The sequence below is a fragment of the Methylobrevis pamukkalensis genome (genome assembly GCF_001720135.1).
Taxonomy (GTDB): domain Bacteria; phylum Pseudomonadota; class Alphaproteobacteria; order Rhizobiales; family Pleomorphomonadaceae; genus Methylobrevis; species Methylobrevis pamukkalensis.
Window position 1 is genome coordinate 1 of sequence record NZ_MCRJ01000010.1, and the last position, 52,238, is coordinate 52,238.

A 52,238-nucleotide genomic window follows, 5' to 3' on the forward strand; every position below is an offset into this window, starting at 1 on the left:
TTCTCCCCACCGGGGAGAAGGTGGCCCGAAGGGCCGGATGAGGGGGCTTGCGCAAACGCCCGCCCCCTCCACCCAGTCGCTTACCCCCGCAGGCGTTTCGCCGCGTTCATCACGTCGAGCGCCTTGTCGTAGTCGGGAACGATGTCGTATTCGACGCAGCGGGCCATTTCCTCGGTGAGGCTGTCCCACTGGATCGCGTCAGTTCCTCGGGCGTGAACAGGTCGAAGCACTCCTTCGTGCCCATCTGCGACACCGGGTTGAAGGTGCCCTCGGCGAAGGCGACCGCATGGGCGACGTCCGGCGCCTGCACGTATTTCAGGAACTCGAGGGCGAGCGGCGAGACATTGGGATTGTTGCGACCGAGGTGATCTCGATCCAGGCAATGCCGCCCTTGCCGCCTTCCATCGGGCCCTTCAGCGGGGTGACACCGCGCAGGTTCGGATAGCCGTCGGCGCGCGCGGCGAGACCGAGTAGGTGCCGCCGGTCATGTGCAGGTCGATCTCGCCGGAGATCAGCGCCTGGTTCATGGTGGCGATGTCGCCGATCAGTTTGGCGCCCTTGAAGACCTTCTTCGCGGTCTCGTCGAACTTCGCCATCTCGTCGTCGCTGTGCACCTTGAACGGATCGATGCCCGCGATGAGGAAGATGTTGAACACGTTCCAGTCGTCGGACTCGAGAATCCCGTATCGGCCGGCCAGCGCCGGATCATTGAACAGATCCCAGCCGGTGCTCTCGGCCGTCTCGCGGCTGACCTTCTCGGTGTTGACCACGAAGCTGTAGGGCCCGAAGCGCTGGGCCATGCCGAGCAGCTCGCTGCCGTCGTCGCTCATCGCCCACTTGTAGGGCGCCTTGAAGTCCGGAAGCATCGTGTCGAAGAAGGGCTCGAACTCGTCCTTCGGCAGCGGCATGATCAGCTTCTCGGGCGCCATCACCTTGCGCGCCCAGGGATTGTTGACGTTGATCAGGTCCCAGGTGTTGATCTCGCCGGCCCGCAGGCGGTTGATCATGGTCGGGTCGTTGGTCAGGCTCTCGGCCTTGACGGTGGCCCCCTGCGCCGAGCGGAAGGGATCGAGCACGTCGGCCGAGTTGTAGCCCTCCCAGCACAGGATGTTGAGCTCCTTCTCCCGGGCGGCAAACGCGCGGTTGACGTTGGCAAACGGGCCGGCGGCGAGTGCGGCGGCGCCCATTCCCTTCAGGACGGAACGTCTGGACAGTCCGGTCATGGCAGATCCCCTCATGCGATCGTGATGGCTTCCAGCGTGCCGGCCCGATTTCCCACAACACCGCCACATCGGCGCATGCCCTTGAAAACCGGCTTCTCTTGGAGCCGCCTGCCGTTTCGGCAGCCGGATCATGTGGCACTTATGTTGGACTTTGCAGCATCCTAAACACCGACATTTGGGCTTTACAACATTATTTTAGCATCGCACATTGCCGAAAAGTGAGGAGCCCATCTCATGGGCATGAAAACTCGGCGCTTTCCGGTCCGCCGGTCGCGCCACATCGAGGGGAAAACTCATGTTCACATCGCTGGAAGGCCGCACCGTCATCGTCACCGGGGCCAGCAAGGGGATCGGCCGCGGCATCGCGCTCCGCTTCGGCGAGGCGGGTCTCAACGTGCTGGTTGTCAGCCGCACGCTGGCCGAGGCCGAGACAGTCGCCGCCGAGATCGGGCCGAGGGCCTCGGGCTTTGCGGCGGACGTGACGCAGGAGGAGGATTGTGCGGCCATGGCGGCGGCGGCGGTGGAGCGCTACGGCGCGATCGACGTGCTCTGCGCCAACGCCGGCATCTTTCCGGCGGCCAAGCTCGGCCAGATGACGGCGGCCGACTTCGACCACGTGATCGGCACCAATCTCAAGGGCACCTTCCTCAGCGTCTCGGCCGTGCTGCCGGAGATGAAGGCGCGCAAGAAGGGGCGGATCGTGCTGACGTCGTCGATCACAGGGCCGATCACCGGCTATCCGGGCTGGTCGCACTATGGCGCCTCGAAGGCCGGCCAGCTCGGCTTCATGCGCACGGCCTCGATCGAGCTTGCCCCCTGGAACATCACGGTCAACGCGGTGATGCCCGGCAACATCCGCACCGAAGGCCTCGACGGTCTCGGTGCGGACTACATCGCCGCCATGGAAGCGTCGGTGCCGATGAAGCGGCTCGGCACGGTGTTCGACATCGCCAACGCCGCGCTGTTCTTCGCCACCGACGAGGCCGGCTACATCACCGGCCAGGGCATGGTGATCGACGGCGGCCAGGTGCTGCCGGAATCGCTGGCGGCCCTGCAGGAAATGGGCACCGCCTGAACGGCGGACGGACGGAAAAGCGGGCCGCGACATGCATCGCGGCCCGCCTCGGGAACCGATGATCTGGACGCCTCAGACGAAGGCGTCCTCGTAGGCGACGACCACCTGCCGCTGGCTGCCGAGCCGGTCGATGCCGAGCGTCACGACGTCGCCGGCCTTGAGATAGGTCGGCGGCTTCATGCCGAGGCCGACGCCCGGCGGGGTGCCCGTGGTGATGATGTCGCCCGGCACCAGCGTCATGAATCGGCTGAGATAGGACACCATCATCTTCACGTCGAAGATCATGGTGCGGGTGTTGCCGGTCTGCATCCGCTGGCCGTTGACGTCGAGCCACAGGCCCAGAGCCTGCGGATCGCCCACCTCGTCGGCGGTCACCAGCCAGGGGCCGATCGGGCCGAAGCTGTCGCAGCCCTTGCCCTTGTCCCAGGTGCCGCCGCGCTCGAGCTGATATTCCCGCTCCGACACGTCGTTGATGCAGACGTAGCCGGCGACATGGTCGAGCGCCTCGTCTTCGGAGACGTAGCTGCAGGTCGAGCCGATGACGATGCCGAGTTCCACCTCCCAGTCGGTCTTGACCGAGCCCGGCGGCAGGATGATGCGGTCGTTCGGGCCGCCGATGCAGGAGGTGGCCTTCATGAACACCACCGGCTCCGCCGGGATCGGCATGCCGGCCTCGGCGGCGTGGTCGGAGTAGTTGAGGCCGATGGCGATGAACTTCGGCACCTCGGCCACCGGGCAGCCGAGACGAGGCTCGCCCTCCACGAGCGGCAGCGCGGAAGGATCGAGCCCGGCCAGCGCCTTCAGGGTCTCGGGCCCGAGCAGGTCGGCGGTCAGGTCGCCGATGAGGCTGGTGAGGTCGCGGATGCGGCCGTCCGCGTCCAGAAGGCCGGGGCGTCATCGCCCGGCGGGCCATAGCGCAGAAGTTTCATGTCGGACGTCTCCTGTCATGAACGCGTTCAGCCGCCGTGGCAGCCTGCTGCGGTCGGTCTCGTCACTTGCTGCGGCGGTAGAGCGTGGCCAGCGTGGCCGCGACCAGCGCGAGCGCCGGGGTCTCGGCAGCCTCCGGCTTCGGCTCGTTGTCCGCATCGGAGGCGACCAGCGCCGCCGGCTTGTGGCCCTCGAGCCCGGCCGAGCCGCTGAGCGCCCACCAGCCTTCGGGAAAGATGCGCTCGGCCATCAGGATGGCCTCGTCGACCGACCGGCTCGGCATGCCGCGCGGCAGGACGTTGTCGGAAGACGGCGACGAGCCATCGTTGAGCACGCCGTAGTAGGCACGCAGCAGGTCACGGTCGAGCCCGGGCGTGCCTTCGGGGTCCGGCGAACACGGCGCAGCAACTTCTGCAGCTCTTCGAAGGACACCGGCGTCGTCTCGGCCACCGCGCGGATCTGCTCGGCGGTGTCGTCGCCTTCCATGGGCTCGCCGACTTCGCTCCGTTGCTGCTCCTTGCGCTCCTGGACGATCTTCGCGGCACTGCGGACGCCGTCGAGATAGGCCTCGCGCCGGATGGCCTCCTCCCGGTCGCGGATCGACTGGACCAGTTCGGCAAGCTCGCCGACAAGCCGCCGCTGACCGTTGGGAGGCCCAGAGGTCACGAACTTGCTTGCCCGGTGCAGGATATCCTCGACCGATATTGCGAGATTATGCTCGTCCATCGTCACGACCCGATCGCATTCAGTCTGCCCTTCGCTTTCCCCATAGAGACCTTGACGCAGGATGGGAAGTCTCCGGCGGTCTTCATCGCGGATTTTGCGCCGGTAGCCCTGCATGTCCCGCGCCGCACAATGCCTTGGCGCGCGGCGCATGGCGGTGTATGAATCCACCAGGCCCCGCAGGAAAAGCCCTGTGGCGGCAGATTGCCGATTGCAGCTCGACATTCGGGCGCTTGGAAAGGTCTGAAATTTCCTTAATTCTGGAGCGAAGTCTGCAGCGCGCGCCGCGTGCACAGATCCCGCATCGCGACGGTCGCCCTCACGGGGCGCGGATCGGGTCCCGCCCGAGGGTCTTGCTGGCGACGCCGATCGCTCCTTTGTCCGACAATCTGCATTCCGGCCGATGCGTCGGTCTCCACCGGGACTTTGCCCGGCCTGTGGCTTCGGCAGGCAGCCTGCCATCGCATGTTGAGAGGGAATTCGGTGGCTGAACCGAACACGACAAGTCAGAAATCGCCGGCACCCGTCAGTGCCGAGGTCCTGATGCGGCTGGACCGTGTGCGCCCGAACCGGTCCGCCAGGGAGGCCGCCGCACCGGTCGCCGAGGTCGACATTTCGCCCTCCGAGCCGATGCCGTCGGCGGCGCCCGCGCCCGCCCGATCGTCTCCGCCCGCGCAGGAGGCCGCCCCCGCACCCCAGGCCAAGCGCCGCCCGCGGCAAAGGACCCTGCCCCCCGCCGGCGGACAAGGGCCAGCCGTCCGCAAGGGAAGCCGCGCCGCCACCCGCACCCAAACCGCCTGGCAAGACCGCCGCGGCTGCGGACGGCGGTTCGGCAAAGGAGGCTGCCCCGGCGCCGGTTCCCGCGCCCGGTCCCGCGAAGGAGAAGAAGAACGCCGGCCCCGCGAAGGAGGTCGTGTCTGCAAAGGCGGTCGTGCCGGCAACCGAGCCCGGCCCCTCGAAGGAACTGTCCACGGTCGTGGCGAAGGTGCCTGCCGCCGAACTTCCGGTGGACGCGCCGGCTCAGGTTCCGGCCAAGCGCGCAAAATCCTCGCCTCCCGCCGAAGTCGTCCCGGGAGGTCCGCCCGGCCCGGCGATGCCTCTGCCCCCGCCGCGCGCCAACCGGCGCGGCAAGAAGCGCCGCGGGTTCTCCGGCGCGATGCTGTCCTTCCTGATCGTGGTCGTCCTGCCGACCCTCATCATGGGCAGCTACTACGCCTTCTTCGCGTCGCCGCAGTACATGTCGGAGTTCCGCTATTCGGTGCGCCCGGCCGACCTTGCCTCGGCCTCGGCCGCCGGCAACTCCGTCGAGACGGCGATCATGTCGGACAGCTACATCGTGGCCGACTACGTGCTGAGCCGCGACCTTCTCGACGAACTCGAGCGCCGCCTCGGGCTGCGCGAGATCTATTCGCGGCCGGAGATCGACATGTTCTCCCGCTTCGACGCATCCGGCTCGACCGAAGACTTCGTCCGTTACTGGAACGGACGCATCTCCGCGAACTACGACCTGATGACCGGCATCACGACGGTCGAGGTCACGGCCTTCACGCCGCAGGATGCGCATCGCATCGCCCAGGAGGTTAAGCTTCTCTGCGAGAACATCGTCAACGCCATTTCCGATCAGGCGCGGAAGGGCCAGCTGGAGTTCGCCCAGAACGAGCTCGACCGGGCCGAACAGCGGCTCAAGGACGTGCAGAACAAGGAGCAGACCTTTCGCGTCGAAACCCGCAGCACGGACGCAAGCGCGACCGCCGCCTCGCAGCTCGCCCTGATCGCCTCCCTGCGCACCCAGCTGACGCAGATGCGGGCGGAATACGAATCGTCCAAGACGACACTCGACGAGAGCTCTCCGACGATGCGGGTGCGCCGCAACAGCATCGCCGCCCTCCAGAACGAGATCGACAGCCTGGAAGGCCAGATCGACGTCTCGCAGAGTCGGGAGGGCGCCCCGCGGGCAGCCGGCGCCGCGACGCTGAATGTCTACGAGACCATTCAGCTCGAGCGGGAGATTGCCGAGAAGCTCTATGCCTCCGCGCTGCAGGCCTTCGAGCAGTCGCGCATGCTCGCCGCCGCGAATCTCATCTACCTTGCGACCTACGTGCACCCGAGCCTGTCGCAGACGCCGACCTACCCGCGGCTGTTCATCGACACCTTCATCGTGCTGCTCTGCTGCATCGGCATCTGGGTGATCCTGAGCCTGATCTTCCACAGCATCCGGGATCACGCCTGAGCAGGACACCGCCCCGCGCCGCCCGGGCGCACGCGGGCAGCAGCTGAGAAGTCGACGGAAGGGCCATCGTGGGCATCGAGTTCGAGGACGTTCACAAGACGCTGACGCGCAAGGGCGACCAGACGCACCTGTTTTCGCGGGTGAATTTCAGCATTCCCGATGACCGCGCCGGCATCATCTTCGCGCCGCCGGGCGCCGGCAAGACGTCGCTGGCGCGACTTGCCAGCGGCAACATCCCGCCGGACCGCGGGCGGATCCGGCGGGACGGCAAGGTGTCCTTTCCCGTCGGCAGCCAGAACGTCTTCAACAACATCCTGACCCCGCGCGAGAACATCGCCTTCCTGTGCCGCGTCTACGGTTTCAGCGCCCGCGAGGTCGTCGATTTCGTCTGCGACTTCGCCGACCTCGGCGACGTCATCGACCGGAGGACGAGCAGCCTCGACAAGGACAGCCGCTCGCGGCTCCAGTTCACGCTGCCCTATGCAATGCCCTTCGATCATTATGTCGTCGACGAGACCCTGACCGGGGGGCGCGAGCCCTTCCGCGCCAAATGCGAGGCCCTCGTGGCCTATCGCATGCAATCGGCCGGATTCCTCGTCGTCGCCTCCACGCCGAAGACGATCAGCAAGTCCTGGGACCACGTGTTCGTGCTCGCCAACATGCGGGTGACGGAGGTGGCCAGCGTCGAGGCCGCGATGGCACTCGTCAAGGACATGCCGGCAATCCCGCACAAGAAGGTCCGCGTCCGCGACCAGCGCCCCGATGAGAACGAGGACGACGGCTTCGACATCTGACGGCGTGTGCGGCCGCAGCGTTTCGTGACGGGCTCCCCGTCGCCCTCAGCGCAGGCCTCGCGTCTCGCCATTCCCCCGGCCCCGCGCCGGAATCGCGAACGGCGGAACTCCTGCGCCGCCCGCTCCGTCCGGAGGACATGTGACCCGCAGATCCGTCATTCTCGACCTCACCCGCGTCATCAAGCGCCCGCGCCTTGCGGCGCCGACCGGCATCGACCGGGTGGAGATCGCCTATGCCATGGGGCTGCCGGCGCGGCTCGGCGACCGGCTGCGGTTCGGCCTGCGCCTCGGCGGCGACTTCGTGCTGCTGCCGAAGGACGAGGTGGACGCCTTCTTCGCCAGGGTCCTGCCCGGATGGGAGGAGGCGGGACGCCTTGCCGACGATCGCAGCGCCCGGGCCCGGCTCGATCCGGTGCTGGGTCCGGCGGCGACGGCGCCGCTTCACGCCGCAGCCGCCAAGGCGCCGCGCAAGCCGCTGATCGAGCCCTGGGCCGAGCGGATGCTGTGGTTTGCCCGCCGCCGCGCAGTCGACGTGGTGACGCGCGCGAGGAATCCGGAGCCGGGGTCGATCTACCTCAACCTGTCGCACAACGGCCTGACTGAAGGCGGCCGGATGCTGGCCTTTGCCGAGCGCATGAAACTGCTGCCGGCCTTCTTCCTGCACGACCTGATCCCGATCACCTTTCCCGAATACGCCCGCGCCGGCGATGACGCGATGCACCGCGAGCGCCTCGACACCATGCTGCGGCGGGGCCGGCTGATCATCGTCAACTCCGACGACACCCGCGACGCCCTCCTCCACCATGCCCGGGCGCAGGGCCTTGCGGCGCCCGAGTGCCTCGTCGCCCATCTCGGCATCAGCGACATGTGGTATGCGCCGCCGGCCGCCGGAACGGCGGCGGAGCGGCCACCCTATTTCGTGACGGTCGGCACCATCGAGGCGCGCAAGAACCACCTGATGCTGCTCAATGTCTGGCGCCGGCTGGTCGAGATCGACGGTGCACATGCGCCCCGGCTCGTGATCGTCGGCAAGCGGGGCTGGGAAATCGAGAGCGCGGTCGACATGCTGGAGCGGTGTGCCACGATCCGCGACCACGTGATCGAGGCGGGCTCGCTGTCCGATGCCCTGACGATCGATCTGGTGCGCGGCGCCCGGGCCATGCTGTTTCCCTCCTTCGTCGAGGGCTACGGCATGCCGCTTGTGGAAGGCATGGCCTGCGGCACGCCGGTGATCGCCGCCGACATTCCGACCTTCCGCGAGGTCGGCGGCGACATTCCGCTGTTCGTCGATCCGCTCGACGGACCTGGCTGGGTCTCGGCGGTCCGCAGCTTCAGGGATGCCGATGCGCCGGCACGGGTCGCGCAACTGGCCAGGCTTGCGGGCTACGCACCGCCAACCTGGGACGGGCATCTCGACACGGTCTGCGATGCGCTCGACCGGATGTGAGCGGCACAGGGAGACGCGGCGAGCTCAGTCGAGCCGCGTCCACTCGATGCTCTTGCACAGCAGGCCGCCGAGCACGCAGCCCTCGGTCGACATCGTCCTTTCCGCCACCGTGATGATGATCCGGTAACTGCGGTCGCGCTGCGGGTCGAAGGCCCGGCCGTCGAGACGGTTGTCGGCGGTCGGCTTGACGTCCATCACCAGCCGGTCACCGACCTTTTCCTCGCCGCTCGGGTCATTCACCCAGGTGTTGACGGCGCAGAGCTTCTCGCCGCAGGGGGCGATCTTCACCTTGGCGCGCCCGTCACCCCGGGCCCAGAGGCCATCGGGCGAGGCGGCAAGGGCAGGGGTTGCCGCCAGCATGGCGGCAAGGAGGAGGACGGTGCGGACAGGTCCGGTCATCGGTTGTCTCCATGTTCGATGCGGTAGAGGCCGACATCGATGGTTCCTTCCAGGAACCCGGCCTCGCAGTAGCAGAGGTAGTAGTCCCACAGCCGGCGGAAGCGGTCGTCGAAGCCGCGCCGGCGCCGGTGCGGCGGCTCGTCGTCGGCCGCCGGCAAGGCCTCGATCCGCTCCCACGCCGCGTGAAAGCGGGTGCGCCAGGCCGCCAGCGTCGACGCATAGGAGCGGCCGAAACATTCCTCGTGGACGAGCGTCAGCCCGGCCGCGGCGATCTGCTGGCGCAGCACCGTCTTCGACGGCAGGAAACCGCCAGGGAAGATGTGGCGCTGGATGAAGTCGGTGTCGCGGCGATAGTCGTCGAAGCGGTCCTCGGCGATGGTGATCACCTGCAGCAGCGCCGCGCCGCCGGGCGCGAGCCGGTCGCGGATGGTGCGGAAATAGACCGGCCAGTAAGCCTCGCCGACGGCCTCGATCATCTCGATCGAGACGATCCGGTCATAGGTGCCGGTGACGTCGCGATAGTCCTCGAGCCGGATCTCGACCTGCTCGGCACCGCCGCGTTCGGCGACGTTGGCGCGCGCGTGAACCGCCTGCGACGGCGAGATGGTGAGGCCGGTGACATGGGCGCCGCGCGCGGCAATCTCCGCCGCCAGCGTGCCCCAGCCGCAGCCGATCTCCAGCACCCGCTCGCCGGGACCGGCGCCGAGCAGATCGAGGATCCGGTCGACCTTGCGCTGCTGGGCGCGCTCCAGCGGCTCGTCCGGCGCGGCATAGATGCCGGAGGAGTAGAGCATCGAGCCGTCGAGCCACAGCCGGTAGAAGTCGTTGCCGAGATCGTAGTGGAAGGTGATGTTGCGCCGGCTGCCGCGCCGGGAATTGGCGTTGAGCGCATGGCGCAGCCGGAACAGCAGGCGCGCCGCGAGGCCGCCGCGGATGGCGCCGCGCAGGGCGTCGGTGTTGCTGGCCAGCAGCCGGATCAGCGCGGTCAGGTCCGGGGTCGACCAGTCGCCGTCGATGTGGGCATCGGCAAAGCCGATGTCGCCGCCGGTGGCGATCCGCAGCAGCGCGCGCCAGCGATGGATGACCATCACCCCGGTCTCGCCCGGCTCGCGGCCTGTCGCCTCCAGCGTCCCTCCGTCCGGCAGCACCACGGTCAGGTGGCCGAACTGCAGCCGGGCCAGAAGGCGACGCAGGATCCGCACCGGGATGCCGCCGCCAAGGGCAGGCCTCGCCCGGGATGACGCGTCGGGCGTGAAGGTCGGCAGCAGCGGAGCCTCGCCGGATCGCGTCAGGCGCGTCGTGTCTGCCATGAGCGGTGTCCTTTCGATACTTTGGTCGAAATCGGGGTCGGGACATAGGTGACAAGGTCGGCCGGCGGGGCCGGCCGCACGCGCAGGCGGATGCCCTTCATCCAGATGCGCAGGGCCTCGACGTGGATGCCCCCGATCACCTTCAGGGTGAGCAGCGGATGGGTGAGGAAGGCGCCGATCAGCGCCCGGTCGGACAGGTCCCTGCGCCGCGCGGTGTGCACGGCGGCAAGCAGCGGACCTTCGTCGTCGCCGACGTTGATCGACACGGTGAGCCGCTCGTCCGGCAGGCGCAGCCGGAAATCATAGGCAAGATCCATGTCGATGAAGGGCGAGACGTAGAAGCCCTTGCCGCACTGCTGCCGGACCAGACCGCCGGCCGCGCTGTCGATCGGGATCAGATAGCCGTGCCGCTCGCCGAAGGTGTTGTGGACCTCGTAGAGCAGGGCCAGTGGCGTGCCGTCGGCCCGTTCGCAGTAGAAGATGCTGAGCGGATTGAAGCCGTAGCCGAGGATGCGCGGCATGGTGAGCAGCCGGATGCGGCCGCCGTCGGGGGTCAGTCCCGCCGCGGTGAGGTGCGCCTCGACCTGCCCCTTGAGATCGCGGCCCGTCCGGTCGCCGTAGTCGGCGGCACGGAAGGAGAAGAGATTGAAACGCTCGGCCGAGAACAGCCGCAGCCGGCGGTCGAGCTCGGGCAGTTCGTCGAGGTCGAGCAGCAGCGAGAAGATGCGGTAGCTGAGGTGGTGGACCCGCGGGCGGTGCCGGTGATGCATCACCGTGCCCGTGTAGAGGCCAGAGGAAAGCCCGGTCATGTCGCGGCAGCCTCCGCGACCACGTCGCCTCCGGCGCCGGGCACCGGGCCACGGAAGATCCGTGCCGAATCGTCCGCGACGGTCCACGGACGCCGGACGCCGCCGAGATCCTCGGCGACCGCCAGCCCCGCCTGCAGGCCGTCCTCATGGAAGCCGGCCCCGAAATGCGCCCCGCAGAACCAGGTTCCGCGCCGCCCCTGCAACGACCAGAGCGCCTTCTGGGCCGCAAGCGCGTCGAGGTCGAACATCGGGTGACGGTAGTTTTCCCGGCGCAGGACGAGATCGGCGCGCGGGGTGCGGTGCGGATTGAGGGTCACGAACACGTCCTCCCGGACATCCGGATGCTGCAGCTTGTTCATCCAGTACGTCACGGAAAGGCCGTCGGTTTCAGACCGGCGGTCGGCAAGATAGTTCCAGGCCGACCAGGCGGTGCGCCGCTGCGGCATCAGCGCCGGGTCGCGGTGCAGCACCGCCTCGTTGACCGAGTAGCGGAAGGCGCCGAGCACCCGGCGCTCGTCGGCGGTGGGCTCGGCGAGCATGGCCAGCGCGTCGTCGGCATGGGCGGCGATCACCACCTGGTCGTGGCGGTGGGCGGCGCCGTGGGCATCGTGCAGGGTTACCCCGTCCGGCGCGCGCACGATCCGCCGGATCGGCGTCGACAGCCGCACCCGGTCGGTAAACGGGGCGACCAGCCGCTCCACATAGCGGCGGCTGCCGCCCTTGACCGTGCGCCAGATCGGCCGGCCGGTGACCTGCATCAGCCCGTGATTGCAGCAGAAGCGCACGAAGCTGCCGCCGGATAGGCGCCGACTTCGGCGGCGGGGGTCGACCAGATCGCGGCCGCCATCGGATAGAGGTGATCCTCGCGGAAGGCCTCGCCGTATCCCCGTCGGTCGAGCCAGCTGTCGAGCGAGATCCCGTCCATCTCGGAGAGGGCGCGCGGCGCCTCGCGGTAGAAGCGCAACGTGTCGCGCAGCATCGACCAGAAGCGGGGGCTGACGAGATTGCGCTTCTGGGCGAACAGGCCGATCAGGTTGGTTCCGGCATATTCCAGCGCGCCGTCGTCGAGCGAGACCGCAAAGGACATGTCGGTCGGCACGGTCTCCACGCCGAGATGATCGAACAACCGGGTGAGGTTCGGATAGGCCGGCGCGTTGAAGACGATGAAACCGGTGTCGACCGGCACGCTCCGGCCGCCAAGCTCCACATCCACCGTGTTGCTGTGGCCGCCGAGGCGCCCGGCGGCCTCGTAGACCGTGACCTTGTGCCGACCGGACAGCAGCCAGGCCGCCGAGAGCCCGGCAATGCCGCTGCCGACGACGGCAATATCCAGGGGTCTTTGCGTCATGCCGGTGTCCATGGGTGTCTCCTGCCGATGCCCCGGCATCGCTGCCGCGACCGCTCTCTTGTTCTTCGGTCGTCGCGCGGAGGCATTCCCCCAAACCGATCGCCGTAATGACACGTAATACGGCCGTGACGCCAATTCGGTTTTGGCACGTCGTGCTGCCGGTGCACCGCCGGCGTCGGGAGGAAATTGCCGTGACAGCCCTGCTTCTTGCCGCCGCCGTCGTGCTCAGCCTTGCGATGGCCCTTGCCTTCGTGATCCAGCGCCGCACCGGCAATTCCGGCTGGATCGACACGATCTGGTCCTTTGCCGTCGGCCTTGCCGGCATCGGCGTGGCGCTCGCCGTTGCCGCCGACGCCAACCATCCGGGCCGGGCGCTTCTGGTCGCCGCCGTCGTCGGCCTCTGGTCGCTGCGGCTCGGCAGCCATATCGCGTCGCGCTCGCACGGGGCGGCGGAAGATCCGCGCTACGCCGACCTGAAAGAGGAATGGGGCGCCGATTTTCCGCGCCGGCTGTTCCTGTTCCTGCAGATCCAGGCCGCCGCCGGCCTGCTGCTGGTCGCCGCCGTGCTGCTGGCCGCCGCCAATCCCGCACCGTTTCCGACCCTTCTCGACGGCCTCGGCCTTGTCATTGCGGTGATCGCGATCGGCGGGGAGACCCTCGCCGACCGGCAGATGGAAGCCTTCCGCCGCCGCATGCGCGCGGAGGGCCGCAAGGGTGCCGTCTGCGATGCCGGCCTCTGGGGCTGGTCGCGGCATCCGAACTACTTCTTCGAGTGGCTGTTCTGGTTCGCCTTCCCGCTGATCGCGCTGGCGCCGGGTGGCGATCATGCGATCGGCTGGCTCGCCTTCGCCGCGCCGGCCTTCATGTATGTCCTGCTCGTTCACATTTCCGGCATCCCGCCGCTGGAGGCGCATATGGCGCGCTCGCGCGGGGCCGCCTTCGACGCCTACCGGGCGCGGGTCAGTGCCTTCTTCCCCTGGCCGCCGCGCACCGCCCCCGTGACCCATCCCCTCAAGGAGACCAACCGATGAGCCTGATCGCCACCGTGATCGACGCTGCCGAGCGTGCGCCCGTCCCCGACGTCCTGACCCGCGCCGGCATCGACTTCCTCGTCGGCCGCACCCGCCGCCGCCTGGACCAGACGTCCGTGGAGCTGGAAGAGGCCTTCCTGCGCGGCATGACCGACTTTCCGGTCGCCGCCCACACCGACGCGGCCAATGCCCAGCATTACGAGGTGCCCTCCGACTTCTTCGGGCTGACGCTCGGCCCGCGGCGGAAATATTCCTGCTGCCTCTACCCCGCCGGCACCGAGACGCTGGCGGCGGCCGAAGAGGCGGCGCTGGCCGAGACCGTCGCCCACGCCGGCCTTGCCGACGGCCAGACCATCCTCGAACTCGGCTGCGGCTGGGGCTCGCTGACACTCTACATGGCCCAGAAATATCCGCGCGCGACCATCCTCGCCGTCTCGAACTCCACCTCGCAGCGCCGCCATATCGAGGGCGAAGCCGCCCAGCGCGGCCTCGGCAACGTGCGGATCGTCACCGCCGACATGAACGACTTCCAGCCCGATGGCCACTTCGACCGGATCGTGTCGGTGGAGATGTTCGAGCACATGTCGAACTGGCGCGAGCTGCTCGGCCGGGTGCGTGGCTGGCTGGCGCCGGAGGGCCGCCTGTTCCTGCACGTGTTCACCCACAAGAGCCGGTCCTACCGCTTCGACCACCGCGACGAGGCGGACTGGATCGCCCGCCATTTCTTCACCGGCGGCATCATGCCGAGCCACGACCTGCCGCACCGCTTCCCCGATCTCTTCACCGTCGAGGACGAATGGCGCTGGAGCGGCACGCACTACGCCCGCACCGCCCGTGACTGGCTGGCGAACATGGACGCCCGCGCCGCGGAAGTGGACCCGGTGCTGGCCTCGGTCTACGGCACCGATGCGAATCTCTGGAAGCGGCGCTGGCGGCTGTTCTTCCTCGCCACCGAGGGCCTGTTCGGTCATGCGGGCGGCGATGTCTGGGGCGTCGGCCACTATCTCTTGCGGCCCGCGGCGCGCTGATCCGCTCTCTCCGCAATCGTCCCGATGGACAGGGCGCGGCGCCTGCGCCATGTCCTGTCGAGGACAATGGCGGACGGGACGGATTGATGGCAGCGGAAACAGCGGCGACGGGCAGGGCGGCGAGCGGGCCTTTCGCGGTGCATCCGGCGATCACGGCAGAGGGCATCGACCGGCTGGTCGCGGCCTTCTACGCGAAGGCCCGCGCCGACGACCTGCTCGGCCCGGTGTTCGCCTCGAAGGTCGAGGACTGGCCCGCCCACGAGGCGAAGATCCGCGCCTTCTGGTCGGCGGTGATGCTGCGCAGTGGCGGCTACGACGGCCGGCCGCTGCCGGCCCATCTGCCGCTGCCGATCGACGAGCGGCATTTTGCCCGCTGGCTGGCGCTGTTCGGCGAGACCGCACGCGAGGTGCTGGCGCCCGAGGCCGCGGCAATCTTCGAGGCGCGCGCCCGGCTGATCGGCGCAAGCTTTCTCGCCGCGATCATCCCCGTCGTGCCGCGGTGACCTCGACCTCGACCTTGAACTCCGGCCGGGTGAAGCCGGAGACGATCAGCAGCGTCGAGGCCGGGCGGGGCAGGCGGGTGTAGCGGTCGCGCACCGCCATATAGACCGGGAAATGCGCGCGGTCGGTGACGAAGCCGGCAACCCGGATCACGTCGGAAAAGTCCATCCCGCCCCCGCGCAGGATCGCGGCCACCGCCTCGAAACACAGCACCGCCTGCGCCTCCACGTCGTCCGGCACCGTGTCGTCCGGCGCGATCCCGAGCTGGCCGGAGGTGACGAGCAGATCCGTGACGCCGGTCACCAGCAGCCCGTGGCTGTAGTGGCCGAAGGGGGCACGGACGGACGGGGGATTGAGCGGGCGTTTCATCGGCAGGATCCGTCGAAGAGAGGCGGGCGCAGGGTGCCGGTCAGAATTTCTCCATCTCGGCGCGCACCCTTGCAAGGAAGTTGCCGCGCGTGACGTCGGTGGAGCGGTTCATGTCGTAGTGGACGAGATGCACCAGCGGGGCAAGCGGGGCGATCTGGGCCCGCAGCACGCGGCGCACGATCCGGCGCGGCGGATCGCCGGCGAGAAACGCGCGGGTGCGGTGGGCGCCATAGGTCATCACCGCGCCGAGCTTCCTGATATGCCTGAGGCGCGGCTTGACCCGGCCGTCGACCATCTCGAACGACACGCCGGGCAGGAACACGCGGTCGAAGAAGCCCTTGAGCATCGCCGGCCAGCCGAAATTCCACACCGGCGAGACGATCACCAGCGCCTCGGCCGCCTCCAGCCGCCGGCACCAGCTTTCCACCCCGGCGCGGTTCGACGGGATGTCGTGATAGCCGAGCCGCTCCTCGCGGGTCAGCACCGGCGAAAAGCCTTCCGCATAGAGGTCGCAGTCGTCGACCTCGTGGCCGGCGGCCGTCAGGCCCGCCACCACCTCGGCGTGGATCGCCGCGTTGAAGCTCGTTTCCACCGGATGGCAATAGACGACCAGGACGCGCATCAGCCGTTCACCGCGTCGCAAGGCCGGGGAAGAGGAAGGTCTTGCCGGAGGAAAAATCGAAGTCGGGGTTTTCCCAGGCGATCATCTTGCCGGGGTTGAGCAGGCCCTTCGGATCGGTCTCGTGCTTGAAGGCGAGTTGCACCGCATCGGTGCGTTTCATGCCGCCCTCTTCCAGCGTGTAGCGGTGCGGGTTGAACACCGGGCAGCCATGGTCCTCGTGGATGCGGATGATCTCCTCCAGCCGCTCCTTGGTGGTGAAGCGCACCAGCGGCAGGCCGGAACACTGGATCTGGCCGGAAAAGCGGATGAACTCCAGATGGCCCGGCACCTCGTCGCCGAAGAGCTTGGTCATCTGCTCGACCTTCCGCACATGGTCGGGACCGGGATAGGCCACCTGCAGGTAGGTGATGGACGGATCGACCTTCAGCGCCCGCAACGTCGTGTGGTTCCAGGTCAGCTCGAAGGCCTGCGGCAGGCCCTTGAGGCTTTCGGCCGTGTCGGCCCGGAACAGGATCTCGCCCTTCGCCTTGGCCGCGAAGGCGAGGAAGGCGCCGATCGCCTGCGGCGCGACCATGGTGACCACCACCGACTGGTCGGGCCGCACATACTGCTTGTGACGCGAGAAGAACTGGTAGGGCACCGGCGCGGCGATCGGCGCGATCTCCTTGACCAGCAGGCCGTTCTCGTGGGCGAGCGCGTCGGAAAAGCGCACCGCGTCCATGAAGTCGTCGAAGCCGACCAGCACGTCGACCCAGTCGTAGGCCGCCGTCAGCGGCATCTCCACCTCGGTGATGATGCCGTTGGTGCCATAGGCGTGGGTCACCTTCTGGAGATCCCAAGCCGAGAGGTCGAGCACCCGCGGCTCGGCCTCCATGGTGACGACGCGCAGGCGCAACACGTTGCCAAGGTCGCGCAGGCCGCCCCAGTTGATCGAGCCGACGCCGCCCGAACCGCCGGCAACGAAGCCGGCAATCGTCGCGGTGTTGGCGGTGGAGGGGTGGAAGCGCAGTTCCTGCCCCGAATGCGCCCGGGCCTGCCGGTCGATCTCGGCGATGATCGCGCCCGGGCCGGCCACGACGCGGCCGGGATGGATTTCGCGCACCTCGTTCATCTTCGCCAGGCTGAGCACGATGCCGCCCGACAATGGCATCGCCTGGCCGTAGTTTCCGGTGCCCGACCCGCGCGGCGTCACCGGGACGCCGTGGGCAAAGGCCACCTTCAGCGTGCGGATCACCTCCTCTTCGCTGGCCGGCGAGACCACCAGATCGGCGGTGACGTTGTCGAGCTGGTCCTTCAGGATCGGCGAATACCAGAAGAAGTCGCGGCTCTTCTGCCGCACCAGCTTCGGATTGTCCTCGATGGCAATGCCGTCGAGCTCGGCCTTGATCGCGTCATAGTCGGGCATGGGATCCTCTTTGGGACGTGAGCGGGCACGGCGAAGGCGGCGATGCCCTGTCCGTCCGGAACGGAAAGGGGAGGTCGCGGGGCGCGGCGTCAGCCATCCCTTGCCCCCAGCAGCGCGTCGAGCTCGCGGTAGTCCGGCAGCGTGCGGTCGATCGCCCGGCCATCGCGCAGGACGATGCGGTCGGCCTGCGGCCGCGACAGGAGCTCGCTCCAGTGGCGCGCGGAAAACAGAATGAGATCGGCCGGATCGCCGACCTTGAGGCGGCCGATGTCCGGGCGACCGAGCATGGCGGCGGGCGCCGTCGTCACCACCCGTGCAGCGGTGTCCAGCGGATGATCGAGATGCAGGATGCGCACCGCCTCGCGGAACACCTCCACCGCGTCGAGATCGCCATAGGCATAGAAGGGGTCGCGGGTGTTGTCGGACGCGACCGCGACGTCGGCGCCGCCGGCGGCCAGTTCGTGGAACAGCGTGACGCCGCGCCAGCGCGGGGTGAGGCCGGCGAAACGATCCTGCAGATACATGTTGCACATCGGCAGCGAGACGATCCCGACCCCGGCCCGTGCGACCTTGTCGATGGTCCGCGCCGCTTCGTCGCCATCCTGCCGGGCAAGCGAGCAGCAGTGACCCGCGACGACCTTGCCCTCGAAGCCGTGTCGCAGCACCGCGTCGGCCACCGCCGCCAGCGTCTTCGCCCCCGGATCGCGGGTCTCGTCGATGTGGAAATCGATGTCGAGGCCGTGCTCCATCGCCGCCCCGAACAGGCGGTCGAGATCGGAGTCCAGTTCCGGCCCCATTTCCGGATGGCCGCCGATCAGGCCGCCGCTGCGCACGACCTGCGCCAGCAGTGCCTCGAAATAGGCCGGATCGCGCGTTGCCTCCACCGGCATCAGCGCGACCGCCTGCAACTCGATGCGGCCGGCCCAACGAGCACGCATCTCGCGAAAGAGATCCCAGGACAGGTCATGATGCGGCGGCAGGGAATCGAGGTGGGTGCGGACGAGCCTGGTGCCGTGGGCATAGGCGCAGCGCAGGCCGAACTCCATGCGCGCCTCGATGTCCGCCGCGCTCCAGTGCGCCATACGGTCGAGCCGCACCACCGACAGCGCACCGGCGAAATCCCCGGTCGGGTTCGGCTGGCGCGGCCAGATGTGGCCCTTGTCGAGGTGGGTGTGCATGTCGACGAGGCAGGGCCAGACCTGGCCGCCGCGCATGTCGTGGACCGGCAGCGCCGGATCGGGCGCGGTGCCGTAGGGCAGGATCGCCGCGATCCGCCCGCCTGCAACCACGATCGACGCCCGCACCAGCCCTTCCGTCGCCGGGGCATCCAGCGGCTCGGCCAGCGTGACGGCGGGCAGGCGGGCATCGTCCAGCACATAGGCCGGCGCGGTGGACAGGGGACCGGGGGCGTGAGGGGTCATGACGGTCATTTTTCCCGGCGGATGGCGCTTTCGTGCCATTTGTGGAGGAGGAGATGGGCGAGAAGGCTGGTCGCCGCATAGATCGCGACCCCGGCCGCCGACAGCAGCAGCAGGGCCGCGAACAGCCGCGGGATGTTGAGCCGGAACTGCGATTCGAGGATGCGGAAGGCAAGGCCCGAGCCGGCCCCGGCCGAGCCCGCCGCAAATTCCGCGACGACGGCGGCGATCAGCGACAGGCCGCCGGCGATCTTCAGCCCGGCGAGAAAATAGGGCAGGGCGGCCGGCAGCCGCAACAGCCACAGCGTCTGCATCCGGCTGGCGCCATAGAGCCGATAGAGGTCGATCAGGTTGTGGTCGGTCGACTTCAGCCCCTGCACCGTGTTGGAGAGCACGGGGAAGAAGGCAACGATGAAGGCGCAGATCAGCAGCGCCGTCTGGGTGGTCGGGGCATAGATCAGGATCAGCGGCGCGATCGCGACGATCGGCGTCACCTGCAGGATCACCAGATAGGGACCGAGCGCGATCTCGATCCAGCGCGACTGGACGAGCAGGATCGCCAGCGCCAGCCCGCCGACCAGCGCCAGAAACAGCGCGGAAAAGGTGATCTTCAGGGTCACGAGCAGCGCCGGACCCAGCACCTGCCAGTCGGTGACGAGCGCCCCGGCGACCCGCACCGGGCTCGGCAGGATGTAGTGCGGCACGGCGAAGGCCGTCACATACCACTGCCAGAGGCCGACGAGCCCGGCGAGCATCAGCACCGGCACCACGACCCGCAGCAGGCGCTCCATGCCGCGGGCCTCGGCCGGGGACGCCTTGCCGTCGGCAGAGGGCGAGCGGACGCCGCTCACAGATGGTCGGTCCCGGCGATGGCGGACACCAGCGAGGCGGAGGCGCGCTGGCAGAGGCGCACGTAGGTCTCACTGGTGCGCCAGCTTTCCGGCGTCTCTTCGGCGCGATCGACATCGATCCCGTCGATGATCCGGCCCGGCCGCGCCGCCATCACCATCACCCGCTGCGAGAGATAGACCGCCTCGAACACCGAATGGGTGACGAACACCACCGTCCAGCCGAAAGTCTCCCACAGCCGCAGCAGGTCGTCGTTGAGCTTCTGCCGGGTGATCTCGTCGAGGGCGGCGAAGGGCTCGTCCATCAGCATCACCACCGGCCGGGTCACCAGCGCGCGGGCGATCGAGACCCGCATCTTCATGCCGCCGGACAACTCGCGCGGATAGGCGTCGGCAAAGCCGCCGAGGCCGACCATCTCCAGCGCCTCGTCGATCCGCGGCCGCGCCGCCTTCATCGACAGGCCCTTCAGCCGCAGCGGCAGCCAGACGTTGCGGGCGACGGTCCCCCAGGGCATCAGCGTCGCCTCCTGGAAGACGAAGCTCATGTCGAGGTCCGGCCGCCCCGCGCCGTCGACCCTTGCCTGCGGCCAGTCGATCGTGCCGGTGGAGGGATCGGCGAGCCCGGCGAGCATGCGCAGGACGGTGGACTTGCCGCAGCCCGACGGGCCGAGCAGGCTGATGAATTCGCCCGGCGCGATGTCGAGATCGACGCCGGCCAGCGCCGTCGTCCCGGTCGAGAAGGTCTTGGTGACGCCGCGCAGCGAGACGAGCGGCCGGCCTGGTGCCTCGTGCGCAGCGGAGATCGCCGTGGCGTTCATGAGGTGCCTTTCGCGACAGCGACTTCTACCATGACAACAAGGGACATTCGCCGCAAAAGGCGGCTGCCGCAACCGCCTCAGCCTGCGCAGATGTTACTTCTTCAGCTCCATGCCGACGCCCTTGCAGACGAAGGAGGTGTCGTAGACCTTGGAGAGATCGAGGTCGGCCTTGACCACAGCGGCGGCGGTCATCTTGTCGTAGAAGGCCTTGACCGTCTCGGCGGTGAAGCAGCCGATGCCGCCCTTTTCCGTCGATCCGGATTCGACGATGCCCCATTCCTTCATGGTGTTGATCGAGAACGCGATCTGCCCGTCGGTCATCTCCGGGTTGTCGGTCTTGATCAGGGCGTTGGCAGCGGCGTTGTCGCCGTAGAGGTAATTGTACCAGCCGATGATCGAGGCATCCACGAAGCGCTGCACCACGTCCTTGTTGGCCTCGGCGAAGTCCTGGCGGGTCTCGATCAGGGTCGAGGGCGTGTCGAAGCCGGCGTCGGCCAGCAGGAACAGCTTCGGCTTGATCTTGCCCTCGGTCTCGATCGCATAGGGCTCGGAGGTGATGTAGCCCTGCTGCGCCGACTGCTTGTCGGCAAGGAACGGGCCCGGATTGAAGGTGTAGGGCTTGTACTGCTCGTCCCTGAAGCCGGTGAAGGCCGACTTCATCCACTGGAAATAGGTGATGTAGCCGTCCTTGCCCATGAACAGGGTCGCAGTTTGGCGAGATCCTCGAATTTTTCCATCCCGGCGTCCGGATGGGCGATCAGAACCTGCGGGTCCTTCTGGAAGATCGCCGCGACCTCGACCACCGGCACGCCCTGTTCGGCGGCCGAGAAGGTGCCGAGCAGGTTGCCCTGCATGTAGAAATCGATCTTGCCGCCGAGCAGCAGCGCCTGGTTGGCCGCCTGCGGGCCGCCCTGCACGATCGTGACCTTGAGGCCGTATTTCTCGTAGGTGCCGTCGGCAACCGCCTGGTAGAAGCCGCCGTGCTCGGCCTGGGCCAGCCAGTTGGTGCCGAAGCTCACCTCGTCGAGGGCCAGGGCGGAGGTTGCCGGAAACATCCCCGCTGCGGCGGCGAGGGCGGGAAGCAGCACTGCGATTGTCGAGACCTTGGCCATGTGAACCTCGTTCCTTCGCCGGTCGCCGCCGGTCCGGCCGCGCCCGGACGCATATTGATCCGGCGCATTGCGCGTCGAAAAGCATCAAATTTCGCACGTGTTGATGCCTTTCAGGCAGCACGCTATAGGTTTGCGCTGAAATCCGCGCCCTGCCTGCGGTGAAGGCACGAGGCACAGGCGTTGTCATTCGCGATTGAGAGGCAGGAGACGGGCTGGCGATGCTGCACTCGCGCAAGCTCCAGTATATCGACGAGATCGCCCGCTGCGGCTCGATCCGCAAGGCGGCAAGCCGCCTCAACGTCGCCTCGTCGGCGGTCAACCGACAGATCATTGCGCTGGAAGAGGAGATCGGCGCGCCGCTGTTCGAGCGCCTGCCGCGCGGCCTGCGGCTCACCGCCGCCGGCGAGCTCTACATCGAGCATATCCGCGAGGTGCTGAAGGACTACCAGCGGCTCGAAAGCCGGATCCGCGGACTGCGCATGCCCCAGGCCGGGCGGGTGTCGATGGTGACCACCGTGGGCCTTGCCGCCGGGCCGCTGTCGGACATCGTCGCCCGCTTCGTGATGGGCAACCCGCGCATCCGCGTGCAGCTCCGCTCCGACGGGCCGGCGACCACGCTGCATCCGGTGCTGACCGGCGAGGTCGACCTCGGCCTCGGCTTCAACCTGCCGGCCACGCCGGGCATCCGCACCCTCGGCAGCTTCTCGATCCCGCTCGGCCTCGTCGCCGCCGCCAACCATCCGCTGGCGCGGCGGGGCGTGGTGAACCTTGCGGATGCGGCCGGCGAGCCGCTGGTGCTCGCCCAGCCCGGCACCAGCCTGCGCAACGCCATCAACCTTGCGCTCAGCCCGCTGGCGATGGCGGTGGAGCCGCTGGTGGAGACCAACTCGATGGAGATGATGAAGAAGCTGGTGCGGGCCGGCGTGGGCCTGACCTTCATGAACCCGCTCGACGTGCTGGAGGACTGCCGGCGCGGCGACCTCGTCTTCCTGCCGATCGCCGACGACCACGTGCGCGACCAGCCGCTGAAGCTGTTCGCCCGCAGCCGCGCCCCGCTCGACGCCGCGACCAGCCTGTTCGTCGAATACCTGCTCACGGAGTTCGCCGCCCTTGTCGGCGAACTCCGTGCCCTCGGCTGGATGCGCGAGGAGCCGCCGGCGCCGGCGCTCGCTTGACTTCCCTGCCGGCGCGCGATTTTCATGGCGCCGATCCGCTGCCGTTCCGGCCGCCGCCCCATTCGAGGACATCATGAGCATCACCCGCATCGAACCCGGCGCCCGCATGAGCCAGGCCGTCGCCTACGGCAACCTGGTCTGGCTCGCCGGCCAGGTCGGCAACCCGGGGGACGACGTCGCCGCCCAGACCGCGACGGTGCTTGCCAACATCGACCGCCTGCTCGCCGCCGCCGGCACCGACAAGTCGAAGATCCTGTCGGCGACCGTCTGGCTTGCCGACATGGCCGACTTTGCCGCGATGAACCGGGTGTGGGACGGCTGGGTCGATCTCGCCAATCCGCCGGCCCGTGCCACGGGCGAATCGAAGCTCGCCACGCCGGACTACCTGGTCGAGATCATCGTGGTCGCCGCGCGGGACTGATCGCGGCACCCGCAACGGAGAGCCGCAGACGATGAGCCGCCCCGAAGGCAGGACCCGCCTCGACGATGCCGCCCGCGCCGGCTGGCTCTACTACATCTGCGGCAACACCCAGGACGAGATCGCCGCGAAGATGGGGATCTCGCGCCAGTCGGCGCAGCGCCTCGTCTCGCTCGCCATGACCGAGCGGCTGATCAAGTTCCGGCTCGATCACCCGATCGCCGCCTGCCTCGAACTGTCCCGCCGCCTTGCGGAACGCTTCGGCCTCGGCGTCTGCGAGGTCGTGCCATCGGACCCGGCGGCGACCTCGACCACCCTCGGGCTCGCCGAGGCCGGCGGGGCCGAGATCGAGCGGCGTCTGCGGGCCAGCGAGCCGGTGGTGATGGCGCTCGGCACAGGGCGGACCCTCAAGGCCGCCATCGACCAGCTGCCGCCGATGGAATGCCCGCAGCACCGGATCGTGTCGCTGACCGGCAACATCGCGCCGGACGGCTCGGCCGCCTTCTACAACGTCATCTTCTCGATGGCCGACGCGGTGCGCGCCCATCACTTCCCGATGCTGCTGCCGGTGTTCGCCGCCAGCCCCGCCGAGCGGGAGATGCTCCACGGCCAGCCCACCATCCGCAACACGCTGGCGATGGCGCGCAACGCGCGGGTGACCTTCGTCGGCATCGGCGAGCTCGGCCCGCGCGCGCCGCTGTTCCTCGACGGCTTCATCAGCGCCGGGGAACTCGATGAGCTCACCCGTGCGGGCGCTGCCGGCGAGATCTGCGGCTGGGTGTTCGACGCCGACGGCCGGCTGATCGAGGGCGACATCCTCGACCGCAACGCCGGCGCGCCGATCCCGCCGCGCACGACGTCCGACGTGATCGCGCTGGCCATGGGCGAGCGCAAGCGGCCGGCGATCGCCGCCGCCCTCAAGGGCCGCCTGATCAACGGCCTGATCACCGACGAGACCACGGCCGCCGCCCTTCTCGCGGAGTGACCCGGGTCCGGCAGGGTGAGTCCGCAGGCCCGGCCCCGGCAGCGACGGCACCTCTCATCCGAAGCGGGACAGGGGCAGGGGCTTTCCCCGTGACTCGACCGCAATCCGGCCGCATCTTTTCCGCCGAAGATAAACTTCTGATTTCTCACGGAGAAGAGCCCGGTGCTCGGCATCGTTGTGCACCGCCGCGACGAATCCGTCTTGACTTGTCCACCCATCGAATGAGTATTTGCCCGCAACAAAGACATTTGCTCATTCTTTGTCAGAGGACAAGATGACCATCAGGACCCTGTTTCTCGGGGCGTGCTCGCTCGTGGCCCTCACATCGCTCGCCGGCGCCGAAACGCTGACGATCGCGACCGTGAACAACGGCGACATGATCCGCATGCAGAAACTGACCGGCGACTTCACCAAGGCCAATCCGGACATCCAGCTCGAATGGGTGACGATGGAGGAGAACGTCCTCCGCCAGAAGGTGACGACCGACATCGCCACCAAGGGCGGCCAGTATGACGTCATGACGATCGGCACCTACGAGGTTCCGATCTGGGCCAAGCAGGGCTGGCTGATGCCGCTCGAGTTCGGCGCCGACTATGACGTCGACGATCTGCTGCCGGCGATCCGCGACGGCCTGTCGGCCGACGGCAAGCTGTTCGCCGCGCCCTTCTACGGCGAAAGCTCCATGGTCATGTACCGCAAGGACCTGATGGAGAAGGCCGGGCTGACCATGCCCGACGCCCCGACCTGGGACTTCATCGCCGACGCGGCGAAGAAGATGACCGACAAGGACGCCGAGGTCTACGGCATCTGCCTGCGCGGCAAGGCCGGCTGGGGCGAGAACATGGCCTTCCTCACGGCCATGGCCAACTCCTTCGGCGCCCGCTGGTTCGACGAGCAGTGGCAGCCGCAGTTCGACGGCGAGGCCTGGAAGAAGACCCTCACCTTCTACACCGACCTGATGACGGAAGCCGGCCCTCCCGGCGCCTCGTCCAACGGCTTCAACGAGAACCTGGCCCTGTTCCAGACCGGCAAGTGCGGCATGTGGATCGACGCCACGGTCGCCGCCTCCTTCGTGACCAACCCGAAGGAATCACAGGTCGCCGACAAGGTCGGCTTCGCGCTCGCCCCCGACGCGGGTCTAGGCAAGCGCGGCAACTGGCTCTGGGCCTGGTCGCTCGGCATCCCTGCCGGCTCGCAGAAGGTCGAGGCGGCCGAGAAGTTCATCGCCTGGGCGACGTCCAAGGACTATCTGGAACTCGTCGCGGCCGAGGAAGGCTGGGCCAACGTGCCTCCGGGCACCCGCGCCTCGCTCTACGACAACCCGAAGTACCAGGAAGCGGCGCCCTTCGCGAAGATGACGCTGGAATCGATCAAGGCGGCCGACCCGACCAAGCCGACCGTCGATCCGGTGCCCTACACCGGCGTGCAGTTCGTGGCGATCCCCGAGTTCCAGGGCATCGGCACCGCCGTCGGCCAGCAGTTCTCGGCGGCGCTCGCCGGGACCATGTCGGTCGACCAGGCGCTCCAGAGCGCGCAGGCCCTGACGCTGCGTGAAATGACCAAGGCCGGCTACGTCAAGTAAGTCGGCCGCCCGAAAGACACGTCGGTCCGACACCGGATCCCGCGGGGAGAGCATCCGCCGCGGGATCTGCGCCAGACGAGCCCTTGCGCCATCTCGGCCCGGCTCTCCGTCACCCCCGCCTCCCGCGCCCTTGGCTTTTCGCCGGGACCCGCGCCGGACGCGAGGTTGCCCTTCAAGAAACGCAACGACGCAACCGGCAGGGCGCCGGCCGGATCCAGGCCGGCGAAGAACCGAACCCCCGAGGGAGGGGCCGATGGCAACGCTACACACGCGCGCGGCGGCGCGGCTCATGTCCGCCCCTGCGATCATCCTCCTGCTCTGCTGGATGATCGTTCCGCTCTCGATGACGCTCTACTTCTCCGTCCTGCGCTACAATCTGCTGATGCCGGGAATGGAAGAGTATATCGGCTTCCAGAACTACAGCTATTTCCTGACCGACCCGGCCTTCTTGAGCGCGCTCACCAACACGCTGCTTCTGGTCGGCGGGGTGATCGTCATCACCATCGTCGGCGGTGTCGCGCTCGCCCTGCTGCTCGACCAGCCCTTCTTCGGGCAGGGCATCGTCCGGCTGCTGGTGATTGCGCCCTTCTTCGTCATGCCGACCGTCTCGGCGCTGGTGTGGAAGAACATGCTGATGCACCCGGTGAACGGCCTGTTCGCCTGGATCGCCAAGAGCCTCGGGCTCCAGCCCTACGACTTTCTCGCCCAGGCCCCGCTCGCTTCGATCATCGCCATCGTCGCCTGGCAGTGGCTGCCCTTCGCGACCCTGATCCTGCTGACCGCGCTCCAGTCCCTCGACGAGGAGCAGAAGGAAGCCGCCGAGATGGACGGCGCGGGTTTCGTGTCGAAGTTCATCTGGATCGTCCTGCCGCATCTGGCCCGGGCGATCACCGTGGTGATCCTGATCGAGACGATCTTCCTGCTGTCGGTGTTCGCCGAGATCCTCGTCACCACCAACGGCGGCCCCGGCTACGCCAGCACCAACATCACCTATCTGGTCTACGCCCAGGCGCTGCTGCAGTTCGACGTCGGCGGGGCCTCGGCGGGCGGCATCGTCGCCGTGGTGCTGGCCAACATCGTCGCCTTCTTCCTCATCCGCCTCATCGGCAAGAACCTGGAGGCTGAGCCATGGCACGCGCCATTTCCACCCGCCGGAAGACCGTCTTCACCCTCGTCGGCTGGACGATCGGCTTCCTGATCTTCTTCCCGATCCTGTGGACCTTCATCACCAGCTTCAAGTCCGAGGGCGAGGCGATCGCCTCCCCGCCGTCCTTCCTGTTCTTCGACTGGACGACGGAGAACTACACCGAGGTGCAGACCCGGTCCGACTACGGTCGCCACGTGATGAATTCGGTGGTGATCGCCTTCGGCTCGACCTTCCTCGGCCTGCTGATCGCGATCCCCGCCGCCTGGTCGATGGCCTTTGCGCCGACCAAGCGGACCAAGGACGTGCTGATGTGGATGCTCTCCACCAAGATGCTGCCGCCGGTGGGCGTGCTGCTGCCGATCTACCTGATGTTCCGGGACTTCGGCCTGCTCGACACCCGCACCGGCCTCGTCGTCGTGATGACGCTGATCAACCTGCCGATCATCGTGTGGATGCTCTACACCTACTTCAAGGAGATTCCCGGAGACATCCTGGAAGCCGCGCGCATGGACGGCGCGTCGCTCGCCAAGGAGATCGTCTACGTGCTGACGCCGATGGCGATCCCCGGCATCGCCTCGACCCTGCTCCTCAACATCATCATGGCGTGGAACGAGGCCTTCTGGACCCTCAACCTCACGGCCGCCAAGGCCGCGCCGCTGACGGCCTTCATCGCCTCCTACTCCAGTCCGGAGGGGCTGTTCTGGGCGAAGCTCTCGGCGGCCTCGACGCTCGCCATCGCCCCGATCCTGATCATCGGCTGGTTCAGCCAGAAGCAACTCGTGCGCGGCCTCACCTTCGGCGCCGTCAAGTAAGTCAAGAACACGCCATCCGGCAGGAGGAAGTCATGGGCTCGATCACGCTCAGGGACGTCAACAAGAGTTTCGGTGAGGTCACGATCATCCCGAAGCTGAGCCTTCAGATCGACGAGGGCGAGTTCGTCGTCTTCGTCGGCCCCTCGGGCTGCGGCAAGTCCACGCTGCTGCGGCTCATCGCCGGCCTCGAGGATGTCACCTCCGGCGAGATCCAGATCGACGGGCGCAACGCCACCGAGCTGCCGCCGGCCAAGCGCCGGCTGTCGATGGTGTTCCAGTCCTACGCGCTCTATCCGCACATGAGCGTGCGCGGCAACATCGCCTTCCCGCTCAAGATGGCGGGCGAGGACAAGGCGGTGATCGAGAAGAAGGTGGCCGACGCCGCCCGCATCCTCAACCTCACCTCCTATCTCGACCGCAAGCCGCGCCAGCTGTCCGGCGGCCAGCGCCAGCGCGTCGCCATCGGCCGGGCGATCGTGCGCCAGCCGACCGCCTTCCTGTTCGACGAGCCGCTGTCGAACCTCGACGCGGCGCTGCGCGTCAACATGCGCCTCGAGATTTCCGAGCTGCACCACCAGCTCAAGACCACGATGATCTACGTGACCCACGATCAGGTCGAGGCCATGACCATGGCCGACAAGATCGTGGTGCTCAATGCCGGCAACATCGAGCAGGTGGGCTCGCCGCTGGAGCTCTACCACAAGCCCCGCAACCGCTTCGTCGCCGGCTTCATCGGCTCGCCGAAGATGAATTTCGCCGAGGGCGCCGAGGCGAAGAAATACGGCGCCGCGGCGATCGGCGTGCGGCCCGAGCACATGAACCTCTCGACCACGGGCGGCGACTGGTCCGGCACGGTCACCGTCGCCGAGCATCTCGGCTCCGACACCTTCCTCCACGTCCAGGCCGACGGCATCGGCCTCGTCACCGCCCGGGCCAGCGGCGAGTTCGCCGTCCGCCACGGCGACCGGGTCTACATGACGCCCGAACCCGGCAGGATCCACCGCTTCGATGCCGCCGGCCTCGCGATCTGAGCGCGGGGCGACCAGCAACAGGACGACCGACATGGCACTGAGACTTTCCCTCGCGAGCCTCGGAGAGGTTCCGGCCGGCGTGGACACTCCGTTCTACAGCCGCGACGACCTGTCGGCGGGCATCGTCCACTTCGGCATCGGCAACTTCCACCGCGCCCACCAGGCGATCTACCTCGACGACCTGTTCAACCTCGGCCTCGACCGCGACTTCGCGATCGTCGGCGCCGGCGTGCTGCCGTCCGACGCGCTCATGCGCGAGCGGCTCGCCGGGCAGGACTATCTGACCACCGTCGTGGAGCAGGAGGCTGGCCGGTCGTCGGCGCGCATCACCGGGCCGATGATCGACTTCCTGCCGCCGGGCAATGCCGCGGCGACGATCGAACGCCTCGCCGATCCGGCGATCCGGATCGTGTCGCTGACGATCACCGAGGGCGGCTATTTCATCGACCCGGCCACCGGCGTGTTCAACCCGGCCCATCCGGCGATCGCCGCCGATGCGGCCGCGCCAGAGGCGCCGGCGACCGTGTTCGGCCTGATCCTCGCCGGGCTGAAGGCGCGCCGTGACCGGGGCATCCCGCCCTTCACCGTCATGTCCTGCGACAACATCCCCGGCAACGGCGAGGTGACCTGCAACGCGGTCGCCGGTCTTGCCGACCTCATCGACCCGGCGCTGGCCGCTCATGTCCGCGCGAACGTCGCCTTCCCGAACGGCATGGTCGACCGCATCACGCCGGCCACCACCGACCGCGAGCGCGAGATCCTGCTCCGCGACTTCGGCATCGAGGACACCTGGCCGGTGTTCTGCGAGGACTTCAAGCAGTGGGTGCTCGAGGATCACTTCCCGCTCGGCCGGCCCGCGTTCGAAAAGGTCGGCGTCACCTTCGTGGAGGATGTCGCGCCCTTCGAGCACATGAAGATCCGCATCCTCAACGGCGGCCACGCCACCATCGCCTATCCGGCGGCCCTGATGGACATCCACTTCGTCCACGAGGCGATGGAGGATCCGCTGATCCGGGCCTTCCTGCGCAAGCTCGAGACCGAGGAGATCATTCCGGTGATCCCGCCCGTGCCGGGTGTGGTGCTTGCCGACTATTTCGAGCTGATCGAGCGCCGATTCTCCAACCCGAAGATCGGCGACACCATCGCCCGCCTCTGCCTCGACGGCTCCAACCGCCAGCCGAAATTCATTCTCCCGTCCACGCGCGACCGGCTGAAGGCGGGCGCCCCGGTCACCGGCCTGACGCTGGTGTCGGCGCTCTGGTGCCGCTACTGCGAGGGCACCTCCGACAGCGGCCGGATCATCGCGCCGAACGACGAGAGCGCCGCCCGCCTGAAGCAGGCTGCCCTCGCCGCCCGCAGCGATTTCCGGGCCTTCCTCGCGCTCACCGACATCTTCGGCACGCTCGGCGACGATCCGGTGTTCGCCCGCAGCTTTGCGACGGCGCTGGAAAGTCTCCATTCCCGTGGTACCAAGGCAACGCTGGAGGCCTATATCGGAGGCCGTCTCTGACGGCTTCGGTGCGGGCGCCGGCGATCCGGAGGACTTGCCGCATGCGACCCGATCTCGTGATCTTCGACTGCGACGGCGTGCTCGTCGACAGCGAGCCGATCTCGATCGCGGTGCTGCTCGACCTGATCGCCCGCAGGGGCCACCAGGTCGGCGCCGCCGAAGCCTACGAGCGCTTCCTCGGCCGGAGCATGGCGAGCGTCTGCGCGCTGCTGCGCGAGGATCCCGGCATCGAGGTGCGCGACGCCGACCTCGATCATCTGCGTCACGATCTCTACGCGCGCTTTCGCGCCGAACTCCGGCCGATCGCCGGCATCGCCGAGGCCGTTGCCGCACTGCCCGGCCCGGTCTGCGTCGCCTCGTCCAGCCAGCCGGAGCGGATCCGGCTGTCGCTCGAGGTGACCGGCCTCATTTCCCTGTTCGAGCCGCATATCTTCAGCGCCTCGATGGTGGCGAACGGCAAGCCGGCGCCCGACCTGTTCCTGCATGCCGCACGGGCCATGGGCGCCGATCCCGCCCGCTGCGTCGTCATCGAGGACAGCCTTGCCGGCATTCTCGCCGCCCGCAGCGCCGGCATGCAGGTCTTCGCCTTCACCGGCGGCGCCCACGCCGAGGCGGCAGGCCTGGCGCAGGCCGCGGCGCGGCTGGAGCCCGATGCGGTCTTCGACCGGATGGCGGAGCTGCCGGACCTGCTTGAGACACCGCGCGGAGCAACCGCTCCATGAAGCCCGGCCTCGTCTGCGCGGTCGACGTCGGAACCCGCAGCGCCCGCGCCGGCATCTTCACGGCCGCGGGCGACCTTCTTGGCCGCGCCGAGCATCCGATCTCGGTGTTCCTCGGCCCGGCAGGGGAGGGCGAACACGATTCGGAGGAAATCTGGGCGGCGGTCTCGGCCGCCGTGCGCGCCGCCCTGCGATTGGCGGGGGCATCGCCCGGGGATGTTGCCGGCATCAGCTTCGACGCGACCTGTTCGCTGGTCGCCCTCGACCGGACCGGCGCGCCACTCAGCGTGTCGGCCTCGGGTCTGGCCAACCGCGACACCATCGCCTGGTTCGACCACCGCGCCGGCGCCGAGGCCGCGCAGTGCACCGCCACCGGCCACCGCGTGCTCGATCATGTCGGCGGCGTGATGTCACCGGAAATGGCGACGCCGAAACTCGCCTGGCTGAAGCGGCACATGCCCCGGACCTGGGAACGGCTCGGCTACGTCTTCGACCTCACCGACTACCTGACCTTCCGCGCCAGCGCCTCGCCGGCCCGCAGCCAGGGCACGCTCGCCGCAAAATGGACCTATCTTGCCCATGAACCCGCCGGCTGGTGCCACGACTATCTCGCCGCCGTCGGCCTTGCCGACCTGATCGAGAAGGCCGGCCTGCCGGCGCGGGCGACCGTCGTCGGCAACGATCTCGGCCCGCTGACGCCGCGTGCGGCGCGCGATCTCGGCCTGACCCGCGCCTGCCGGGTCGGCACCGGGATGATCGATGCCCACGCCGGCACGCTCGGCCTGCTCGGCGGCCATGTGGACGATCCCGGGATCGCGCACCAGTTCGCCCTCGTCGCCGGCACGTCGAGCTGCATCGCCTTCCTGTCTCCCGTCCCGCGCGGCGGACCCGGCGTCTGGGGCCCCTATCTCGGCGCGGCCCTGCCGGGACACTGGCTCGGCGAAGCCGGACAATCGGCCACCGGCGCCCTGCTCGACCACGTCATCCGGCTGCACAGTGCAGGCGGCGAGCCGGACCGGATGATGCACCGCCGGATCGGCACCCGCATCGACGAGTTGCGCGCGCGCGAAGGTGCGGCCTTCGCCCGCCGCCTGCATGTGCTGCCCGATTTCCACGGCAACCGCTTCCCCCATGCCGATCCGGACGCGCTCGGCGTTGTCAGCGGGCTGACGATGGATGCCTCCTTCGACGATCTCTGCCGGCTCTACTATCGCACCGCCGTCGCCATCGCCCTCGGCGTCCGGCAGATCCTCGACGTGCTGGAGGCCAGAGGTGTTCGCGCCGACCGGCTGCATCTGGCCGGCGGCCATGCCCGAAGCCCGCTGCTGCGCGAGCTCTACGCCGACGCGACCGGGCGCCCGCTGGTCATTGCCGAGGGCGACGGGGTGCTTGCCGGCACGGCGATGGCCGCCGCGACTGCCGCCGGCCTCCATCCGGATCTTGCCCGCGCCGCGACCGCCATGGCCCGTCCGGGTCGCGAGCGCCGCCCGGACCCGGTCGCCGCACGGCAGCTCGACCGCGACTACGCCGTGTTCCTCAGGATGCAGGACCATCGCCGCGAGATCGACGCGCGGCTGCGCGCCGCCGAGGCGGAGGACGACAGCGAGGCCGCGTCCGCAAAGGCAGCGTCGCGCGCGTAAATTGATGCTTTTCCGCGCCTGCCCGATCGTTTCCTCTGGTCCGGCCCGCCGACCGAGGAACAGCCGCCATGTCCCGTCCCTTCCACTGGAACGAACTCGTCACCACGGATTTCGCGACGCTCGATCCGGCGACGACCATCGCGGTGCTGCCGATCGCCTCCACCGAGCAGCACGGACCGCACCTGCCGGTCGCCACCGACGTCGCCATCGCCCGTGGCATGCTGGACGAACTGCAGCGCCGGCGCCCGGACGACCTCGACCTTCTGGTCCTGCCGCTGCAGGAGATCGGCAAGGCCAACGAGCATGTGTTCGGCCCGGGCACCCTGTCGTTCGACGCCGACCTGCTGATCCGCGCCTGGACGGCGATCGGCGAGAAGGTCCACGCAACAGGCCTGCGCAAGATGATCATCGTCAATTCCCACGGCGGCAATGTTGACGTGATGGGAATCGTCGCCCGCGAGATCCGCGTCCGCTTCGGCATGGCCGTGGTGGCCACCCAGTGGACCCGCTTCGGCGCCCCGGACGGCCTCTACGGGCCGCGCGAACTGCGCTACGGCATCCACGGCGGCGACATGGAGACCTCGCTGATGCTGCATTTCCGGCCGGATCTGGTGCGGATGGAGCAGGCGCGCGACTTCGTCTCCGCGGCGGAGGCCATGGCCGACGACTATGCCTTCCTCCAGCCGACGCCGCCCCATGCGCTCGCATGGATCGCCCATGACCTCAACCCGGCGGGCGCGGTTGGCGACGCGAGCCGGGCGAGCACCGAAAAGGGCGCCGCCACCTGCCGCCACCAGGTCGACGGCTTCATCACGCTGGCCCGGGATCTCGCGCGCTTTCCGCTGGACCGGCTTCATCGCGCGTCCGACGCCCGCGGCTGGTGACCGGCGCGCGGCGCGGCCGCGGCCGGCCCGAGGCCTCGTGCGCGATCGGGTAAGGGCCTAGGAAGAGATCGCCGAGAGCCTTCCGGCGGCGCAGCGTCTCCTGCCGCCGCCGGCGATGCTCGTCGCGGTCGTGCAGCATGTGGCAGCGCTGGCAGAAGGCGCGAAGGTTGGCCGCCCGGTTGTTGGTCGGATCGTGATCGAGATGGGCGGTGGCGAGCGCCACCCGCGTCTCTCGCACGGCTGGTGCGGACGCCCGTCCGACGGCCTGTCCGGCAAGCCCGGTTTCGGGGCTGGCCCCCGGCGGGCAAAGGCTGCGCAGCGCCCGGCCACGCCCGTTGCGCCAGGTGCCGTTGTCCTCGTCCCACCAGCGGCCGTCGCCGAGATGACGCACCGTGCGTCCATGGGGCCGCCGGCAGCATTCGCAGCGCCCGCCCGCGCGCCCGAACCGCACCGTGGCCGACAGCTGTTTCCAGTCGAAAGGGTAGAGCCGGCGATGTTCGCGGCGGATCGGCATCCGTATCGTTCCTGACATCGCCCGCCCGGCGCACCGGCAAACCTTGCCTGGCACCAGCCGACGCTACGGTCCAAGTGCCGGAATCATGCCATGCAGCCCGACTCTGCACAAGAACTGAACAGGAACGTCGCGAGGCGCGGCACGGTTGCACGATGGCCGGCCACTCGCGCCCGCTTAACCATGCATTCATCTGCCGCGGGCTTACTGGACGCCAACCAGAACAGAACCGGTGCGATGCATCCAGTCCCCGAAAAAGAAACCGAACGACTTGAAGCGCTCGATCTGCTCGGTCTCTCCAGGATCGGCAGCGCAGAGTTCGACGCCATCGTCGAACTCGCCAGGTCCCTGACAGGCGCCACGGCCGCCGCGATCTCGATCGTCGACCGCGATCGCCAGTGGTTCAAGGCGCGCTGCGGCCTCGACCTCGACAGCACGCCGCGTGACAGCGCGCTCTGCGCCCACACCATCATGCGCGACGAGCCACTCGTGATCGCGGACACGATGGCGCATCCGGAATTCGGCGGCCCGGCCATTGCGAAGTTTACCGGCATGCGGACCTATGTCGGTGTGCCGCTGCTGGAGAGCCCGGGCGTTGCCTACGGCGCGCTGTGCATCCTCGACCGGGAAGTGCGCGAGGTCACCGAGGCGCAGATCGCCGCCCTGCAGCAGCTTGCCCTCGTCACCGTCAATCTGCTGCGGCGCTCACGCGAGAGCTACCGGCTGACGGCGACGCTGGAGCTCGTCGAGGAGCAGCGCCGCGACCTCAAGCTGAAGCAGCGCCGTTTCGAGCAGACCGAGCGACAGGCCAAGGTCGGCGGCTTCGAGATGGATCTCACGACCGGCAGGATCCTCTGGTCGGACGAGGTCTACCGCATCGTCGGGCTGCCTGTCGGCACGGCGATGGACCGGCACAACATCCTCGCCTGCTACGCGCCCGAAGAGCGCGCCCGCGTCGAGAAGCGGCTCGGCGGCGCGCTCGAGGCCTGCACCGGCATCGATGACATCTTCCGGGTCATCACGCCGGACGGCCAGGAAAAATGGGTGCACATCATCAGCGAGATCGAGGTGGTCGACGGCCAGCCGCGACGGCTGTTCGGCATCATCCAGGACATCTCGACCCGCCACAGCGTCGAGGAACAGCTGCGCCACGCGGCGGACACCGACCTTCTGACCGGTCTGCCGAACCGCTCCTGCTTCTCGCGCGAGATCGCCGCCCGGCTCGCCGAGCCCGAGCGGCGCACCGGCTTGCTGCTGCTCGACCTCGACCACTTCAAGCAGATCAACGACACGCTTGGCCACGGCACGGGCGACATCCTGCTCACCGTCGTGTCGGCGCGCCTCGCCGCCGCGGCCGCCGCGGTCGGCGTCGCCTGCCGGATCGGCGGCGATGAATTCGCGGTGATTCTCGACGATGTCGCCTCGGCGGAGGAGATGCAGCGCATCGCCGTCCGGCTCGTCGCCGCGGCCGGCCGTCAGGTGGATGCGGACGGCCACAGCCTCGTGCCCCGGCTCACCGTCGGCGGCGCGCTGGCCGGCCCGGACGGACGGGACAGCGAAACGCTCTGCCAGAACGCCGATTTCGCGCTCTATCACGCCAAGGAGACCCTGCGCGGCGGCTACGTCCATTTCCGCGAGAACCTCCGCAGCACGATGACCCGGCGGATCAACACGATCCGCGAAGTCGGCAATGCCCTGAGCGAAGGGCGCGTCCTTGCCTGGTACCAGCCGCTCGTGCGTCTGGACACCGCCGAGATCGTCGGACTCGAAGCGCTTGCCCGCATGCGCCGCCCCGACGGCTGGATCGTCGCGGCCGGCGAGTTCCAGGCCGCGATGGGCGATCCGCAGGTCGCCTGCCGGCTGACCGGCCAGATCCTCTCCTCGGTGGCCCGCGACGTGCGCGGCTGGCTCGACGCCGGCATTCCGTTCCAGCACGTGGGGCTCAATGTCGGCGCCCCCGACTTCCTGCGCGGCGATCTGGAGAACCGGATCGTCGACGCCTTCGGCGAGGCCGGCACGCCGCTCGACCACATCATCCTCGAGGTGACCGAGAACGTCCTGATGGACGAGGGCGAGCACAAGGTGGTGGCGACCATCGAGGCCCTGCGCCGCCGGGGCGTGCGCATCGCCCTCGACGATTTCGGCACCGGATTTGCCTCGCTGACCCACCTGCGCAGCTTTCCGGTCGACATCATCAAGCTCGACAAGTCGTTCGTGACCGACATGCTGACCGATCCCTCGAGCCTTGCCATCGTCGAACTCGTCATCGATCTCGCCACGAAGCTGCACATGCGCGTTGTCGCCGAGGGCGTGGAAACCGACGAACAGAGCGCGCGTCTCCTCGATCTCGGCTGCCGCCTCGGCCAGGGCTACCGCTACGCCCGCCCCGCCTCGGCCGAGGCGACGGGGCATCTGCTCGAATTCTTCGCCCAGCGTACCGGTCGGCGGGCGCGCGACATCCGGCTTCCCCTGGACGACATGGCCGGCACGCGGGGCTTCGGCCGTCGCACGTGACGCGTCGCCGGTGACAGGGCGCGCCGGATCGGCCGGGCCCCGGCCCGTCCGCGGCGATGCGCGAACCACGGCGCGGGTTGATCCCGGGCACCCGGATGGGGAATATGGCGCCTTCCTGTCGGTTCCCCCCGACGGCCCCTGTCCCGGAGCGCCCATGTTCGATCTCGTCGTCCGCCACGCCAACCTGTCCGACGGCCGGACCGACGTCGACATCGCGGTCGCCGGCGGCCGCATCGTGGAGGTCGCCCCCGCCATCGCCGCCGAGGGGGCGCTCGAGATCGACGCCACCGGCGAACTGGTCACGCCGCCCTTCGTCGATCCGCATTTCCACATGGACGCGACCCTGTCGCTCGGCCTGCCGCGGCTCAACCGGTCCGGCACGCTGCTCGAAGGCATCGCCCTCTGGGGCGAACTGAAGCCGCTGCTCACCCAGGACGCCGTGGTCGAACGCGCCCTGCGCTACTGCGACCTCGCCGTCTCCAAGGGCCTGCTCGCGATCCGCACCCATGTCGACGTCTGCGACGATCGCCTGCTCGCCGTCGAGGCCCTGCTGCATGTGCGCGAGCAGGTAAAGGACTATATCGACCTCCAGCTCGTCGCCTTCCCGCAGGACGGCTATTTCCGCGCGAAGACGGCTGCCGCCAATCTCGAACGGGCGCTGTTCATGGGCGTCGACGTGGTCGGCGGCATCCCGCATTTCGAGCGGACCATGGAGGACGGCGCCGCCTCGGTGAAGGCGCTCTGCCGCCTCGCCGCCGACCGTGGCCTGCCGGTCGACATGCATTGCGACGAGACCGACGATCCGATGTCGCGCCATGTGGAGACGCTGGCGGCCGAGACCGTCCGCCACGGGCTGCAGGGCCGCGTCTCCGGCTCGCATCTCACCTCGATGCATTCGATGGACAACTACTATGTCTCCAAGCTCATCCCGCTGATCGCGGAGGCGGAGCTGCACGCCATCCCGAACCCGCTGATCAACATCACCCTGCAGGGCCGTCACGACAGCTATCCCAAGCGCCGCGGCATGACCCGCGTGCCCGAACTGATGGCGGCCGGGGTCAATGTCGCGCTCGGGCAGGACTGCTGCATGGACCCGTGGTATCCGCTCGGCGGCGCCGACATGCTCGATGTCGCGCACATGGCGATCCACGTCGGCCAGATGACGTCGCTGGCCGGCATGCGCGCCGCGTTCGACGCCGTCACGGTCAACTCGGCCAGGGCGATGGGTCTGACCGGCTATGGCCTCGAGGCCGGCTGCAACGCCGACTTCGTCATCCTCCAGGCCCGTGACCCGATCGAGGCGATCCGCCTTCGGGCGACCCGGGTCGTCGTCGTGCGCCGCGGCAAGGTCATCTCGCGCACCGCGCCGATCACCAGCGAGCTGTCGCTGGCCGGCCGGCCCTCCTTCGTGGATGGCGCCGCCTATGCGCCGCCGGCCGGTGGAGAGGCATGACCGGGTATCGGCGCCTCCAGGATGGACATCGGAGCGTATTCGGATGCGATTGACGCGTTTTTGTGAACGATGCGTTCGCCGGCCGTGATCTCGTCGCCGGCATCCGAGACGCGTATCTTCCGCATGGAACGCCGGACCAGATGCCGGCCTGCGGGTCGCAACGGGCGCCCCGCCGTCCTTGCCGAGGTTCTGCGATGTCCGCCGCTTCCGACCATGCTGCCGCCTTGAACCGAGCCTCCCTGTCGCCGCAGGCGACAACCGGGGCGGTGACGCTCACGTCCGCGACCTCGACGCCGTCACCCGTTTCTACGAAACCGTGCTCGGTCTCGCGGTCCAGGCCCGATCGGACACGGCCGCCGTGCTCGGCGCCGACGGCGGCGTGCCGCTGGTGACCCTGGTGGCGACGCCGGATGCCGCAGCGCCAGCGCCACGCGCCGCCGGCCTGTTCCACCTCGCGATCCTGCTGCCGTCCCGCCTCGACCTCGGACGCTGGACCCAGTCCATGGCGGCAAGCCGCCGGACGGTGCAGGGCGCCGCCGACCATCTCGTCAGCGAGGCGATCTATCTCGCCGATCCGGAAGGCAACGGCATCGAGATCTACCGCGACCGTCCGCGGAACGAATGGCCAAGGCGCGACGGCCGGATCGAGATGGACAACGCCCCGCTCGACTTCGACGGGCTGCTGGCGCTTGCCCGCGCCGACGGCACGCCGTGGACCGGCGCGCCGTCCCGGACGCGGATGGGCCACATCCACCTCAACGTCAACGATCTCGGCCCCACCGAAGGCTTCTATGTCGGCCGTCTCGGCTTCGACGCGATGGCGACGATGCGCGGCGCGCTGTTCGTCTCGGCCGGCGGCTATCACCACCATCTCGGCCTCAACACCTGGGCCGCCCGCAACGGCGCCCCGCGTGATCCGGCCGCGCTCGGCCTGCGCCATGCGGTGATCGAGCTGCCGGACGCGGCGAGCCTTGCGGCCTATGTCGGAGAGCTTGAGAGCGCCGGCCTCGCCGTGGAGCGGCCGACGAGTGACATCGCGCTCCTGCGTGATCCATCCGGCAACCGGCTGCTGCTGGCGGCCGGTGCGCGCAGCGCCGCCGACCATCTCGGCCTCGCCGATCTCTGATCGCTGGCCGGCGGTCAGGTCTGCGGCACGTCCGGCGGTGCGTAGACCGTGATCGCCTTCGGCAGCACCCGGAAGGTCGCCGGCGTGCGGGTCACGATCTCGCCGTCGGCGTTGACGTGGTGCGGGCGGCGGGTGCGGATCGTCACTTCCTTGGCCGAGAAGCTGCGCACCTGGGGATGCTTGCCCTGGACGCCGCGGCGCATGGCCGGCACGATGCCGGCCAGCTGCCACCACTGCTCGAACTCGAGGCTGTAGACGTCGAGCTTCTCGTCCTCGAGGGTGGCGTTCTCCTCGACGATCATGCCGCCGCCGTAGAACTTGCCGTTGCCGACGCCGACCTGCAGGGTGCGCGCCTTGCGGGTGACGCCGTCCACCTCGAAGTAGACAGTGAACGGCCGGGCCTGCGACAGGATCTTCAGCGCCGCGATCGCATAGCCAAGGGTGCCCCAGCGGCGCTTCGATTCCTTGGTCAGCGTCCTGGTCAGCGTGACGCTGTAGCCGAGACTGGCGAGGTTGAGAAAGACGTGGCCGTTGACCTCCCCGAGGTCGATCCGCCGGGCCTCTCCGGCGAGGATCACGTCGGCGGCCTGTTCCAGCGTCGGTCCGATGCCGAGGGTGCGGGCCAGATCGTTGGCGGTGCCCATCGGCAGGATGCCGAGCGGCAGTTCGGTCTTCACCAGTTCCTGCGTGACCGCATTCATCGTGCCGTCGCCGCCGCCGACGATCACGCAGTCGACGTCATCCGCGTGGCTGTGGAACAGCTCGGCGAGACGGTCCGGCTCGGGCATGTCCTCGACCGTCAGCCGGAGACCACCCCGCGTCAGCCGCCCGAGAATGGGATCGATCGCATCGCCGCCGCGCCGGGCGTTGCGGTTCACCATCAGCAGCGCGCGGCGCCGGGATGCGGGAGTCGTCATCTGGCCTCGTCAAAAAGGGGAACGATGGAACGTCTGGCAATCGCCCCTAGAAACGCGGCTGAACTGTGACCGGTTCCGGTCTCTCGCGCCAGCCCGAACGGTCAGAATTCGATTCCGGCCTGCGCCCGCACGCCGGCGGCAAAATGATGCTTCACCAGCGTCATTTCCGTGACGAGATCGGCCGCGGCCACCAGCTCCGGCCTGGCGTTGCGGCCGGTGACGACGACATGGAGATCGGGCCGCCGGGCGGCGAGCACGGCAACCACCTCGTCCAGCGGCAGATAGTCGTAGCGCAGCGCGATGTTGAGTTCGTCGAGCAGCACCATGCGGATCGTCGGATCGGCCATGAGCTCCTCGGCCTTGTCGAAGGCGCGCCGGGCGGCGGCGACATCGCGGGCGCGGTCCTGCGTCTCCCAGGTGAAACCCTCGCCCATGGAGTGCCATTCGATCCGGTCGGCGCCGAGCGCCTCCAGCATGCGGCGTTCGCCGGTGTCCCAGGCGCCCTTCACGAATTGCACGACGCCGACCCGGTATCCCTGGCCGAGCGCGCGCAGGACGAGACCGAGCGCGGCCGTCGACTTGCCCTTGCCCGGACCGGTGTGGACGATCAGCAGGCCCTTCTCGAGGATGGTCTTCGACGCGACCTCGGCATCCTGCACCGACTTGCGCTTCTCCATCTTCGCCCTGTGGCGCTCCGCCTCGTCCATCGCCTTGCTCCTGTCCCGCCGGCACCGCGCGGGCGCCGGACGGTCGTAGCATGAACGAAGACCGAGTTCATCCGGCAGGGCCGCGACCGTCAGCCGCCGGCCGCCTTCTCGCGGCGGGCCCTTGCATCGGCGATCGCCGTGGCGCAGCCGGCCGACAGATCGGCCTCCTGCGCTGACATGCAGGCCATCATCCGGCCCTCGCCGGGCTCCACCCCGGAACAGAAGCGGCGAATGTCGGTCCGGCAGGCGCGTACCAGCGTCCTGAGTTCGGCCTTCGCTTCGGGAGAGAGTTTCGAGGCGGCCGCCTGCGCCTGCGCCGGGCCGGCAGCCAGCGGCATCGACAGGCCGGTGACGAGGGTTGCGGCGAGGGCGAACGGATATATCGGGCGACGGATCATCGCGATGTCCTTCCTGCGAGATCGGGAGGAGAGGGGAGGGCGGACCTGCCGCCCATGGGCCGGGCAGGGGAGGGGGCCGGCAGGGGCTCAGTAACGGGTGACGGTGCCGTAGCGGACGACACCGTGGCCGTAGGGACCGGTGCGCGTGACGCTGCGGCTGCAGACGCCGCCGGCACAGGCCACCGAGCCCGAGCGGGACGCGCTGTAACCGTAGGGCCCGGTCCGCGTGACGCTGCGGCTGCAGACGCCGCCGGCGCATTGGGCCGAGCCCTGAACGGAATAGCCGCGGCCATGGGTGCCGGTCACGGTGGTCTCGCGCGTCCAGGCGGCGGCATCGCCGACGACGGCAAGGACGAACATCGCCGTGCAGGCGGACAGCGCGGCGGCGCTGCGGGTGAAGGCTGTGGTCATGTCGATCTCTCCGGGTTCGTTGCGTCGGTCCGGCACATCGAATGGCCACGGACCGACGGGAGAGACGATGCCCGCGGGCTGTCAGCCCGGTTTGAACGGCGGGCATCCGATTGTAACGCGTCGTCACGCCCCGTCACCGGAGGTAAAAGTTGCGATCTCATCTTGCGGGGACAAGATCATGGCGAGATAAACGGCCCATGACCACGGCTTCCCCCACCATTCTCCTCGTCGAGGACGATCCGGACATCCGCCGGCTGGTCGGCGACCTTCTGGCCCGCGAGGGCTATGGCTTTGCGAGCGCGGGCGACGCCGGGGCGATGGACGAGATCCTCGCGCGGCAACGTCCGGATCTGGTGATTCTCGACCTGATGCTGCCCGGCGAGGACGGGCTCTCGATCTGCCGCCGCCTGCGGGCCCGCGACATGCTGCCGATCCTGATGCTGTCAGCCAAGGCGGAGGAGGTGGACCGGGTGATCGGGCTCGAACTCGGCGCCGACGACTATCTGGTCAAGCCGTTCGGGCCGCGCGAACTGCTCGCCCGGGTCCGGGCGCTGCTGCGCCGGGGCGCCGCGGCCCGCCCGCCCGAGACCGCCAACCGCTGCCTGGCCTTCGAGGCCTTCGTCGTCGATCTCGACGCCCGGCAGGTCACCGCGGATGGCGCGCCCCTGACGCTGACGACGGCCGAATTCGACCTTCTCGCCTGCTTCGTCCAGCATCCGCGCCGGGTGCTGTCGCGCGACCGGATCCTCGACTGGACGGCTGGGCGATCTGCCGATCCCTTCGACCGCACGGTCGACATGCTGGTCTCGCGGCTGCGGCGCAAGCTGGCCGACGCCGGGGCCTCCGCCGGCCTCATCAGCACGGTGCGCAACGGCGGCTACCTGTTCACCGTGCCCGTGTTCAACGCCTCCGTGCGACAGGTGCCGTGATGGCGCGGCTGACGCTGGTCCGGCGGCTGATCCTGCTGGCGGTCGTCACGCTCATCGCCGCCTGGACGGTCACCGCCGCGCTGTTCTACATGCGCGCCGACCCCGCCGGCGCCAGCCTGCGCCCCGCACCGGAGCGGATCGCCGCGATCGCCCGGCTGGTGGACGGACTAGCGCCCTCCGACCGGGCGCTTGCGCTTGACGCGATCGCGACACCCGCGCTCCGTCCCCGGATTCTCGGCGCTCTCGACGCAGACATGCCGGCGGACGCACGGGAGCCCGAGACGGACCTTTCGGACAGCTATGCCCGGACGCTCGCCGGCCGGCCGTTCCGTCTCGTGGCGACGACCCGAGGCCTGATCCGGCGATATCCCGCGCTCACCTATCCGCGCCGCGAGGCGCTCCAGTTCCGGATCGGCCTCGCCGACGGCTCGGCGCTGCTGATCGAAACCACGGGTGCCGCCGCCTTTTCGCCGCTCGGCCTGCCACTCGGCGTCACCACCGGCCTCATCGGGTCGCTGATCGCGGTCGGGGCCGTGCTGGTGATGCTGAAGGAGATCCGCCCGCTCCTGCGCCTTGCCGAGGCCGTGGACCGGATCGACCTCAGCGATGCCGATGCGGTGCTGCCCGACGTGCGCCGCAGCGCGCCGGAGATCCGCTCGCTGGTGGCGGCCTTCGAACGGCTGCAACGGCGGCTGTCCGGGCTGCTGGCCGCGCGGATGGCGATGCTGGCCGGCATCTCCCACGACGTGCGCACCTTTGCCACCCGGCTGCGGCTGAAGGTGGAGGCAATCCCCGATCCCGCCGAGCGCGAGCGCGCCGTCGCCGACATCGCGACATGATCCGCCTGCTCGACGACGCGCTGCTGGCCGGGCGGGCCGGAACCGGCGGAGAGGCGCTCGAACTGTTCGAGCTTGCCGAGGTGGTCACCGCCGAGGTGGACGACCGCCGCGCCCTCGGCGGCGCGGTGACCGTGGACATTGCGCCTGGCGCGGCAACGGCGCAGCTTCTCGGCGACCGGCTGGCGCTGCGCCGCATCCTTGCCAATCTCGTCGACAACGCCCTGGCCTACGGCCGGCGCGCCGACATCGCCCTCTCGGCCAGCGCCTCGCGCCTGCGGCTCGTGGTCGAGGACGACGGCCCGGGGATTCTGGCCGACCGGCGCGAGGCGATCCTCGAGCCTTCGTGCGGCTGGAGGCCTCCCGCAGCCGGAGGACAGGCGGCGCGGGACTCGGGCTGGCGGTGGTGCGGACGCTGGTGGAGGCGCATGGCGGCGCAATCCGCATCGGGAATGCCGCGCAGGGCGGCGCACGGATCGAGATCGACCTGCCGCGCTTCTCCGGCGAGGACGAAGACGCCGCGTGAGATGGCGGCGGCGACCCGAGATCAGCGCCGCATCAACGACCGGACTGGGGCGGCTTGCCGAACAGCGCCTGCCGCAACGAGACGTCACGCTCGGATTTCCGCTCGGGAGCCGGATCCACCGGCCTCGAGTCGAGCGGCCGGGGATCGAGCGGTCTGAGGTCCGCGGCACGTGGTTCCGAAGCCGGTGGTGACCAGCGCGGGGCGGTCTGCGGCGCCCGGAAGTTCGGATCACCGCGCGAACCGTAGAGCAGGGGCGCAGGCTCGGCCGGCAGGTCGTCGTCGAAGCCGGGAAGTCCGCCCGGACGGCCGAGCGCGAAGTCGTCGACCGGCGTGATGTGGCGCATCTTCTGGATGATGCCCGAGAGGTCGCCGGCCCGCATCGGTCCGCCGCCCGTCCGCACCTCGTGGCTGCTGGAGCGCGGCAGCCGGTCGCTGGCCAGACGCTCGAAGCGCATGCGCATCGGCACCGCGATCGCCTCGCCGAAGGCGATCGCCTCGCCGTTGTCGAGCGAGGACAGGAAGCCGATCGTCGAGGACGACGAAGAGGAGATCGCCGAGCGGATGATTTCCTGGTCCTTGTCGTTGGTGAGGCGCATGGCGAACACCGACGAGCACTGCGACAGGATCGTCGCGTCGAGTTCGCCGGGACGCTGGGTGATCACGCCGAGACCGACGCCGTATTTCCGCCCTTCCTTCGCAATGCGCGCGATCGCCTGCCGGGTCGGAACGAAGCCGAGCGACTGGTCGGCCGGCACGTAGCGGTGGGCCTCCTCGCACAGGACGAGGATGCGCAGCGCCCCGCCGGCGGCCACCCCGATCTCGAAGGCGAGCCGGCACAGCACCGACGCGACGGCATTGACCACGTCGGACGGGATGCCGGAGAGCTGGAAGGCGGTGATCGGCCGGCCGTTGGACGGGATGCGGAAGATGCTGCCGATCACGTCGGACATGGTGTCGCCGACGGCGTTGTTGGCGAACATGAAGCGGAAGCGCGGATTGGCGGCCGCCGACATGATCCGGAGCTTGAGGTTGCGCAGGTGCGGCCGGTCGTCCTTGCCCTCCAGCTTGCCGAGCCGGGTCTCGATCAGCGCCATCAGGTCGGCCATGCGATAGGGCACCGGCGTGTCGACCGAGATCGCCGAGCGCTCGCCGCCGCGCCGGGCGAGCCCGTTGTCCGGGCCGCTGCGGAACATGCGTTTGGCCTCGGCGACGAGGTCGTGCAGGAAGTCGACTTCTTCGGGAACGCCCGGACGGCCGCGATAGAGCACCTCCTGCAACTCGTCCAGCTTGAACAGCCAGAAGGGCAGGGACATGGTGTCGGTGTCGATCACCACCGACGTGTCGGGGAAGGCCGCGGCGAACTCGTTGTGCGGATCGAGGATCAGCACGCGCAGCGACGGCTCGGCGGCAATCGCCTTGTTGATCAGCAGCGACACGGACGTCGACTTGCCGACGCCGGTGGTGCCGAGCACGGCGAAATGCCGATCGAGCAGCATCGGCACCGAGATCGCCGCGTCCATGGTCTCGTCCTGGGACAGGCGGCCGATGACCACCGCATTGTCGCCATGGCTGGCGTAGATCAGCGCCAGATCGCTCGCGCGCATCCGGTGGGCAACGGCGCCGAGATGGGGATAGTTTCGGATGCCGGTGTGGAAGGTGGCCTTCCCGTCGGGCGTCGTGGCGACCTCGCCGACGAGCTCCACATCCACCAGCATCACGTTGTCGGTTTCTTCGGCCCAGGCCTTGGCCTGGGTGTTCATCGCGTTGACGAGGGCGGCGATGCGGCTTTGTCCGGTGGAAATCGAGATCAGGCGGCCGACCGACCACAGTTCCGACAGCGTCGTTTCGCCGGCCGTGATCACCGCCGAGATCGTCGCGTGCGAGCCGTTGCAGGCGACGACGCGTCCGAGAAACCTGTTTCCCGGATGCATGGCGCCGCGGCGGTCGCCCTCCTTCGTCGGATTGTCTTTCTGGTTCGCTGTGTCCACGTCGCCGATTCCGCCCGTGCCGGACACCGTTCCACCGACCGGCGCCGAAGGCACCTGACAGGGGCGGCTCCACGTCGCGACCCGGGCGCGCTCACCGCGCCCAGGACATCGTCAAGCCTCGATAGATAGCGGAAAGTGATTAAGACAATTTACCCCGCACGGCGCCGCAGCATGGCGGACGCCCTTCGGGTGGCCGAGGGCACCGTCTACGGCGTTTCGCCCGCCAGCAGCCGGCGACGGCCGTCCAGCAGCGCGCCGACCGCGGCCTCCGGCGTCAGCCGCCGTCCGGTCGCCGGATCGGCATAGATCGGATAGACGATCAGGGCGGCGGCGGTCAGTTCGTCGATCGTCAGCCGGCGCACGGCCCGGCGCTTCAGCGCCCGTCTCGCAGCCTTCGTCTGCGGCATGTCGCGGGTCAGGCCCCAGCCGGCATAGAAGGGCACGCCGAAGCAGCGCACCGGAATGCCGCGCAGGATCGCGTCGAAGCCCATCTGGCTGGACACCGTCCACACCTCGTCGACCGTGTCGAGGATCGCATGCGGCGACACCTCGTCGGCGACGATCGTCACCCCGGGCTTGCCGGCGGCGAGTGCGTCGAGATAGCCGTCGACATAGCCGGCCACCACGTCCGGATGCACCCGGACGAGCACGTCGGCGCGCGCCGGATCTTGAGGGCGGTGTCGAGCATCGCCGCGAAGCTCGCCCGGTTGGCACAGCCGCCGATCACCGAAAAGTCGCCGTCCACCTGGTCGATCAGCAGCACACGCGGCCGCTTCTTCGGCGGCAGGCGCGGGGGAATGTCCGGCAGGTGATTGTATTTGGTCAGCCGAAACCGCACCACGGCGCTGCGCAGGTCGCGGGCCCGCTCCAGCATGGGCTGGAAGTCGTGGTCCGCGCAGATCCGCTCGAAGCGCGACGGCGTCCGGGCGTCGAAATGGATGCCGAGATCGTCCACGACGATCGAGATCGGCGGCACGCCGCTCTTTCCGAGGCCGACCGAGCGCAGGAACCCGTCCTCGACGATCCAGTAGGGAAAGCGCCGGGCGAGCGCCCAGTAGCGCGCGATGCGTGCCGGCGGCTTCAGCCCCCAGCCGACATAGCCGTCGAGCCGGTCCCCCCGTTCCCAGAAGGGTGCGAGCCGGCCGGCATCGAGCGCCGCGGCGAGCCACGGCATCTTGATCCGCGTGCCCTTCCAGGCGGCAAGCGTCGCCCCGCTCGGCGGCATCCACTCGGCGTTCCGGTTGACGAGGCCGAGGGGCGGATCGTCCTGCATCTCGGTCATCTGCTGTCGGGCCTCCGGCGGCGCCGCCGTGGGCACGGGGCGTGCCAGGACGGAAAAAGCCGGCCGCGATGCGGCCGGCTTTGTTTTTACTGCAAACGGCGGCGATGAAAAGGCCGCCGCCGGATCGCCGTGGCCGATCAGGCCGCCCGATCAGGCCGCGTCGTCGTCCTGGCGGGCGCGCAGCGCCGCACCGAGGATGTCGCCGAGCGAGGCGCCGCTGTCGGACGAACCGAACTGCGCGACGGCTTCCTTCTCTTCGGCGATCTCGAGCGCCTTGATCGACAGGCCGACCTTGCGGGACTTCTTGTCGAACTGGGTGATGCGCGCATCGAGCTTCTCGCCGACGGCGAAACGCTCGGGACGCTGATCGGCCCGGTCGCGGGCGAGATCGGCCCGGCGGATGAAGGCGGTGATGTCGGTGTCGACGATCTTCACCTCGATGCCGGCGTCCTTGATCTCGACCACTTCACAGGTGACGATCGCGTTGCGACGCAGGTCGCCGGCGCTCTCGAGCGGGTCACCCGCCAGCTGCTTCATGCCGAGCGAGATACGCTCCTTGTCGGTGTCCACGTCGAGCACGACCGCCTTGACGACGTCACCCTTGTTGAACTCCTCGATCACCTGCTCGCCCGGACGGTTCCAGTCGAGATCGGAGAGGTGGACCATGCCGTCCACGTCGCCGTCGAGGCCGATGAACAGACCGAACTCGGTCTTGTTCTTGACCTCGCCCTCGACGACGCTGCCGGCCGGATACTTCTCGGCAAACACGTCCCAGGGGTTCTGCAGGGTCTGCTTGAGGCCGAGCGAGATGCGGCGCTTGACCGAGTCGACCTCGAGCACCATCACCTCGACCTCCTGGGAGGTGGCGACGATCTTGCCCGGATGGACGTTCTTCTTGGTCCAGCTCATCTCGGAGACGTGGATCAGGCCTTCGATGCCCGGCTCCAGCTCGACGAAGGCGCCGTAGTCGGTGATGTTGGTCACACGGCCGCTGAAGCGCGTGTTCACCGGATACTTGGCCTCGATGCCAGACCACGGATCCGCCTCGAGCTGCTTCATGCCGAGCGAGATGCGATGCGTGTCCTGGTTGACGCGGATGATCTGCACCTTGACCGTCTGGCCGATGGTGAGCACCTCGGTCGGATGGTTGATGCGGCGCCAGGCGATGTCCGTGACGTGCAGCAGGCCGTCGATGCCGCCGAGGTCCACGAAGGCGCCGTAGTCGGTGATGTTCTTGACGACACCCTCGACGACCTGGCCCTCTTCGAGGCTCTGGACGAGCTCGGAGCGCTGCTCGGCGCGGGTTTCCTCGAGGACGACGCGGCGCGAGACGACGATGTTGCCGCGGCGCTTGTCCATCTTGAGGATCTGGAAGGGCTGCGGCGAGTGCATCAGCGGCGCGACGTCGCGCACCGGGCGGATGTCGACCTGGCTGCGCGGCAGGAAGGCCGTGGCGCCGTCGAGATCGACCGTGAAGCCGCCCTTGACCTGGTTGAAGATGTGGCCGATGACCTTTTCGCCCTTCTCGAAGGCAACTTCGAGACGGACCCAGCTCTCTTCGCGGCGGGCCTTGTCACGCGACAGGACGGCCTCGCCGAGCGCGTTCTCGACGCGCTCCAGGTAGACCTCGACCTCGTCGCCGATCTTCAGTTCGCCGTCACGGGCGCGAACGCCGAATTCCTTGAGCGGCACGCGACCTTCGACCTTGAGGCCGACGTCGATGACCGCGAGATCCTTCTCGATGGCGATCACGATACCCTTGACGACCGCGCCTTCGTAAAGCTCGGTGGTCTGGAAGGATTCCTCGAGAAGGGCCGCGAAATCCTCGCGGGAGGGGTTGGTGGCGGGCATGAATTCTCCTGGTGCCGGATCCGGCGGCGTCGGCGGTTGGTGTTCGTGATCGTCGCCGACGTCTCCCGGCCCCCAGGTGGGGGCAACCGCCTCGCGGCGGGCCGACGCAGATGGCGGAAGACGGCGACAACATGTTCCGGACGGGTGCCGGCAATACCGGTACGACGCGGCGCGCGGAACGGCGCACCGACGTTGGGCGCGTCCATACACCCGGCAGCGCCGGACGCAAGGCAAACCGACGGGCTTTCACGGCCCGCACGGCGGAAATCCGCGGAAAGCGGGCTAGCGGCGGGCTGCCGTCTCGACGATCCGGACCGCCGCCTCGAACGCCTCGTCGATGCCGAGTGCGCTGGTGTCGAGCAGCACCGCGTCGGGGGCGGGCTTGAGCGGCGCCGCCGCCCGGCTGGAATCGCGTTCGTCGCGCTCGCGCACCTCGGCAAGGATCCGCTCGTAGTCGACGGCCCGGCCCTTGGCGGCCAGCTCGTCGGTGCGGCGCCGGGCGCGCACCTCGGCCGAGGCGGTGACGAACAGCTTCACGTCGGCATCCGGGCAGATCACCGTGCCGATGTCGCGGCCGTCGAGCACGGCGCCCTCCGGCCGGGCTGCAAAGTCGCGCTGGAAGGCGACCAGCGCCTCGCGCACCGGCGGATGCACCGCGACCCTTGAGGCGAGTTCGCCGGACTCGCGTCCGCGCAGGTCGCCGGACAGATGCTCGGGGCGCAGCGCCCGCGCGAACAGGCCGGCAGCCTCGGGATCATCGAGATCGGCGCCGGCATCGGCCATGGTCCGGCCGATCGCCCGGTAGAGCAGGCCGGTGTCGAGATAGGGCAGGCCGAGACGGGCGGCGAGCCGCGTCGCGAGCGTGCCCTTGCCCGCGGCTGCGGGGCCGTCGATCGCGATGATCATCGGGTCAGTCTCCCGGCTCGAACAGGGTGGCGCCGGCGCCGGTCAGAAGTGCCTCGAACTCGGGGAAACTGGTGGTGATGACGGTGGCGTCATCCACGGTCACCGGTTCATCGGCGGCAAGGCCGAGGACGAGGAAGGTCATGGCGATGCGGTGATCGAGATGGGTGACCACGGTGCCGCCACCGGGTACGCGGCCGCCCGTGACGGCAAGCCAGTCGCGCCCCTCCTCGTGGACGACGCCGTTGGCGGCAAGGCCCGCGGCAACGGCGGCGACCCGGTCGGATTCCTTCACCCGCATTTCCTCGATGCCGAGCATCAGCGTGCGGCCCTCGGCGACCGCGGCGGCGGCGGCCAGCACCGGATACTCGTCGATCATCGACGGCGCCCGGTCGGCCGGCACGGTCACGCCCTTCAGTTCGGAGGCGCGCACCCGGACGCGGCGATTCGCTCGCCGCCTGTCTCGCGCTCGTTCTCGAAGGTGATGTCGCCGCCCATCTCGATCAGCGTGTCGATCAGGCCGATGCGGGCCGGGTTCATCAGCACGCCCTCGACGGTGACGTCGGAGCCGGGCGTGATCAGCGCCGCGACGATCGGGAAGGCGGCCGAACTCGGGTCGGACGGCACCGTCACGTCCTGGGCCTTCAACTCGGGGCGGCCTTCGAGGCGGATCGTGCGCACGCCATCCGAATCGGTGGCGATGTCGATCGCCGCCCCGAAGCCGGCGAGCATCCGCTCGGTGTGGTCGCGGGTGAACACCGGCTCGATCACCGTGGTGACGCCGGGCGTGCCGAGACCGGCCAGCAGCACGCAGGACTTTACCTGCGCGGAGGGAACGGGGACGGTGTAGTGGATCGGGATCGGCGTTTCGGCGCCGCGCATGGTCAGCGGCAGGCGGTCGCCGGAGCGGGCGATCACGTCGACGCCCATGCGCCGCAGCGGCTCCAGCACCCGGCCCATCGGCCGCTTCACCAGCGAGCCGTCGCCGGTGAAGGTGACCGCGATCGGCTGGGCGGCGGCAAGGCCCATGGTGAGGCGCACGCCGGTGCCGGCGTTGCCGAAGTCGATGATGCCGGCCGGCTCCAGCAGTCCGCCGACACCGAGCCCGTCGACGCTCCACGTCCCGTTTTCGTCGCGCAGGACGTTCGCGCCGAAGGCGCGCATGGCGCCGGCCGTGTTCATCACGTCGCCGGCTTCCAGCAGCCCGGTGATCGTGGTCCGGCCCCGCGCCAGCGCGCCGAACATCAGCGCCCGGTGGGAGATGGACTTGTCACCGGGCACGCGCAGGCGGCCGGTCAGGGGGCCGCTCCTGCGCGAGGACAGCGGACGGGGAGCAGCGTGCGGATGCGGGCTCATGGACTTCCTGGCCTTCTCGCCCCGGCAGGGGCCTTGCGGCAATTCTCGATCGCGCGCCCCATAGCATGTGCGCATCGCTCGCGTCACCCTTGGCGTGAGCCCCGACGGGAAGCGAACGCCCCCGCCGGGGCAACCGGGTGATTCGGTCTCGCGGACGTGCGCGCCCGTGACGCGCGGACGTTGCAGGCGGCGGCGGCGCGGACAGCCTTTCCGCCCGCCACGAATCGCCTTTGACAGATGCGGTTGATCCGACTATGTGGAACCCCACTTTTTTCCTTCTCCGCACGACAAAAGAGGCCACCCGTGGCGAAACCTGAACTGGGGACCAAGCGCCTCTGCCCCAGCTGTGGCGCGAAATATTACGACCTCAACCACCAGCCGATCCTGTGTCCGCGCTGCGGATCGGCCTTCGATCCGCACGTCAGCTCCAAGGTGCGCGCCGTGCGCGCCATCGAGCCGGAAGACGAGGAGATCGAGGAGGAGGAGGACGTCGCAAAGCCGGAGTTCATCTCGCTCGAGGAGGCGGATGCGGTCGAGGGCGAGGACGACATCCCGGACATCGACGACCCGGCGATCGAGGAAGACGCCGCCGAGGACGACACCTTCCTCGAGGAAGACGAGGACGAGAACGACGACGTCACCGACATCATCGGCGGCGGCGTGGAGAACGACGAGGAGCGCTGAGCCTCGTCGCGGCGATCGGAAGGGGGCTAAGTGCTTTTCTGAGGGCCGGAATGAAAAAAACACTTGCCGAGGCGCCGGGTGGTCAGTATATCCGGCGCCGTTGACCCGGTGATCCACCGGCCGGCTCCCAAGGCCGGAGGGAATCGCAAGTTGCCGCAGGGCACGTGCAGTTCTCGCTCGATGAAATAGTGGGGCCATAGCTCAGTTGGGAGAGCGCTTGAATGGCATTCAAGAGGTCGGCGGTTCGATTCCGCCTGGCTCCACCAATCACTTCCCTGTGATTGACCTCTTCAGATCTTTCCCGATATTTACGCCCTGAAGGCCCAGCCTGATCTGCGAAGGCTTGCGCGCCTTTCGTGCGGTGCTCGATCGCTGTTTGCCCTGACGTCTCACGCGCGCGCTCGGGTCGCCCGTCGTTTCCGGAATTGCCCACGAGGATTGCCCCCGGCCCGATCCGGCGGCGCAACGGAACCTCAAGCGGCTGATCGCCCGGGATTGTGCCGACG

General features: G+C 68.9%; 45 protein-coding genes, 1 tRNA gene and 7 pseudogenes. 26 read left to right on the forward strand and 27 right to left on the reverse strand.

Annotated elements, in window-relative coordinates; all coding sequences use genetic code 11:
• Positions 1 to 80 precede the first annotated feature (80 nt).
• Both A6302_RS23995 and A6302_RS02950 read right to left on the reverse strand, forming a co-directional pair.
• Positions 81 to 230 carry a hypothetical protein gene (locus tag A6302_RS23995; protein WP_245293884.1) on the reverse strand — a complete coding sequence of 50 codons (150 nt, stop codon included), beginning with the start codon at positions 228 to 230 and terminating at the stop codon, positions 81 to 83.
• A gap of 183 nt (positions 231 to 413) precedes the next feature.
• Positions 414 to 1,223 carry an ABC transporter substrate-binding protein gene (locus A6302_RS02950; protein WP_245293885.1) on the reverse strand — a complete coding sequence of 270 codons (810 nt, stop codon included), beginning with the start codon at positions 1,221 to 1,223 and terminating at the stop codon, positions 414 to 416.
• A gap of 295 nt (positions 1,224 to 1,518) precedes the next feature.
• Between A6302_RS02950 and fabG the strand changes: the two genes are divergently transcribed.
• Positions 1,519 to 2,298, forward strand: coding sequence for a 3-oxoacyl-ACP reductase FabG (gene fabG / locus A6302_RS02955; protein WP_069305799.1), 780 nt, complete (start codon positions 1,519 to 1,521; stop codon positions 2,296 to 2,298).
• A 72-nt stretch (positions 2,299 to 2,370) separates the two neighbouring features.
• On the opposite strand, the pseudogene A6302_RS02960 reads toward fabG, so the two are convergent.
• The 3 genes and pseudogenes from A6302_RS02960 to A6302_RS21890 all read right to left on the reverse strand — a co-directional run bounded on the left by A6302_RS02960 (position 2,371) and on the right by A6302_RS21890 (position 4,065).
• A pseudogene (locus tag A6302_RS02960) lies at positions 2,371 to 3,227 on the reverse strand (fumarylacetoacetate hydrolase family protein).
• A 62-nt stretch (positions 3,228 to 3,289) separates the two neighbouring features.
• Complete coding sequence (locus A6302_RS02965) at positions 3,290 to 3,475, reverse strand: hypothetical protein (RefSeq protein ID WP_141703377.1); 186 nt, start codon at positions 3,473 to 3,475, stop codon at positions 3,290 to 3,292.
• Entirely contained in the window at positions 3,475 to 4,065 is a 591-nt protein-coding gene (locus A6302_RS21890) for a hypothetical protein (RefSeq protein ID WP_141703378.1), read from the reverse strand. Before A6302_RS21890 ends, A6302_RS02965 begins: the two co-directional genes overlap by 1 nt.
• A 796-nt stretch (positions 4,066 to 4,861) precedes the next feature.
• On the opposite strand from A6302_RS21890, the gene A6302_RS02975 reads away from it, so the two are divergent.
• The 3 genes from A6302_RS02975 to A6302_RS02985 all read left to right on the forward strand — a co-directional run bounded on the left by A6302_RS02975 (position 4,862) and on the right by A6302_RS02985 (position 8,419).
• Positions 4,862 to 6,178 carry a KpsE/RkpR family capsule polysaccharide export protein gene (locus A6302_RS02975; protein ID WP_069305802.1) on the forward strand — a complete coding sequence of 439 codons (1,317 nt, stop codon included), beginning with the start codon at positions 4,862 to 4,864 and terminating at the stop codon, positions 6,176 to 6,178.
• Positions 6,179 to 6,246: 68 nt separating this feature from the next.
• On the forward strand, positions 6,247 to 6,972 hold the full coding sequence (locus A6302_RS02980) for a P-loop NTPase family protein (protein WP_069305803.1): 726 nt from the start codon (positions 6,247 to 6,249) through the stop codon (positions 6,970 to 6,972).
• Between the two features lie 139 nt (positions 6,973 to 7,111).
• Positions 7,112 to 8,419, forward strand: coding sequence for a glycosyltransferase family 4 protein (locus tag A6302_RS02985; RefSeq protein WP_069305804.1), 1,308 nt, complete (start codon positions 7,112 to 7,114; stop codon positions 8,417 to 8,419).
• Between the two features lie 24 nt (positions 8,420 to 8,443).
• Here A6302_RS02985 and A6302_RS02990 read toward each other — a convergent pair whose 3' ends face one another.
• From A6302_RS02990 to A6302_RS03005, 4 genes and pseudogenes are all read right to left on the reverse strand, one after another.
• Positions 8,444 to 8,818 (reverse strand): DUF2147 domain-containing protein, encoded by a 375-nt coding sequence (locus tag A6302_RS02990; RefSeq protein ID WP_069305805.1) that lies wholly within the window; start codon positions 8,816 to 8,818, stop codon positions 8,444 to 8,446.
• Entirely contained in the window at positions 8,815 to 10,128 is a 1,314-nt protein-coding gene (locus A6302_RS02995) for an SAM-dependent methyltransferase (RefSeq protein WP_083255453.1), read from the reverse strand. Before A6302_RS02995 ends, A6302_RS02990 begins: the two co-directional genes overlap by 4 nt.
• Positions 10,107 to 10,937, reverse strand: coding sequence for a DUF1365 domain-containing protein (locus tag A6302_RS03000; protein WP_069305806.1), 831 nt, complete (start codon positions 10,935 to 10,937; stop codon positions 10,107 to 10,109). The genes A6302_RS02995 and A6302_RS03000 overlap by 22 nt, the downstream gene beginning before the upstream one ends.
• A pseudogene (locus A6302_RS03005) lies at positions 10,934 to 12,297 on the reverse strand (NAD(P)/FAD-dependent oxidoreductase). The gene A6302_RS03000 and the pseudogene A6302_RS03005 overlap by 4 nt, the downstream one beginning before the upstream one ends.
• A gap of 179 nt (positions 12,298 to 12,476) precedes the next feature.
• On the opposite strand from A6302_RS03005, the gene A6302_RS03010 reads away from it, so the two are divergent.
• The 3 genes from A6302_RS03010 to A6302_RS03020 all read left to right on the forward strand — a co-directional run bounded on the left by A6302_RS03010 (position 12,477) and on the right by A6302_RS03020 (position 14,847).
• On the forward strand, positions 12,477 to 13,316 hold the full coding sequence (locus A6302_RS03010; RefSeq protein WP_245293886.1) for a DUF1295 domain-containing protein: 840 nt from the start codon (positions 12,477 to 12,479) through the stop codon (positions 13,314 to 13,316).
• Complete coding sequence (locus tag A6302_RS03015) at positions 13,313 to 14,344, forward strand: SAM-dependent methyltransferase (RefSeq protein ID WP_069305807.1); 1,032 nt, start codon at positions 13,313 to 13,315, stop codon at positions 14,342 to 14,344. The genes A6302_RS03010 and A6302_RS03015 overlap by 4 nt, the downstream gene beginning before the upstream one ends.
• Positions 14,345 to 14,430: 86 nt before the next feature.
• The gene (locus A6302_RS03020) at positions 14,431 to 14,847 is read left to right on the forward strand and encodes a group III truncated hemoglobin (RefSeq protein ID WP_069305808.1); all 417 of its coding nucleotides are present in this window, start codon (positions 14,431 to 14,433) and stop codon (positions 14,845 to 14,847) included.
• On the opposite strand, the gene A6302_RS03025 is transcribed toward A6302_RS03020, so the two are convergent.
• From A6302_RS03025 to A6302_RS03055, 7 genes and pseudogenes are all read right to left on the reverse strand, one after another.
• Entirely contained in the window at positions 14,825 to 15,214 is a 390-nt protein-coding gene (locus A6302_RS03025; RefSeq protein WP_069305809.1) for a RidA family protein, read from the reverse strand. The genes A6302_RS03020 and A6302_RS03025 overlap by 23 nt on opposite strands.
• A 40-nt stretch (positions 15,215 to 15,254) precedes the next feature.
• Positions 15,255 to 15,836: an NAD(P)H-dependent oxidoreductase gene (locus A6302_RS03030; protein WP_069305810.1), complete on the reverse strand. Its 582-nt coding sequence runs from the start codon at positions 15,834 to 15,836 to the stop codon at positions 15,255 to 15,257.
• A gap of 7 nt (positions 15,837 to 15,843) precedes the next feature.
• Complete coding sequence (locus A6302_RS03035; protein ID WP_069305811.1) at positions 15,844 to 17,241, reverse strand: FAD-binding oxidoreductase; 1,398 nt, start codon at positions 17,239 to 17,241, stop codon at positions 15,844 to 15,846.
• A gap of 89 nt (positions 17,242 to 17,330) precedes the next feature.
• Positions 17,331 to 18,662, reverse strand: coding sequence for a cytosine deaminase (locus A6302_RS03040; protein WP_069305836.1), 1,332 nt, complete (start codon positions 18,660 to 18,662; stop codon positions 17,331 to 17,333).
• Between the two features lie 5 nt (positions 18,663 to 18,667).
• Positions 18,668 to 19,450, reverse strand: coding sequence for an ABC transporter permease (locus A6302_RS03045; protein WP_069305837.1), 783 nt, complete (start codon positions 19,448 to 19,450; stop codon positions 18,668 to 18,670).
• A gap of 56 nt (positions 19,451 to 19,506) precedes the next feature.
• A complete protein-coding gene (locus A6302_RS03050) occupies positions 19,507 to 20,325 on the reverse strand; it encodes an ABC transporter ATP-binding protein (protein ID WP_069305812.1) in 819 nt (272 codons plus the stop codon).
• 93 nt (positions 20,326 to 20,418) lie between these two features.
• Positions 20,419 to 21,437, reverse strand: a pseudogene (locus A6302_RS03055) (ABC transporter substrate-binding protein).
• Positions 21,438 to 21,655: 218 nt separating this feature from the next.
• Here A6302_RS03055 and A6302_RS03060 point away from each other — a divergent pair.
• The 11 genes and pseudogenes from A6302_RS03060 to A6302_RS03110 all read left to right on the forward strand — a co-directional run bounded on the left by A6302_RS03060 (position 21,656) and on the right by A6302_RS03110 (position 33,340).
• Positions 21,656 to 22,612: a LysR family transcriptional regulator gene (locus A6302_RS03060; RefSeq protein WP_069305813.1), complete on the forward strand. Its 957-nt coding sequence runs from the start codon at positions 21,656 to 21,658 to the stop codon at positions 22,610 to 22,612.
• Between the two features lie 73 nt (positions 22,613 to 22,685).
• Positions 22,686 to 23,033 carry a RidA family protein gene (locus A6302_RS03065; protein ID WP_069305814.1) on the forward strand — a complete coding sequence of 116 codons (348 nt, stop codon included), beginning with the start codon at positions 22,686 to 22,688 and terminating at the stop codon, positions 23,031 to 23,033.
• Positions 23,034 to 23,064: 31 nt separating this feature from the next.
• On the forward strand, positions 23,065 to 24,015 hold the full coding sequence (locus A6302_RS03070; protein ID WP_069305815.1) for a sugar-binding transcriptional regulator: 951 nt from the start codon (positions 23,065 to 23,067) through the stop codon (positions 24,013 to 24,015).
• 274 nt (positions 24,016 to 24,289) lie between these two features.
• Entirely contained in the window at positions 24,290 to 25,597 is a 1,308-nt protein-coding gene (locus A6302_RS03075) for an ABC transporter substrate-binding protein (protein ID WP_069305816.1), read from the forward strand.
• A 253-nt stretch (positions 25,598 to 25,850) separates the two neighbouring features.
• Positions 25,851 to 26,720: pseudogene (locus A6302_RS03080) on the forward strand (carbohydrate ABC transporter permease); the annotation flags it as partial.
• 5 nt (positions 26,721 to 26,725) lie between these two features.
• Positions 26,726 to 27,556, forward strand: a complete 831-nt coding sequence (locus A6302_RS03085; RefSeq protein ID WP_069305817.1) for a carbohydrate ABC transporter permease — start codon at positions 26,726 to 26,728, stop codon at positions 27,554 to 27,556.
• A gap of 32 nt (positions 27,557 to 27,588) precedes the next feature.
• Positions 27,589 to 28,587, forward strand: a complete 999-nt coding sequence (locus tag A6302_RS03090) for an ABC transporter ATP-binding protein (protein WP_069305818.1) — start codon at positions 27,589 to 27,591, stop codon at positions 28,585 to 28,587.
• A gap of 31 nt (positions 28,588 to 28,618) precedes the next feature.
• Positions 28,619 to 30,097, forward strand: coding sequence for a mannitol dehydrogenase family protein (locus tag A6302_RS03095; protein ID WP_069305838.1), 1,479 nt, complete (start codon positions 28,619 to 28,621; stop codon positions 30,095 to 30,097).
• A gap of 41 nt (positions 30,098 to 30,138) precedes the next feature.
• Positions 30,139 to 30,819 carry an HAD family hydrolase gene (locus A6302_RS03100; protein ID WP_069305819.1) on the forward strand — a complete coding sequence of 227 codons (681 nt, stop codon included), beginning with the start codon at positions 30,139 to 30,141 and terminating at the stop codon, positions 30,817 to 30,819.
• Entirely contained in the window at positions 30,816 to 32,456 is a 1,641-nt protein-coding gene (locus A6302_RS03105; protein ID WP_069305820.1) for an FGGY-family carbohydrate kinase, read from the forward strand. The genes A6302_RS03100 and A6302_RS03105 overlap by 4 nt, the downstream gene beginning before the upstream one ends.
• A gap of 68 nt (positions 32,457 to 32,524) precedes the next feature.
• Positions 32,525 to 33,340 carry a creatininase family protein gene (locus A6302_RS03110; RefSeq protein WP_083255456.1) on the forward strand — a complete coding sequence of 272 codons (816 nt, stop codon included), beginning with the start codon at positions 32,525 to 32,527 and terminating at the stop codon, positions 33,338 to 33,340.
• A 49-nt stretch (positions 33,341 to 33,389) separates the two neighbouring features.
• Here A6302_RS03110 and A6302_RS03115 read toward each other — a convergent pair.
• Positions 33,390 to 33,854 (reverse strand): annotated as a pseudogene (locus tag A6302_RS03115) (HNH endonuclease); the annotation flags it as partial.
• Between the two features lie 234 nt (positions 33,855 to 34,088).
• Between A6302_RS03115 and A6302_RS03120 the strand changes: the two are divergent.
• The 3 genes from A6302_RS03120 to A6302_RS03130 all read left to right on the forward strand — a co-directional run bounded on the left by A6302_RS03120 (position 34,089) and on the right by A6302_RS03130 (position 38,944).
• Entirely contained in the window at positions 34,089 to 36,365 is a 2,277-nt protein-coding gene (locus A6302_RS03120; protein ID WP_069305823.1) for a bifunctional diguanylate cyclase/phosphodiesterase, read from the forward strand.
• 154 nt (positions 36,366 to 36,519) lie between these two features.
• Complete coding sequence (locus A6302_RS03125) at positions 36,520 to 37,818, forward strand: amidohydrolase family protein (RefSeq protein WP_069305824.1); 1,299 nt, start codon at positions 36,520 to 36,522, stop codon at positions 37,816 to 37,818.
• A gap of 178 nt (positions 37,819 to 37,996) precedes the next feature.
• Positions 37,997 to 38,944 carry a VOC family protein gene (locus tag A6302_RS03130; RefSeq protein ID WP_280938808.1) on the forward strand — a complete coding sequence of 316 codons (948 nt, stop codon included), beginning with the start codon at positions 37,997 to 37,999 and terminating at the stop codon, positions 38,942 to 38,944.
• A 14-nt stretch (positions 38,945 to 38,958) separates the two neighbouring features.
• On the opposite strand, the gene A6302_RS03135 is transcribed toward A6302_RS03130, so the two are convergent.
• The 4 genes from A6302_RS03135 to A6302_RS03150 all read right to left on the reverse strand — a co-directional run bounded on the left by A6302_RS03135 (position 38,959) and on the right by A6302_RS03150 (position 41,377).
• Positions 38,959 to 39,861: a lipid kinase gene (locus tag A6302_RS03135; RefSeq protein WP_069305825.1), complete on the reverse strand. Its 903-nt coding sequence runs from the start codon at positions 39,859 to 39,861 to the stop codon at positions 38,959 to 38,961.
• A 101-nt stretch (positions 39,862 to 39,962) separates the two neighbouring features.
• Positions 39,963 to 40,568, reverse strand: coding sequence for a cob(I)yrinic acid a,c-diamide adenosyltransferase (cobO, locus tag A6302_RS03140; protein ID WP_069305826.1), 606 nt, complete (start codon positions 40,566 to 40,568; stop codon positions 39,963 to 39,965).
• Positions 40,569 to 40,657: 89 nt separating this feature from the next.
• On the reverse strand, positions 40,658 to 40,966 hold the full coding sequence (locus A6302_RS03145) for a cysteine rich repeat-containing protein (protein ID WP_069305827.1): 309 nt from the start codon (positions 40,964 to 40,966) through the stop codon (positions 40,658 to 40,660).
• Between the two features lie 87 nt (positions 40,967 to 41,053).
• A complete protein-coding gene (locus A6302_RS03150) occupies positions 41,054 to 41,377 on the reverse strand; it encodes a hypothetical protein (protein WP_083255459.1) in 324 nt (107 codons plus the stop codon).
• A gap of 197 nt (positions 41,378 to 41,574) precedes the next feature.
• Between A6302_RS03150 and A6302_RS03155 the strand changes: the two genes are divergently transcribed.
• The 3 genes and pseudogenes from A6302_RS03155 (at position 41,575) to A6302_RS25545 (ending at position 43,668) form a co-directional block, all read left to right on the forward strand.
• Positions 41,575 to 42,306 carry a response regulator gene (locus A6302_RS03155; RefSeq protein WP_069305828.1) on the forward strand — a complete coding sequence of 244 codons (732 nt, stop codon included), beginning with the start codon at positions 41,575 to 41,577 and terminating at the stop codon, positions 42,304 to 42,306.
• Complete coding sequence (locus A6302_RS24000; protein ID WP_245293887.1) at positions 42,306 to 43,145, forward strand: two-component system sensor histidine kinase family protein; 840 nt, start codon at positions 42,306 to 42,308, stop codon at positions 43,143 to 43,145. Before A6302_RS03155 ends, A6302_RS24000 begins: the two co-directional genes overlap by 1 nt.
• Positions 43,142 to 43,668, forward strand: a pseudogene (locus A6302_RS25545) (sensor histidine kinase). The gene A6302_RS24000 and the pseudogene A6302_RS25545 overlap by 4 nt, the downstream one beginning before the upstream one ends.
• A 32-nt stretch (positions 43,669 to 43,700) precedes the next feature.
• On the opposite strand, the gene A6302_RS03165 reads toward A6302_RS25545, so the two are convergent.
• The 6 genes and pseudogenes from A6302_RS03165 to aroA form a co-directional block, all read right to left on the reverse strand.
• Positions 43,701 to 45,599, reverse strand: a complete 1,899-nt coding sequence (locus A6302_RS03165; RefSeq protein WP_069305840.1) for an ATP-binding protein — start codon at positions 45,597 to 45,599, stop codon at positions 43,701 to 43,703.
• A 263-nt stretch (positions 45,600 to 45,862) separates the two neighbouring features.
• Positions 45,863 to 46,282, reverse strand: a complete 420-nt coding sequence (locus A6302_RS22625; RefSeq protein ID WP_245293888.1) for a capsular polysaccharide export protein, LipB/KpsS family — start codon at positions 46,280 to 46,282, stop codon at positions 45,863 to 45,865.
• Positions 46,222 to 46,938, reverse strand: coding sequence for a capsular polysaccharide export protein, LipB/KpsS family (locus A6302_RS03175; RefSeq protein WP_069305830.1), 717 nt, complete (start codon positions 46,936 to 46,938; stop codon positions 46,222 to 46,224). Before A6302_RS03175 ends, A6302_RS22625 begins: the two co-directional genes overlap by 61 nt.
• Positions 46,939 to 47,088: 150 nt before the next feature.
• Entirely contained in the window at positions 47,089 to 48,789 is a 1,701-nt protein-coding gene (gene rpsA, locus A6302_RS03180) for a 30S ribosomal protein S1 (RefSeq protein WP_069305831.1), read from the reverse strand.
• Between the two features lie 282 nt (positions 48,790 to 49,071).
• Entirely contained in the window at positions 49,072 to 49,695 is a 624-nt protein-coding gene (cmk, locus tag A6302_RS03185) for a (d)CMP kinase (RefSeq protein WP_069305832.1), read from the reverse strand.
• A gap of 4 nt (positions 49,696 to 49,699) precedes the next feature.
• A pseudogene (aroA, locus tag A6302_RS03190) lies at positions 49,700 to 51,048 on the reverse strand (3-phosphoshikimate 1-carboxyvinyltransferase).
• 303 nt (positions 51,049 to 51,351) lie between these two features.
• Between aroA and A6302_RS03195 the strand changes: the two are divergent.
• Positions 51,352 to 51,732, forward strand: a complete 381-nt coding sequence (locus A6302_RS03195) for a TIGR02300 family protein (protein WP_069305833.1) — start codon at positions 51,352 to 51,354, stop codon at positions 51,730 to 51,732.
• 190 nt (positions 51,733 to 51,922) lie between these two features.
• Positions 51,923 to 51,998: transfer RNA gene (locus A6302_RS03200), tRNA-Ala, on the forward strand.
• Positions 51,999 to 52,238 lie beyond the last annotated feature (240 nt).

What these genes read in the sequence shown, in the direction of transcription:
- A6302_RS03015 (WP_069305807.1), top strand. Translation starts at nt 13,313, where the DNA reads ATGAGCCTGATCGCCACCGTGATCGACGCTGCCGAGCGTGCGCCCGTC.
- A6302_RS03070 (WP_069305815.1), top strand. Translation starts at nt 23,065, where the DNA reads ATGAGCCGCCCCGAAGGCAGGACCCGCCTCGACGATGCCGCCCGCGCC.
- cobO (WP_069305826.1), bottom strand. Translation starts at nt 40,568, where the DNA reads ATGGACGAGGCGGAGCGCCACAGGGCGAAGATGGAGAAGCGCAAGTCG.
- A6302_RS02950 (WP_245293885.1), bottom strand. Translation starts at nt 1,223, where the DNA reads ATGACCGGACTGTCCAGACGTTCCGTCCTGAAGGGAATGGGCGCCGCC.
- A6302_RS24000 (WP_245293887.1), top strand. Translation starts at nt 42,306, where the DNA reads ATGGCGCGGCTGACGCTGGTCCGGCGGCTGATCCTGCTGGCGGTCGTC.
- A6302_RS03000 (WP_069305806.1), bottom strand. Translation starts at nt 10,937, where the DNA reads ATGACCGGGCTTTCCTCTGGCCTCTACACGGGCACGGTGATGCATCAC.
- A6302_RS03060 (WP_069305813.1), top strand. Translation starts at nt 21,656, where the DNA reads ATGCTGCACTCGCGCAAGCTCCAGTATATCGACGAGATCGCCCGCTGC.
- A6302_RS03135 (WP_069305825.1), bottom strand. Translation starts at nt 39,861, where the DNA reads ATGACGACTCCCGCATCCCGGCGCCGCGCGCTGCTGATGGTGAACCGC.
- A6302_RS03035 (WP_069305811.1), bottom strand. Translation starts at nt 17,241, where the DNA reads ATGCCCGACTATGACGCGATCAAGGCCGAGCTCGACGGCATTGCCATC.
- A6302_RS21890 (WP_141703378.1), bottom strand. Translation starts at nt 4,065, where the DNA reads ATGCAGGGCTACCGGCGCAAAATCCGCGATGAAGACCGCCGGAGACTT.
- A6302_RS03065 (WP_069305814.1), top strand. Translation starts at nt 22,686, where the DNA reads ATGAGCATCACCCGCATCGAACCCGGCGCCCGCATGAGCCAGGCCGTC.
- A6302_RS03155 (WP_069305828.1), top strand. Translation starts at nt 41,575, where the DNA reads ATGACCACGGCTTCCCCCACCATTCTCCTCGTCGAGGACGATCCGGAC.
- rpsA (WP_069305831.1), bottom strand. Translation starts at nt 48,789, where the DNA reads ATGCCCGCCACCAACCCCTCCCGCGAGGATTTCGCGGCCCTTCTCGAG.
- A6302_RS03120 (WP_069305823.1), top strand. Translation starts at nt 34,089, where the DNA reads ATGCATCCAGTCCCCGAAAAAGAAACCGAACGACTTGAAGCGCTCGAT.
- fabG (WP_069305799.1), top strand. Translation starts at nt 1,519, where the DNA reads ATGTTCACATCGCTGGAAGGCCGCACCGTCATCGTCACCGGGGCCAGC.
- A6302_RS03020 (WP_069305808.1), top strand. Translation starts at nt 14,431, where the DNA reads ATGGCAGCGGAAACAGCGGCGACGGGCAGGGCGGCGAGCGGGCCTTTC.
- A6302_RS02990 (WP_069305805.1), bottom strand. Translation starts at nt 8,818, where the DNA reads ATGACCGGACCTGTCCGCACCGTCCTCCTCCTTGCCGCCATGCTGGCG.
- cmk (WP_069305832.1), bottom strand. Translation starts at nt 49,695, where the DNA reads ATGATCATCGCGATCGACGGCCCCGCAGCCGCGGGCAAGGGCACGCTC.
- A6302_RS03090 (WP_069305818.1), top strand. Translation starts at nt 27,589, where the DNA reads ATGGGCTCGATCACGCTCAGGGACGTCAACAAGAGTTTCGGTGAGGTC.
- A6302_RS03105 (WP_069305820.1), top strand. Translation starts at nt 30,816, where the DNA reads ATGAAGCCCGGCCTCGTCTGCGCGGTCGACGTCGGAACCCGCAGCGCC.
- A6302_RS03125 (WP_069305824.1), top strand. Translation starts at nt 36,520, where the DNA reads ATGTTCGATCTCGTCGTCCGCCACGCCAACCTGTCCGACGGCCGGACC.
- A6302_RS03045 (WP_069305837.1), bottom strand. Translation starts at nt 19,450, where the DNA reads ATGGAGCGCCTGCTGCGGGTCGTGGTGCCGGTGCTGATGCTCGCCGGG.
- A6302_RS03095 (WP_069305838.1), top strand. Translation starts at nt 28,619, where the DNA reads ATGGCACTGAGACTTTCCCTCGCGAGCCTCGGAGAGGTTCCGGCCGGC.
- A6302_RS02965 (WP_141703377.1), bottom strand. Translation starts at nt 3,475, where the DNA reads ATGGCCGAGCGCATCTTTCCCGAAGGCTGGTGGGCGCTCAGCGGCTCG.
- A6302_RS03150 (WP_083255459.1), bottom strand. Translation starts at nt 41,377, where the DNA reads ATGACCACAGCCTTCACCCGCAGCGCCGCCGCGCTGTCCGCCTGCACG.
- A6302_RS03145 (WP_069305827.1), bottom strand. Translation starts at nt 40,966, where the DNA reads ATGATCCGTCGCCCGATATATCCGTTCGCCCTCGCCGCAACCCTCGTC.
- A6302_RS02995 (WP_083255453.1), bottom strand. Translation starts at nt 10,128, where the DNA reads ATGGCAGACACGACGCGCCTGACGCGATCCGGCGAGGCTCCGCTGCTG.
- A6302_RS03110 (WP_083255456.1), top strand. Translation starts at nt 32,525, where the DNA reads ATGTCCCGTCCCTTCCACTGGAACGAACTCGTCACCACGGATTTCGCG.
- A6302_RS03030 (WP_069305810.1), bottom strand. Translation starts at nt 15,836, where the DNA reads ATGCGCGTCCTGGTCGTCTATTGCCATCCGGTGGAAACGAGCTTCAAC.
- A6302_RS03175 (WP_069305830.1), bottom strand. Translation starts at nt 46,938, where the DNA reads ATGACCGAGATGCAGGACGATCCGCCCCTCGGCCTCGTCAACCGGAAC.
- A6302_RS03085 (WP_069305817.1), top strand. Translation starts at nt 26,726, where the DNA reads ATGGCACGCGCCATTTCCACCCGCCGGAAGACCGTCTTCACCCTCGTC.
- A6302_RS03075 (WP_069305816.1), top strand. Translation starts at nt 24,290, where the DNA reads ATGACCATCAGGACCCTGTTTCTCGGGGCGTGCTCGCTCGTGGCCCTC.
- A6302_RS03050 (WP_069305812.1), bottom strand. Translation starts at nt 20,325, where the DNA reads ATGAACGCCACGGCGATCTCCGCTGCGCACGAGGCACCAGGCCGGCCG.
- A6302_RS03165 (WP_069305840.1), bottom strand. Translation starts at nt 45,599, where the DNA reads ATGCATCCGGGAAACAGGTTTCTCGGACGCGTCGTCGCCTGCAACGGC.
- A6302_RS03100 (WP_069305819.1), top strand. Translation starts at nt 30,139, where the DNA reads ATGCGACCCGATCTCGTGATCTTCGACTGCGACGGCGTGCTCGTCGAC.
- A6302_RS03025 (WP_069305809.1), bottom strand. Translation starts at nt 15,214, where the DNA reads ATGAAACGCCCGCTCAATCCCCCGTCCGTCCGTGCCCCCTTCGGCCAC.
- A6302_RS03040 (WP_069305836.1), bottom strand. Translation starts at nt 18,662, where the DNA reads ATGACCCCTCACGCCCCCGGTCCCCTGTCCACCGCGCCGGCCTATGTG.